Below are 56,770 nucleotides of genomic sequence, written 5' to 3'. Positions count from 1 at the left end.
TACTGTTGAACAATTGAACCACGGCCGTAAAGTCTGGGACTTTATGCGCTGGGACTACTGGGCCTTCGGCATTTCAGGTTTTCTGCTGATTGTGTCGATCGCCATCATCGGCGTTCGTGGGTTTAACTGGGGTCTCGATTTCACCGGCGGTACGGTGATTGAAATTACCCTTGAGAAACCGGTCGATCTGGACCAGATGCGTGATGCGCTGCAGAAAGCGGGTTTTGAAGAGCCGCAGGTGCAGAACTTCGGTAGCAGCCGCGACATCATGGTACGTATGCCGCCGGTGCATGACGCCAACGGCAGCCAGGAGCTGGGCAGCAAGGTCGTGACGGTGATTAACGAATCGACCAGTCAGAACGCGGCGGTGAAGCGTATTGAGTTTGTCGGCCCAAGCGTCGGTGCGGACCTCGCGCAAACCGGCGCCCTGGCGCTGATTGCGGCGCTGGTCTGTATCCTGATCTACGTCGGCTTCCGCTTCGAATGGCGTCTGGCGGCCGGGGTGGTTATCGCCCTGGCGCACGACGTGGTGATCACTATGGGCGTGCTGTCGCTGTTCCATATCGAGATCGACCTGACCATCGTGGCCTCGTTGATGTCGGTTATCGGCTACTCGCTGAACGACAGTATCGTGGTATCGGACCGTATCCGTGAAAACTTCCGTAAGATCCGCCGCGGTACGCCGTACGAGATCTTTAACGTGTCGTTGACCCAGACGCTGCACCGTACCTTGATCACCTCTGGTACCACTTTGATGGTGATCCTGATGCTGTTCCTGTTCGGCGGCCCGATTCTGGAAGGCTTCTCGCTGACCATGCTGATCGGTGTCTCCATCGGTACGGCTTCTTCTATCTACGTCGCCTCCGCGCTGGCGTTGAAGCTGGGCATGAAGCGCGAGCATCTGATCCAGCAGAAGGTCGAGAAAGAAGGGGCGGATCAGCCGTCTATTCTGCCGTAATCCGGTTCAGTTGAGAGAAAGCAATCCCGGCCCTGGTGGCCGGGATTTTTTTGTCCACGATAAAACCTGCTGACAGTAAGCTGTCAGGAGCCCTCCCATACACTCCTTCTGAACTCACTAACGAGCAGGAGGAAGTATGAATAACGTGATTAACTGGTTTGAAATTCCGGTCGCCGATATGGATCGCGCCGTCGCGTTTTATGAGCCGGTGATGCAGGTGACGCTGCGTCGCGAAACCATGGACTGCGCCGAGCTGGCGGTGTTCCCGCATCAGGATCCGGCCCCCGGTGGCGCGCTGGCCAAATTCGACGGTATCGCGCCTTCGGCGCAGGGCGCTATTATTTACCTGCATACTGACCATCTTGCCGCCACGCTGGATCGCGTTGCCTCGGCGGGTGGGGCCTGTGTCTTCGGCCCGCTGACGCTGCCGAATGATATTGGCACCATCGCGCTGTTTACCGACAGCGAGGGCAACCGCGTTGGCCTGCACCAGCCAGCTTAACCTGAATTTTTTGTGAAGTGAGACATGACCCGACGCGCCGACCGTTTATTTCAGATTGTGCAGATCCTGCGCGGCAGGCGGCTCACTACCGCCGCGCTGCTGGCGGAGCGGCTGGGCGTGTCGGAGCGCACCGTGTATCGCGATATTCGCGATCTCTCCCTCTCCGGCGTGCCGGTGGAGGGCGAGGCGGGCAGCGGCTACCGGCTACTGGCGGGCTACGATCTGCCGCCGCTGATGCTGACCACCAAAGAATCCGAAGCGCTGATCGCCGCGATTCGGCTGCTGAAAACCTGGGGCGGTGAGGCGCTGTCGCAATCGCTGGAATCCGCCCAGGAGAAGATGCTGGCGATCCTCCCGGAGGCGCGCCGGCGCCAGGCGGAGCAGACCCGCCTGTTTGCCCCCGATCTCGGCGCCCATCGCTATGCCAAAACCTTCTTTGACGTCATTCATCAGGCGGTCTCCGGCCAGCAGGTGCTGGCACTGCGCTATCAGGATGAGTCCGGTCGGGTGACCGAGCGCGACGTGCTGCCGCTGGGGCTGTTTTTCTGGGGGGAGCGCTGGCTGCTGGTGGCCTGGTGCGAGCTGCGTAATGATTATCGTAACTTTCGCCTCGACCGCTGTCTGGCGGTCAGGGCGACCGAACGTCGATTCAGCGAGTGCGCCGAACGCTCATTAAACGATTTTTTGCGCAAAGTCCGCTGCGAGGTGCGGGAGAAATAAAAACGCCCGGGTGGCCCGGGCGCTGTCTTGCTGTATCAGCAATTAGAAGTTGTAACCAACCACGAAGTAACCACCCCAGCCGGTCGAGCGGACGCTGAAATCGCCATCGCCGAAGTTCAGCTTGGCATCGTCAGCCCACTGGCCGCCGTTATGGAAGTAACGAGCGACGATAGAGTAGTGCCAGTGCGCGTAGTTCAGCGCCAGGATGTGGCTGGAGGCGATAGAGTTGCTGGTGCGCGCGTGCTTCCCGTTCAGATCGTAGAAGTTGTCATCGCCGAGGTCAGAGCCCCAGTCGAAGTTGGTGAAGCCGATATAGCTCAGCGAACCGCCCCACAGGTCGGTCAGCGGCACAAAGTATTTCACTTTGAAACGGTAGCCGTCCCACTCGTTTTCGTTGGACGCACCGTAGTTCTGCCACTGGTACTTGGCGTAGATGTTCAGCGACAGGCTCATCGGCAGGCCGGTATCAATATCGGTACCCAGACCCATATACCAGGTGCTCTGCTCCTGGGAGTCGTTGCGGCCCATATCGTAGATATAGTTGTTGGCGAAATACCACTCTTTGAACGGCCCGAAGCTCAGATCGGTATTGGTCAGCTTATCGATAGAGAAACGCGGTTCGATCTCCATAAACAGCGGGGAACCTTTGTTCCAGATACCTTTTGCCGTGCTGTTGCCGCCGAAGAATACCGGGGCATCGATGTAGCCGTAGAAATCAAACCAGTCTTTTTTGGCGAACGCTTCGTATTCCAGGTAGGTATCGTTACGGATCTGCGGTCCAAAACGGGTGTGGTAGCTGCCTACCACGTTAACACTCTGGTGCCACCAGTCAGACAGATATTGCGGTTTGTCGTTTTCTGCCGCGCCCGCGGTAAAAGAAGTGGAGAGCGCCACAACCGCACCCGCTGCCAGTAATGTTTTTTTCATAGTAATGCCACTGTTTAAATTGAGCCTGAAGGCGTTAAAAGAAGTGCCGAAGCGTTTCTAAATATTTCGTCTTTCTGTGGGGGTCTATTATAGGAATCATTGCTCACAAAAATACGTGTTGTTTCACATAACCAGAACATGCGTAATCGATTGCGTTCACGATTCTATGCATTTCTTGACAAAATGCTACTGAAAATCGCTGTCCAGAACGATTTCTAATGAACTCTTGCGAAAAGTTGTAAGTGGATAAAACCGGTGGGGATGAAAGCCGCCGGGCAGGGCGTGCCCGGCGGGAAGGGTTATTGTGCGGCCGGCTGGATATCGTGAACGCGAATAAAACCGACTTTGTCCGGGGTCACGTTCAGGCGCAGCGGGATATCGACATCGCTGGGGGCGAGGGTGCTGGCCGGGGCGCTGATCAGCTGGTCCTGAACATTGACTTCCTGATAGCTGTGGGTGGTGCCAGTGATCTGCCCGGAGGCGACGGTGGCGGTAAAGGCCGGCAGCGGATCGTTGGATTCACCCTGAATGCGTAAAGTCAGGCGTGACCCGTCGCCATCCGGCGTAATGCTGCCCACCGACATGCGCAGGGTGCCGATCTGGCTCTCCAGCCGCGCCGGGGTTTTGGCCTCCGGCAGCAGATAAACGCCGCGGGTGGATTTGGCGTTCAGCGCATTTTGCTGGGTGATTTTGATGGTTTGCTGATTGAGCTGGGTCATCTCCTGGCTCAACGTGGTCACGCTCTGGTGCATCTGGCGGACTTCGCTTTGCTGGGCGCAGGCGGTCAGGGTGAACAAACTACCCGCGATGGCGAGCTTCAGATAACGTCTTGTCATGGTCAGGATTCCGTTAACAGAAGATGCTTAATGGTAGCCAAAGCAGCCTCATCTCCCATAGATCCTTTGTCTCAAAAGCTCTTTCTTTGTAGTCAGGTCACTTCGCGGTAAACTACCCTTCAGTTTAACTACCTGTCAGGACGCGCTATGCATTGCCCTTTCTGTTTCGCCGTGGATACCAAAGTGATCGACTCTCGTCTGGTGGGGGAAGGCTCTTCCGTGCGTCGCCGTCGGCAGTGTCTGGTCTGTAATGAACGCTTTACCACTTTCGAAGTGGCCGAGCTGGTGATGCCGCGGGTGGTGAAGAGTAACGATGTGCGCGAGCCCTTCAATGAAGACAAGCTGCGCAGCGGGATGCTGAAAGCGCTGGAGAAACGTCCGGTCAGCGCCGATGACGTGGAAATGGCGGTCAACCATATCAAGACCCATCTGCGTGGCACCGGCGAGCGCGAAGTGGCCAGCAAAATGATCGGCAACCTGGTGATGGAGCAGCTGAAAAAGCTGGATAAAGTCGCCTATATTCGCTTTGCGTCAGTCTATCGCAGTTTCGAAGACATCAAAGAATTCGGCGAAGAGATCGCCCGCTTACAGGACTAAGCCATGCAGGACGAAATGTACATGGCGCGTGCGCTGAAGCTCGCCGCGCGCGGACGCTTTACCACTCATCCTAATCCCAACGTTGGCTGCGTCATTGTAAAAGACGGCGAGATCGTCGGCGAGGGCTTTCACTATCGCGCCGGTGAGCCGCACGCCGAAGTGCACGCGCTACGCATGGCGGGCGAAAAGGCGCGAGGCGCCACCGCCTACGTCACCCTTGAACCCTGCAGCCACCACGGACGTACGCCGCCGTGCTGTGACGCGCTGATTGCCGCGGGCGTCAGCCGCGTGGTCGCGGCGATGCAGGATCCGAACCCGCAGGTGGCGGGGCGCGGTCTGTATCGTTTGCAGCAGGCCGGTATTGACGTCAGCCATGGGCTGATGATGAACGAAGCGGAAGCGCTGAATAAGGGCTTCCTGAAGCGGATGCGCACCGGTTTTCCGTGGATCCAACTGAAGATGGGCGCCTCGCTGGACGGCCGCACGGCGATGGCCAGCGGTGAAAGCCAGTGGATCACCTCCCCGCAGGCGCGACGCGACGTGCAGCGCCTGCGCGCCCAGAGCCATGCGATCCTCACCAGCAGCGCCACCGTGCTGGCGGACGATCCGGCGCTGACCGTGCGCTGGCAGGAGCTGAGCGCCGATACCCAGGCGCTTTATCCTGAAGAGAATTTACGCCAGCCGCTGCGCGTCGTCATCGACAGCCAGAACCGCGTCACGCCTGAGCACCGTATTGTGCAGCAGGCGGGAGAAACGCTGTTTGCCCGCCTGCGCGCGGATGAGCGCCAGTGGCCGGAAAACGTTCGCACGCTGCTGGTGCCGGAGCATAACGGCCATCTCGATCTGGTACTGCTGATGATGCTGCTCGGCAAACAGCAGATGAACAGCGTCTGGGTGGAGGCGGGGGCCACCCTGGCCGGGGCGTTGCTTCAGGCCGGTCTGGTGGATGAGCTTATCGTCTATATTGCGCCTAAACTGTTAGGCAGTGATGCGCGCGGTTTATGCGCGCTGCCGGGACTTGAGAAACTGAGCCAGGTCCCCCATTTTAAATTCAATGAGATACGTCAGGTTGGCCCGGATGTCTGCCTGCATTTAACCACTGCGTGAGGCTTTCCTGATTATTAGGAAGCAGCGCTCAGAATAATATGATAAAATCCGCCCCCCTTGCGGGGCACATGAACCCGAAGGAAGAGTATGAACATTATTGAAGCTAACGTTGCTACCCCGGACGCTCGCGTCGCCATCACCATTGCGCGTTTCAACAACTTTATCAATGACAGCCTGCTGGAAGGTGCGATTGACGCCCTGAAACGCATTGGTCAGGTAAAAGATGAAAACATCACCGTTGTTTGGGTTCCAGGCGCGTATGAGCTGCCGCTGGCGGCTGGCGCACTGGCGAAAACCGGCAAATATGACGCGGTGATCGCGCTGGGTACGGTGATTCGCGGCGGTACCGCCCACTTTGAATATGTGGCTGGCGGTGCCAGCAATGGCCTGGCGCATGTCGCCCAGGACAGTGAAATCCCGGTAGCCTTTGGTGTTCTGACCACTGAAAGTATTGAACAAGCCATCGAGCGCGCTGGCACCAAAGCCGGTAACAAAGGCGCAGAAGCTGCGCTGACCGCGCTGGAAATGATTAACGTATTGAAAGCCATCAAGGCCTGATTTTTGTAAGGGGAATTCCGTGAAACCTGCTGCTCGTCGCCGCGCCCGTGAGTGTGCCGTTCAGGCGCTCTACTCCTGGCAGTTGTCCCAGAACGACATCGCTGATGTCGAATACCAGTTCCTGGCGGAACAGGACGTAAAAGATGTTGATGTTCTGTATTTCCGCGAACTGCTGTCCGGAGTGGCGACTAACAGCGCGTACCTCGACGGCCTGATGAAGCCCTACCTGTCCCGTCAGCTGGAAGAGCTGGGCCAGGTGGAAAAAGCGGTGCTGCGTATCGCGCTGTTTGAGCTGTCTAAACGTGATGACGTGCCGTATAAAGTGGCCATCAATGAAGCTATTGAACTGGCGAAAACCTTCGGCGCTGAAGATAGCCACAAGTTCGTTAACGGCGTGCTGGACAAAGCGGCTCCGGTAATTCGTCCCCACAAGAAGTAAACTGCAGGCCGGGTTTTGCGAGGGTCGCCTCGCAACCCGGCCTTATTTATTATTTTGCTGAGGCATAACGTATGGCATGCGGCGAATTCTCCCTGATTGCCCGTTATTTTGATCGCGTTAAAAGCGCCCGCCTTGATGTTGAAACCGGCATCGGCGATGACTGCGCTCTTCTGAATATTCCTGAGAAAAAAACGCTGGCAATCAGCACCGACACCCTGGTGGCGGGCAATCACTTCTTACCCGATATCGACCCGGCCGACCTCGCCTATAAAGCGCTGGCGGTGAATCTGAGCGACCTCGCGGCAATGGGCGCGGAGCCGGCGTGGCTCACGCTGGCGCTGACTTTGCCGGCGGTGGATGAAGCCTGGCTGGAAGCCTTCAGCGACAGCCTGTTTGTCCAGCTGGACTATTACGATATGCAGCTGATTGGCGGCGATACCACCCGTGGCCCGCTCTCGATGACGCTGGGTATCCACGGCTTTGTGCCGCCGGGACGCGCCATGAAACGCGCTGGCGCGAAGCCGGGCGACTGGATCTATGTCACCGGCACCCCGGGAGACAGCGCCGCCGGCCTGGCGGTGTTGCAGAACCGGCTGACGGTAGATGAACCGTCTGACGCCGATTACCTGCTGGCCCGTCATCTGCGTCCAATGCCGCGCATCCTCCAGGGCCAGGCGCTGCGCGACCTGGCGACCTCGGCGATCGATCTTTCCGACGGCCTGATCTCCGATCTGGGGCATATTCTGAAAGCCAGCGGCTGCGGCGCGCGCATCGATCTCGATGCCATGCCGTATTCCGAGGCGATGCTGCGCCAGGTTGAGCCTGAGCAGGCGCTGCGCTGGGCGCTCGCCGGCGGGGAAGATTACGAACTGTGCTTTACCGTCCCCGAGCTGAACCGCGGGGCGCTGGACGTGGCCCTTGGCCATCTTGGCGCGCGTTTTACCTGTATCGGACAGATTGCGCCGGAGAGCGAAGGGCTGCAGTTTATCCGCGACGGTAAGCCGGTCGCGCTTGATTTAAAGGGATACGATCACTTTGCGTAGTCGAGACGAGGCGCTCAGCCGCCTGAGTATGCGTAATCCGTGGCATCTGCTGGCGACTGGCTTTGGCAGCGGCTTAAGCCCGGTGGTTCCGGGGACGATGGGGTCCCTGGCGGCGATCCCGTTCTGGTATCTGATGACCTTTCTTCCCTGGCAGCTGTACTCGCTGGTCGTGATGATGAGCATCTGTATCGGGGTTTATCTTTGTCACCGCACGGCTAAAGACATGGGCACCCATGACCACGGCAGTATCGTCTGGGACGAGTTTGTCGGGATGTGGATCACCCTGATGGCGCTGCCGACGCTGGACTGGCAGTGGGTGGCCGCCGGCTTCGTGATTTTCCGTATCTTCGATATGTGGAAGCCGTGGCCGATTCGCTGGTTTGACCGCAATATCCACGGCGGAATGGGGATTATGGTCGACGATATCGTCGCCGGCGTGATCTCCGCCGGCGTGCTGTATGTCATTGGCCATCACTGGCCGATCGGTCTGCTTTAACCGCCTCTCCCCGGCAGCGCTACGCTGTCGGGGAAACCCCACCGGTTACTTAAATCCTACCACCGGATGCGGCTGATACGGCGCCTCCAGCTTGTCGATCTGTTCCGGGGAAAGCGTCAAATCCACCGCCTGCAGCAGGTCGTCGAGCTGCTCCTGACGCGACGGGCCGATAATCGGCGCGGCCACGCCGGGTTTGCTTAACAGCCAGGCGAGGGCGACCTGGGCGCGGCTGGCGTCGAGTTCTTCCGCCACATCCGCCAGATTCTCGGCGATCTGCGCGTCGTTTTCTTCGCTGGTGCTGTAAAGCGATTTGCCGAACTCATCCGAGACCAGCCGGGCAGTGGTCTCTCCCCAGGGGCGGGTCAGCCTGCCGCGCGCCAGCGGGCTCCACGGGATCACCGCCACGCCGTTGTGCTGACACAGCGGCAGCATTTCATTCTCTTCTTCCCGGTAAATCAGATTGTAGTGATCCTGCATGGTGACGAAGCGCGCCCAACCGTTCTGTTGCTGCAGCGCCAGCGCCTGGGCAAACTGCCGGGCATGCATGGACGAGGCGCCGATATAGCGGGCTTTGCCCGCTTTCACCACCTCGTCCAGCGCTTCGAGCGTCTCTTCAATTGGCGTACTGTAGTCCCAGCGATGGATCTGCAGCAGATCGACATAGTCCATGCCAAGACGGCGCAGGCTGTCATCAATAGAGCGCAGGATCTGTGCCCGGGAAAGGCCTTCCGCCAGATCGCCGACCTGGTGATACACCTTGGTGGCGACAATCACCTCGTCGCGGCGGGCAAAGTCGCGCAGGGCGCGACCGACGATCTCTTCGCTGCTGCCGTCGGAGTAGCTGTTTGCGGTATCGAAGAAGTTGATGCCGCCTTCAATGGCGTGCTGGATAAGCGGGCGGCTGCTCTCTTCCGGAAGCGTCCAGGCGTGTCTGCCGCGGTCCGGCTCGCCGAAGGTCATACAGCCGAGGCAGAGGCGGGAAACACGTAAGGCCGTATCACCGAGGGGAATGTAGTGCATAGTGCGCTCCTGCTATTCATCAAGGGTATCCCTTAAGCATAGCAGGAGCAGGTGGGGCAATTATGCCAGCCAGTCGAGGATTTTGGCTTCAATACCGGCGGCATCGAGGCCGAGATCGGCGCGGATCTCTTCCTGAGTGCCCTGAGGAATAAAATAATCCGGCAGGCCAATATTGAGCACCGGTACCGCCCGGCGATGAGCCATCAGCACTTCGTTCACGCCGCTGCCGGCACCGCCCATGATGGCGTTCTCTTCCAGCGTCACCAGCACGTCATGCTCACCGGCGAGCTGCAGGATCAGCGCGGTATCCAGCGGCTTCACAAAGCGCATATCCACCAGGGTCGCGTTGAGTTTGTCCGCCACCGCCGCGGCCTCCGGCAGCAGGGTGCCGAAATTAAGGATCGCTATCTTCTCGCCCTGGCGTTTCACCACCCCTTTGCCGATCGGCAGCGACGCCAGCGGTTCCAGCGTCGCGCCAGTGCCGCTGCCGCGCGGATAGCGCACCGCGCTTGGCCCTTCGCTGTAGTGGTAGCCGGTGTACAGCATCTGGCGACATTCATTTTCATCGCTCGGGGTCATCACCACCATATCCGGAATACAGCGCAGGAAGGAGAGATCGAACGCCCCCTGATGCGTCTGGCCGTCTGCGCCGACGATCCCGGCGCGGTCGATAGCAAACAGCACCGGCAGCTTCTGGATAGCCACATCGTGGATCACCTGATCGTAGGCTCGCTGCAGGAAAGTGGAGTAGATGGCCACTACCGGCTTGTAGTCGCCAATTGCCAGTCCGGCGGCGAAGGTGACCGCATGCTGCTCGGCGATGGCGACGTCAAAGTACTGATCGGGGAATTTTTTCGAAAATTCCACCATCCCGGAGCCTTCGCGCATCGCCGGGGTGATCGCCATCAGCTTGCTGTCTTTGGCGGCGGTTTCGCACAGCCAGTCGCCGAAGATTTTCGAGTAGGTGGGGAGACCGCCGCTGCTTTTGGGCAGCACGCCGCTGGTATGGTCGAACTTCGGCACCGCATGGAAAGTGATGGGGTCTTTCTCGGCGGGCTCATAGCCGCGGCCTTTTTTGGTCATAATATGCAGGAACTGCGGGCCTTTCAGGTCGCGCATGTTCTTCAGGGTGCTGACCAGACCGAGCACATCATGGCCATCCACCGGCCCGATGTAGTTAAAGCCCAGCTCTTCAAACAGCGTTCCCGGCACCACCATGCCTTTGATATGTTCTTCGGTCCGCTTAAGCAGTTCTTTAATCGGCGGTACGCCGGAGAAAACCTTTTTGCCGCCTTCGCGCAGGGTGGAGTAGAGCTTACCGGAGAGCAGCTGCGCCAGATGATTGTTCAGCGCGCCAACGTTCTCGGAAATCGACATTTCATTGTCATTCAGCACCACCAGCAGGTCGGGTTTGATGTCCCCGGCGTGGTTCATCGCCTCAAACGCCATGCCGGCGGTGATCGCCCCGTCGCCAATCACGCATACCGCGCGCCGCTGCTTATCCTCTTTCGCGGCGGCGATAGCCACCCCGATACCGGCGGAAATGGAGGTGGAGGAGTGGCCGACGCTCAGCACGTCATACTCGCTTTCACCGCGCCACGGGAAGGGGTGCAGGCCGCCTTTCTGGCGAATGGTGCCGATTTTATCCCGGCGGCCGGTCAGAATTTTATGCGGGTAGGCCTGATGGCCGACGTCCCAGATCAGGCGATCGAACGGCGTGTTATACACGTAGTGCAGCGCCACGGTCAGTTCCACCGTGCCGAGGCCAGAGGCAAAGTGACCGCTGGAGCGGCTGACGCTGTCCAGCAGATAGCGCCGCAGCTCATCACACAGCTTCGGCAGGCTCTCTTTTGGCAACAGGCGCAACTCCTGGGTGGAATCTACCAGCGCCAGGGTCGGGTATTTGGCAATATCAAAACTCATCAGAGACTCATTTATTGTTTATTTATCGCGCTGAATAATGTAATTCGCGAGCGCTTCCAGTGCCGAAGTATCCAGAGATTGTGCGGCCAGCTCATCTAACGACCGGCGGGCATCAGCGATCAGGTCGTGCGCTTTCTTCCGGGCTTGCTCAAGACCCAGGAGGGCGGGATAGGTGCTTTTACCCAATTGCTGGTCGGCACCCTGACGTTTGCCAAGGGTCGCAGTATCCCCTACCACGTCGAGAATGTCATCCTGGACCTGGAAGGCAAGACCGATATTTTCCGCATAGCGATCCAGCGCGGGCAGGGCAGCGCGGCCGCGTTCGCCGGCGCTCAGCGCCCCCATCCGGACGGCGGCGCGGATCAACGCCCCCGTTTTGTGGCGATGGATACGCTCCAGCGCCTGCAGATCCACCTGCTGTCCTTCCGCCTCCAGATCCAGCGCCTGGCCGCCGCACATACCCGCCACGCCGCTGGCCTGCGCCAGTTCGGAGACCATCGCCAGCCGGTCCCGATCAGAGACGTCGGCCATCGGCGCATCACTCAGTATAGAGAACGCCAGCGTTTGCAGGGCATCTCCCGCAAGAATTGCGTTGGCTTCGCCAAATTTAATATGACAAGTCGGCAGTCCGCGACGCAGATCGTCATCATCCATCGCCGGCAAATCATCATGCATCAGGGAATAAGCATGAATACATTCGACCGCCGCGGCGGGGGCATCGAGCGTGGTGCGGCTGACGCCGAACATCGCGCCGGTGGCATAGACAAGGAAGGGGCGCAGGCGTTTACCGCCTAAGAGTGCGCCATAATGCATCGCTTCCACCAGCGGAGTGTTCTGAAAGGGCTGCGGCGCGATAAAACGGCGCAATGCCCCATTAGCCTGTTCCACACAGGCCTGCAATTGTTGCGGGAAATCCATTTTATTCAGCGTCCGGCGTAAAAGGCGTGGTCGGGGAATCTTCACTATCCGCCAGCAGGATCTGCACGCGCTGTTCGGCCTTCTGCAGCTGACTTTGCCCCTGGCGCGCCAGCTGTACGCCGCGCTCAAATTCGCTTAGCGCTTCCTCTAACGGCAAATCGCCGCTTTCCAGACGGTTAACGATCTGCTCCAGTTCGCCCAGAGCGGTTTCAAAGCTGGCCGGGGCCTCATTTTTCTTTGGCATAGTGAATGTAGACTCTTGTTATGTCGCGACGGCAATACCGGGTATGGTAACGAAGTCACGCGTGTAAGCAAATAACGCGCAATGGTGATATACTCCGCGCCCAGGATGCAGGCACCGGTGTGCGCTGCTTTACAACTTTTGCTTATAGCCCCGTCGGGCTTGCCAACGAACTATTGTCGCCATGAAGTTTATCATTAAATTGTTCCCGGAAATCACCATCAAAAGCCAATCTGTGCGGTTGCGCTTCATTAAAATCTTAACCGGGAACATTCGTAACGTTCTCAAAAATTATGACGAGACGCTGGCCGTCGTCCGTCATTGGGATCATATCGAAGTTCGCGCGAAAGATGAAAATCAGCGCCCGGCTATTCGCGATGCGCTGACCCGTATCCCCGGCATCCACCATATTCTGGAAGTCGAAGACGTACCGTTCACCTCGCTGCACGATATTTTTGAAAAGACGCTGCCGCTGTGGCGCGAGGCGCTGGAAGGCAAAACCTTCTGCGTGCGTGTGAAGCGTCGCGGCAAACATGAATTCACCTCAATTGAGGTGGAACGCTACGTCGGCGGCGGTCTGAATCAGCATATTGAAACGGCGCGCGTGAAGCTGACCGACCCGGACGTCACCGTCAATCTCGAGATTGAAAACGATCGCCTGCTGCTGGTGAAAGGCCGCTATGAAGGCATCGGCGGCTTCCCGATCGGCACCCAGGAAGATGTGCTGTCGCTGATCTCCGGCGGCTTTGACTCCGGCGTTTCCAGCTATATGCTGATGCGCCGCGGCTGCCGCGTGCACTACTGCTTCTTTAACCTTGGCGGCGCCGCCCATGAGATTGGCGTTCGCCAGGTCGCGCATTACCTGTGGAACCGCTTCGGCAGCTCGCACCGTGTTCGCTTTGTGGCGATTAACTTTGAGCCCGTGGTCGGCGAAATCCTCGAAAAAGTGGACGACGGTCAGATGGGCGTCGTGCTCAAGCGCATGATGGTCCGCGCCGCGTCAAAAGTCGCGGAACGCTACGGCGTGCAGGCGCTGGTCACCGGCGAAGCGCTGGGCCAGGTTTCCAGTCAGACCCTCACTAACCTGCGTCTGATCGACAATGTCTCCGATACTCTGATCCTGCGCCCGCTGATTTCGCACGATAAAGAGCACATCATCGACCTGGCGCGTGAGATCGGCACGGAAGATTTCGCCCGCACCATGCCGGAATACTGCGGCGTGATCTCGAAGAGCCCGACCGTGAAGGCGGTAAAGGCGAAGATTGAAGCGGAAGAAGAACACTTCGATTTCAGCATCCTCGATAAAGTGGTGGAAGAGGCGAGCAATATCGACATTCGCGATATTGCCCAGCAGACGGAAGCCGCCGTGGTTGAAGTGGAAACCGTGACCGGCTTTGGCGCTAACGACGCGATCCTCGACATCCGCTCCATTGACGAGCAGGAAGACAAGCCGCTGAAGGTCGAGGGCGTTGAAGTCGTTTCGCTGCCGTTCTACAAGCTGAGCACCAAATTTGGCGATCTCGATCAGAGCAAAACCTGGCTGCTGTGGTGCGAGCGCGGGGTGATGAGCCGTCTGCAGGCGCTCTATCTGCGCGAGCAGGGCTTCAGCAACGTGAAAGTTTATCGCCCGTAACGGGTTGCCATCCATATTGAAAAAGGCCTTCCCCGATGGAAGGCCTTTTTGTCATCCCCGGGCCAGCGCATTAGCGCAGGGTCATCGCCAGGTCACATGACCGTGTGAAACGCGCCGCCAGAGCGAAAATCAAAGGCCAGTACCTCGATTTGCCAGGGCTTCGGGCACCACCAGATTTTGAGCAAGGCAGGATCGGCCCACGCGCGCCACAGGGCAGAGGCGGGCGCGCTGAGCTGACGGCTGATGACAAGATCGCGAGAATCGGTTGCGCTACGGGACATGCTACGACTCCTCAGGAAAAGGGGAGCCAGTCCGCGGCGCGGACCGGCTATCAGGCTTCGTAGTAATTATAGATGCCGGCGGCCATCACCAGCTGCGAGGCGACCTCATACGCTTTCTCGCGACCCACCAACAGGTCAATCATTTTCAGGGCGAAATCAATCGATGTCCCCGGTCCCTGGCTGGTTAACAGATTCACCCGTGGATCCCAGACCACCCGTTTATCCTGCCACTGATCGGCGGGGATATGTTCCTTCAGCGCCGGAAAACCGGTCATGTTACCGATCGGGAACAGCTGATGGGGCACCAGCACGGTCGCCGGGGCGGCGCAGATGGCGGCCACAATGCGGCCTGAGAGGTGGAACTGTCGGACGGTTTCCACCAATAGGGGGCTGTCGCGGAAGCACTCTGCGCCCTTGATGCCGCCCGGGAGGACGATGATATCGAAATCACCATCGGCCACCTCGACCAGCGGCGCATCCGCCAGCAGTTTGACGCCGCGCGAGCAGACGATGGTCAGGCCGCCGTCGCTGGCGACGCTGGCGGTGTTTACCTTCACTCCGCCGCGGACCAGCAGATCGATAGTGGTGACCGCTTCGGTCTCTTCGCTACCAGGGGCGAGGCAAATCAGTGCCGACGCGCTCATATTCATTCTCCTTACGCTTGATCAATTCAAATAAGCGGGCGTTTTCCGGTACGGCAACGCCGTGGGCGCGGGCGCGGTTGAGCAGAAAACCGGTGATATAGTCGATCTCCGTGTGCCGCTGGGCGCGGATGTCCTGCAGCATGGATGAGATATTTTCTGCCGTACTTTCAATCACCTGTTCGACATAAAATAGCAGGTTTTCCGCCGAGGTATGAATACCTTCGCGCTCCATCACCGCCGCCACCTCGCGGCAAATCGCGGCAACTTCCTGCGGATAGTTGCGCAGATCGCCGTTTTTACATCCTTTAAGCGCGGTCAGGGGGTTAATGACGCAGTTAACCGCCAGCTTGCGCCAGGTGGCTGAGTGAATGCTATTGTGCCAGGCGACGTCCGGCAGCACGCGCTGTAGCACTTCAGCGAGGTAGCTGTAGTCCTCTCCATAGCTTTTCGCCGGTCCGATATGGGTCGTGCCCTGGGCGACGTGGATGATAACATTACCGTCGCGCCGTGCCGCCTGGGTGGTAGAGGCCAGCAGCAAGGGTTGTTTCACACTGCGCAGTTCTTCGACGGTGCCCATTCCGTTATGCATCAGCACTATCGGTGTGGTGATCGGCAGGATCCCGGCCAGGTGCTTCACCGCGTTCGAAACCTGCCAGGCTTTTAAGGTAACAATCAGCAGTTCGCTGCCGGCAAGAAAATCGGGGTCGTTGGCCGTCAGCGACTCGTTGAACACCGAGCCATCGGTTTCAATGACATTAACGCTACAGAATGGCTGAGGTACGCGCAACCAGCCCTGGACTTCATGTCCCTGTTTGCACAACGCGGTCAGCCATAATTGTCCAAGAGCACCGCATCCCAGTACGGTTACTTTCATTCTTCCTCCTCATCTGCCACTACCCCAGGCGCTGATGGCTCAAGTATATCTCATCGCATTTCGCATCGCCGGACGGCAGGGGGCGCTTCAGCACCGTCGGGCACAGCGGGGAAAATAGCGCGAGCGTTGTGTAATCAGCTAAGCTTCCGGGATAACAAGTTGAGTTATGCCGCGTTGCAGGTATTATGCAACGCAAAAGAAACGGAAGGAGAGGAAAAGATGCCATCTTTCGATATTGTCTCTGAAGTTGATCTTCAGGAAGCCCGTAACGCGGTGGACAACGCGAGCCGCGAAGTCGAGTCGCGTTTTGATTTTCGTGGCGTTGAAGCCACGTTTGAATTAAACGACGCCAACAAAACCATTAAAGTGCTGAGTGAGTCTGACTTCCAGGTGAACCAGCTGCTGGATATCCTGCGCGCCAAGCTGCTCAAACGCGGTATTGAAGGCACCTCCCTCGACGTGCCGGAAGATATCGTGCACAGCGGTAAAACCTGGTTTATTGAAGCGAAGCTGAAGCAGGGCATTGAAAGCGCGGTGCAGAAGAAGATCGTCAAACTGATCAAAGACAGCAAGCTGAAAGTGCAGGCGCAGATTCAGGGCGAAGAGATCCGCGTGACCGGTAAGTCCCGCGACGATCTGCAGTCGGTGATGGCGCTGGTGCGCGGCGGCGATCTGGGACAGCCGTTCCAGTTCAAAAACTTCCGCGACTAACGCGGCGTCAAACAGCAAAAAGCGGGGAATTCCCCGCTTTTTTTATACCCCTTTGATGAGCTGCTCTATCTCGAAGCGGTTGGTGACCTTGCTGTCGATTTTGATATACACCGAGCGCTCCTCAGGCACCACCAGCGCCTGATGAACCCCGCTGGCGTTCAGCAGACGCGCCTGCAGAGCATCATCGACCACCACGCCGTCCGGTACCTCCACCCGCAGGCTGCTGACGTAGGGCGGCTCGCTCATGGTACTCGCCACCAGCAGCCACAGCATCGCCAGCAGGGCGCCCAGCAGAAACACGGTCTGCGAATCAAAGAACCCATCGACCCAGCCGCCAAGCGCACCGCCAATGGCTACCCCGAGGAACTGGCTGGTGGAGTAGACGCCCATCGCGGTGCCTTTGTAGCCCGCCGGCGACTCCTTACTAATTAAGGACGGCAGCAGCGCTTCCAGCAGATTAAACGCCAGGAAGAAGAGCTGGACGCCCGCCACCAGCTCCCAGAAGTAGCCCCCGGCGCCCCAGAGGACAATTTCCGCAATCAGCAGGATGGCGACACACAACAGGAAGACGCGCTTCATCTTGCGCTTCACTTCGGCGTAGATGATAAACGGCACCACCGAGATGAACGAGATAACCATAGTCACCAGATAAATCTTCCAGTGCTCGGCGGCCGGAAAGCCGGCGGCCTCGAGCTGTCCGGGCAGCGCGACAAAGGTGGACATCAGCATGATGTGCAGACACATGATGCCAAAGTTGAGTTTTAGCAGGCGCGGTTCCGCCAGTACCTTGCTAAAGCAGCCCTGCACCATCCCCGATTCGCGGTTGAGCACGTGGTTATGGCTGTTGGGCACCACCCACAGGGTGAGCAGGATGCCGAGGGTCGCCAGGATGGCGATCATCCAGAATAGCGCGTGCAGCCCCAGCTGGTGAGTGACAATTGGCCCCAGCACCATGGCGATGGCGAAAGTCACACCGAAACTGACGCCGATAAACGCCATCGCTTTGGTGCGGTTCTGTTCGCGGGTGAGATCGGACAGCAATGCCATGACCGCGGCGGCGATGGCGCCGGAGCCCTGCAGGGCGCGGCCAAGAATGATGCCCCAGATAGAGTCGGTGAGCGCGGCGATGACGCTGCCGAGTACAAAAATAAGCAGGCCGCCGACGATCAGCGGCTTACGGCCAATACGGTCAGATAACAATCCGAAGGGGATCTGAAAAACTGCCTGCGCCAGGCCGTAGATACCGATCGCCAGGCCAATCAGCGCTTCACTGGCGCCCTGCAATGCCATGCCATACGTGGTCAGAACCGGCAGGACCATAAACATGCCAAGCATGCGCAGGGAGAATACGGTCCCTAAACCCCAGGTCGCGCGCAGTTCCCCTGGCGTCATTTTGTTATCGTTCATTACCACCTCAATATAAAAACTGCGCCTAGTGTAGCGGCGGGGGGTAAGAAGCGTAAATAAATGTTTGTTTAACAGATATTACGGGGCTGTTGCGCGATGAGGTAAGTTGGTAAAAATCAATACACCAGTGGAGGGGGACTCCACTGGCGAGGGGGAAAATTAAGGTAAAGTAAAGTCAACCCACTGGCTGCCTGCGTCAGCCGATTTCACGCACTGCTCGACCCAATAGACGCCGTGCAGCCCGGCTTCGACATCCGGATACCAGAAGTCTTGCAGGAAGGCGCGATCGTCACGGTCCGTGGCGTCAATCGCCTGCGCATAGCGGCGATAGAGGTTGGCCCAGGCTTCGAACAGCCCTTCCGGATGGCCGCCGCCGATGCGGTCATCCGCCAGCGCGTTCGGTGACAGGTAGGGCATTCCGCGCTCCAGGATCCGCGCCGGCTCGCCCTGCACCTCATAGCTGAGCTGGTTAGGATGCTCGTCCCACCATTCGATGCTCGCTTTTTCGCCGACGATACGCACTTTTTGTGAGTGCATGGCGCCGCTGTTGACCGCGCTGGTCCACATCGAGCCGACCGCGCCGTTGTCATATTCCATCAGGACAAAGGCGTTATCTTCCAGCGGCGCGCGGGAGGGAACAAAGCTCTGACGGGAGCACATCAGCCGTTTGATATTGAGCTGCGGCGCCATGGTTTCGGCGACAAACAGCGGATGAGTGGCCAGATCCCCCAGCACATAGCTGGGCCCGGCAAACTTCGGCGTCACGCGCCAGCGGGTGGATTCCGCCTGCAGCTCGACGGCCTGGTTATGAAAGCCGTGGGCGAACTGCATGTTAACGATGCGGATCTCGCCGAGCAGCCCATCGGCAATCATCTGCCGTGCCTGCTGGATCATCTGATAGCCGGCATAGCCGTAGGTAACGCCGACGATTTTGTTCTGTTTTTTGCTCAGGTCCACCAGCTCGCGCGCCTCTTCGGCGGTAAAGCAGAGGGGCTTTTCACAGATGACGTGGAGGCCCGCCTCCAGCGCCGCTTTGGTGATGGCGAAATGGGTATTGTTCGGGGTAGTGACCGAGACGACCTCGATGCCGTCAGGGCGCTGCGCCTCTTCACGAAACAGGGTCTGGTAGTCGGCGTAGCAGCGCTCCGGCGCGATGCCCAGCTGCTCACCGAACGCGCGCCCGCGCTCGGCATCGACGTCAAGCGCGCCGGCCAGCAGGGTATAAACATTGTCACGCAGCGCCGCACAGCGGTGGCTGTAGCCGATCTGACTGGTTCCCCCGCCGCCGACCATGCCCCAACGCAGGGAGCGGGATAAGGGTTTCAGGCCGTTTAACATGGTGCTCTCCTTTTTGAAATAATTCGCACTCTGAGGCGCTTAATGCCGACGCCTGCGGCAACGCGCATCCGGATAGACTGATTTAAAGTTAAGGAAATGTTTGTTCTGATTCAATTTAAATATGAAATTTATTTTTCATATTGAGAGGAGGATCGAATAAGTGAAAGTTTGTCATCGCCGCCGTGGCAAAGATGAAAAAAGGAGAGTGATTTATCGGAGCAGGGCCCGCCGTCGTGGGGAATTTTTCGTTGCTGAAAAATATGAAATAAATTTTCTTTTTAGCCGCCGAGCGCGGTGCAATCCGCCGATTGCACCGGGGGAGCAGATGCCGCTATGACGCGCCGCGCACAGACGCGGGGGCTGATGAAGTGGCGGGAGGTTGACCGGCCGCAAAGATGCTTTTCGCCGCCAGACCTGCGACGGTGAGGGCCGCCGGGATACCGAGGAGCAAAAAGACGCTTTCGAAGGGCAGGTTGAGCGCCGTCATCTCGGCGCCGGCAAAGGCGCTGAGAATGGCGCCGATGCGCCCGACGCCGTGCATCCAGCTGGAGCCCGTCGCCCGCGCCTGCGTGGGATAGTAACGGGCGGAAAGGGCGTTCATGCCCGTATTGGCGCCGTTCAGGCAGGCGCCGCTGATAAACGCCAGCATACAGAGCAGGGCAAAGCTGCCCGCGGCGTAGCCCATCGCCATGGTGAACAGGCCGCCGACGGCGTAGATCGTTCCCAGCGCACGGTGAGGGTTGATCCTGTCCATCAGCCAGCCGGCAAACAGCGAGCCGAGGGTACCCCCCGCCTGGTAGATCGCCGTCATGATGGCCGCCTGGCTAACGGTCATTCCCACCGCTTTAACCAGCGTTGGCAGCCAGCTGCCGAGGATATAGACCAGGAACAGCCCCATAAAGTAGACCAGCCATAGCATCAGCGAGCCGAAGCCGTACTGGCGGGAGAGCACAATGCGCATTGCGTTGCCGGCCGCTGGCTGCGCCGGCAGGATAAACGTCACGTTGTCGCTGATTTGTCCGGGATAGAGACGGTTAAGAATGGCCCGGATACGCGCTGCTGGCGCTTGTTTGATCACCAGAAAACGAACCGACTCCGGCAGCAGCCAGATAAGCAGGGGGGCAAACAGCAGCGGCAGAATACCGCCGAGCGCCATCAGCGAGTGCCAGCCAAACTGGGGGATCAGCCACGATGCCGAAAATCCTCCCGCCGCCGCGCCGAAGGTGAAGCCGCAAAAGATGACGGTAATAATAAATGAACGCTGGCGTTCCGGGGCGTATTCCGACACCAGTGTCCCGATATTCGGCATCGCGGCGCCCAGCCCGAGCCCGGTCATAAAGCGAAAGAACATCATCTGTTCTACGTTGTGCGAGAAAGCGGTGGCGATGGTCCAGAAGCCGAAGAAAAAGACGCTGTTGATAATGATCTTCTTGCGCCCCAGCCAGTCGGCGAGCGGGCCGGAGAAAATCGCCCCCAGCGCGAGACCGATCAGCGCGGCGCTGATCACCAGGCCCAGCTGGTGGTTGCTTACCCCCCACTCCAGCTTTAGCGTCGGGGCGATAAAGCCCATGATCGCGATATCAAAACCATCGAGAGCGATGACGCAAAAGCCGAGAAATATAATCAACTTTTGAAAGCGGCTCAGCGGATTACGGTTAATTAACTCTCTGACATCCAGGCGTTGAGTCTGTGTCATAGCGTATTCCTTATGCGCAGGCGCGCAGGTAGGGCTGCGCGGCATTGAACAGTAATTGCGCCCGCTGGAGGGGCGGCAGGGCGCCCTGCTCGCCGTCGAGCGGCACTTCGAGGGAGACCGGCAGCGTCGCCGGCAGGGCCGACATCAGACCGTGCAGATCCAGACCGCCTTCCCCTGGCACATTGCGCGCCGAACGGGCCTGGCGGATGAGCTCCTGCTCGCTTTCCGGCCTCTGCGCCGCGCCATCGCAGAGCTGCATATAGTTCAACTGATGTGCAGGCAGGCTGGAGAGGGCGGCGAGCGATTCTCCCGCGCGCCAGAAATGAAGGGCGTCCACCAGGATGCCGATATCTTCCCGCCCGCAGGCGGCGATCAGCGCCTGCGCATCGGCGATAGTGCGCAACTGGGTCCAGGGCATCGGCTCAAGGTTCATGGTCAGCCCATAGGGGCGACTGGCCGCGGCGAGGATGGCCAGGTTGTCAGCGCTGCGCTGAAGGTTGTTGTCATTGCCGGCGACCAGCACCTGTCTGGCGCCAAGCCGCGCCGCAGTCTCCATAAACCGCTGCAGCCGATCGTCGAGCGTAAATCCGGGAGTCAGGCGGACGATCTCGACGTCCGACACGCGGATGCCGGTTTCCATCAGCGCGGCGAGCGTCGCGCGCACGGCGGGGGTATCGCCCAGCATGTCGTAGTCCGGGTCGGTCGGCGTGGCGGGAAGCAGTCGCAGACCAACGTGGGTAAAACCGGTTCTGGCCGCTATCCGCACCTGTTCGGGGGGAGGGACATCGAGCAGGGTCAGGGCGGCGAGCGATAGGGTACGCATGTTCATAAAGGGCTCCGGTACAGTTGCAGGTGAGGATAGTTATGGGTATTGCCGTCCCTGGTTGTTTATTACTTTGTTTTTATTGTGTTTTCGGCCAGATTTTTACCCACCAGATAGCCAAAGGTCATGGCGGGCCCGAGGGTGATCCCTCCGCTGGGGTAATAGCCGCGCATCACGCTCGACATGTCGTTGCCGATGGCGAACAGACCCGGTATCGGCTGCTGCTGTTCATCCAGCACCCGGGCGCGTTCGTCGGTTTGCAAGCCGCTGAAGGTACCTAACGAGCCGGGCAGAATGCGCACCGCATAGAACGGCCCTTCGCGCAGCGGTCCGAGCGTCACCTGATGATCACCCTGGGCACGGTTATAGGCTGAGGCCCCGCGGTGAAAGTCGACGTCTTCGCCGGCGCTGGCGAAGCGGTTAAAGCGTTCCACCGTTTCCGCCAGCGTATTGGCGTCGATGGCGCACTGCTTTGCCAGCTCCGCCAGGGTGTTTCCCCGCAGCAGGTAACCGGTACGCAGCCAGGCGGTGGGGGAGAACGGGAAGGGTCTGGCGTGGCCCAGGCCGTAGCGACGCAGCGCGCGACGATCGGCCAGCAGCCAGGCCTGCGGCGCGTCACCCGCAGGTGTGGCCGCCAGCAGGGCGGCGATAAAGTCATGATAGGAGTCGGCCTCGTTAACAAAGCGTTTGCCGTTGGGCAGGACGGCAATCACGCCGGGCTTGGCGCGCTCCACCAGATGGGGAAACATCAGCTGCTGGCCGCTGGCCAGGGTGACGCGGGACACTGGCGCCCAGGCCAGCGGGTGGCGCAGGCGGGTGTCGAACTGGCCGCCGACGGATTCGCCAAGCCTGATCCCCTCGCCCTGATTGTTCGGCGGCGCGGCGGAGAAATGGCCGTAACCCTCTGCAGCATGAGGCACTACCTGCGCCAGCCGCTGCCGATCGTGGGGAAAACCGCCGCAGGCCAGCACCACGGCGCCTGCTTCGACGTGAATTTCCCCGCCGTCGCTGCGCAGCACCGCGCCGGACACGCCCAGCGGCCCCTGCAGCAGCCGGACCACCGGGGCATTGAGCTGAAAACGCACTCCGGCGTCGAGGGCGGAACGCAGCAGACGGGCGACCAGCGCATTGCCATTGACCAGATGCTGTCCCCGTCCGGTACGCAGCCGCTGCCAGCCGTGGCGCAGCAGGCGACGGGCGGCATACAGCGCAGAGCGCGGCGAGCGGGTGGCATTGAAAAAATGCGCCATATCCGCGCCGCCGGCAATGCCCATCCCGCCCAGGCTAATGGTCTCCAGCGGCGGACGCAGGCGATGGAGCCAGTCACCGAGCAGGCGGCCATCGTAGGGCTGCGCGGTAACCGACCGCCCGCCGTTCGCTGCGCCTGGCGACGCGTGAAAGTCCGGCATGGCGCTACCTGAGAGAAACTGCACCGCCGTCCGCTGATGGAAAAATTCCACCATCTCTGGCCCGTAGCGCAGGAAGGTCTGCAGACGAACGTCGGCGGCTTCGCCCCCCATCTCATGCTGCAGATAGGTCAGCGGCGCGTCGGCTGCTTCATCGATGCCCTCCGCCCGCGCCAGCGGGTTGCGGGGGATCCACAGCCAGCCGCCGGACCAGGCGCTGGTTCCGCCGATCACTGACGCTTTCTCCGCCACCATGACGCTGGCGCCGTGCATCGCCGCGGTCACCGCGGCAGAAAGCCCCGCCGCGCCGGAGCCGACCACCAGCACATCCACCTTCACAGGCCCGCTCATGATGGACTCCTTACTGCAGGGGTGAAAAAGCGGTGGGGCGCATCAGCACCGACTCGAGGCGTTCCACGGCGGCCAGTTCGCGATTTTTGCGCGAGAAGGTCTGCCAGCGTTCGTCCTGGGCCATCCGCGCGCGGCGTACCAGGCGATCGTCAAGGCTTTCGTAAGCCCAGATGTGCACCACCTGATTGACCACGCCGATCTCGGTAAAAAAGAAGCCGATCAGCTTGCCGAGATGCTCGGTTTGCACCGCCAGGGCATCGCTTTGATACAGCGCCAGCCAGTCGGCCATTTTCAGCGGATTGATGGTGTAGGTGCGTTTTTCGTAGATCATGATGTTTTCCTGATTAGTGGGTGGAGTGTTGTGCCAGATGGCAGGCGGCGAGGTAACCAAACGTCAGCCCCGGCCCGAGGGTGATACCGGGGCCGGGGTAGGTGCCGGCCATCAGCGAATCCATGTCATTTCCGACGGCGTACAGCCCCGGAATGGGGTTTCCTTCCGCGTTGACGACCTGCGCATCGGCGGTGGTGACCAGGCCCCGCGATGTCCCCAGGTCGCCGGTATAAAGTTTGATGGCATAGAACGGCGCGCTGAGCAGGGGAGCATTACAAGCGTCAGGCTGATGGCCCGGATCGCCCATCGCCCGGTTATAGCTGTTGCCGCCTTTAGCAAATTCCCGATCCACGCCCTGTGCGGCGTCACGGTTGTAGCGGGCAACCGTCTCGCTCAGGGTTTGGGCATCCAGACCAAGCTGCTGCGCCAGCGCGGCCAGGGTATCGGCTTTGTGCAGATAGCCAGCGGCGACCAGGGCATCATTATTGACCGGCGCCGGGCGTGCCAGCCCGAGGCCGTAACGCTTCATTGCCTGGGCGTCGCAGAGTAAAAAGCAGGGGGCATTTTCCGCAGCACGCTGCATCGCGCTGGCAAAATGGTGATAGGAGCTGGACTCGTTGACGAAGCGTACCGCCCGCTGATTGACGGCAATCACGCCCGGCTTGGCCCGGTCGGTCACCAGATGGGGGAAACGCTCCTCGCTGCCATCTGCCCGGGTCAACACCGATACCGGCGCCCAGAAAAAGTTGGATGGCCGATCGGCTCCCTCACGAGCGTTAAGCGCCGCCGCGAGACGCAGCGCGGCGCCATCGTTGGCGGGCGGTGACATGGTGAAGTGTTCGCGGGTGTATGGCCGATAGCGCGCCGCCAGCGCGCCCGCGGCAAAGCCGCCTGCGGCCAGGACCACCCCGCGACGGGCGTGCAGCGTCTCTCTTTGTCCCTGATACTCAATTTCCACCCCGGTAACCGTGCCTTGCGTTTCGCACAGCGCCAGAACATTGACATTCAGCCGCAGGCTCATGCCGTTGCGCAATGCCGTTGCCGCCATGCGCGCTATCAGCGCATTGCCCATCGCCAGACGGGTGCCGCGTGGATACTTCACCCGGTCGCGGGCGTAGCGCAGCAGCAGTCGGGTGCAATGAGCCAGGGAGCGCAGCGAACGACGCATATCGAGAAAGTGCTGAATATCGACGCGGTTGACCATCATCCCGCCAAACAGCAGCATCCCCGGCGGCGGCGAGCGCAGGTCGCGAAAGGTGTCTCCCAGTTCACGGCCGTCATACTCCACCACCTCCAGCGCGCGCCCGACGTCGACGGCGCCGGGTTCATCCGGGTAGTAATCGGGTGAAAGTGGACGCAGGCTATATTTCACCGCGCCTTCACGTTCGAGAAAGGCCAGCGCCTCCCGTCCGGCGCTGACAAACGCTTCGGCGAGATCTTCGCGGTACTGACCCTCGCCAATAATGGTCTGCAGGTAGGTTTTTATCGCTTCAGCACTGCCGCTTTTGCCCGCGGCGCGCGCCTGATCGGTATCGTGCAGCCACACGGCGCCGCCGGAGATCGCCGAGGTTCCGCCGAACTGGCCGGCTTTCTCCAGCATCAGCACCGACAGCCCTTTGCAGCTGGCGGTGACCGCGGCGGCAAAACCGGCCGCGCCGCTGCCGATGACGATCACATCCCAGCTCTTCATGCTGCTGCTCCCTGCGTCTGCGGGATGGCGCCGATAAACTGGCCCATCAGCGTCATCTGCGCCAGCGCCATTTCCGGCCCGGTCTGCACCCGGCAGCCGCGGGCGGCGGCGAAGGTGAGCAACGGCGTCATCACCGGGGCGGTGACAACGTCCGCCACGTGGGTAGCGCTGTCGAGGGTTTCCAGCAGCGTCTGTGGCAGGGAGAGGGCATCAAATCCGGCCATGCCGGCCGGCGAACCGTTGACCAGCAGATCGACGCCATGAAGGGTGTCCGGCAGGGCGCTCAGTTGCACTGCTGGAAAGGCTTCGGCAAGAAGGTCATGCAGGCGTTGCCGGGTGGCCGGGTTTTGATCGTGCAGGGCCAGCTGGCGGATCCCTGCCTCGCACAGCCCCCAGGCGATAGCGCTGCCGACGCCACCGCATCCGGAGAGCAGCGCCAGCTTGCCTGTCGGCTGAAAACCCTGCGCCTCGGCGGCGAGCTGAAAGCCCACGCCATCCAGCATATCGCCCTGCAAACGGCCATCCGCCAGCTTACGGATCACATTGACGGCGTTGAGACGACGCGCGCGCGGCGTGAGGTCGTCGACCAGCGTAGCGGCGCGCTGCTTATGCGGCACCGTTACCAGCACGCCAGTCATGTTCTGCCAGCCGCGCAGGGCGTTGAGGTAGGCGGCCACTGCTTCCGGGGCGATATCCACCGGGATCATGACGCTGTCCATGTGCTGTTCAGCAAAATAACGGTTGAAGTTATCCGGCGATTTCACCTGGGCGATCGGATGACCAATCACGGCGACGACCTGGGTAGTTCCACTGACCATTTCAAACCTCATTTGTTAAATGAATGTTGTGAAAGTATTTCAGTGGAAGCTGGGAGCGACAACGCAGAATTCGGACATGTCGGTTGTTAATCGCACGATCGCTGCGATAATCGCAGGAAATCGATAATGATGTTGCAAAAATGTGAGCGAATATGCAAAACCCCATTCATCCACGCGATCTGATCGTCGGTTTACAAAAAGGGCTGGCGCTAATCCAGCTTTTTTCCAAAACCTGCCCAAAGCTCACCGTCGCCCAGGCGGCGAAAATGAGCGGCCTGACGCAAAGCGCCGCGCGGCGTTTTCTGCTGACGTTGCTGCATGAGCGCTATCTGCAAACCGACGGGCGTTATTACTGGCTTACCCCAAAGACGCTGCGGCTTGGCCAGGCCTACGTCGATTCGGCGCAGTTTCCGCGCATGGTACGGCCGATTGTCGAATACATCGCCAGCCGGACGGAGGAGCATGCCTCGGTGGGGGTGGTGGACGAAGATGAGCTGGTCTATATCGCCCGCAGCCGGCATACGCCGTTTAATTCCACGTCGGTGCGGCTGGGGGAGCGGGTGCCCATTTTCTGTACCGCCGGGGGGCGATTGTGGCTGGCTTCGCTGCCGGAAGCCGAGTGTGAGGCGGTCCTGCAGCGCATACCCCGGGAACAACGCACGCCCTACACGGTGACTGAGATCGCGCCGCTGATGGAGAAGATCGCCCAGGTGCGGCGCCAGGGCTACGCCACTATCAAACAGGAGTTTGAGATTGGTATGCTGGTGCTGGCGGTACCGTTAACCGACAGAGAAGGGACCTGGTGGGGAGCGCTGAGTCTGACCAGCCATCAATCGCGTACTTCGCTGGAAGCATTATGCCGCGACCACCTCGATCTGCTCTACAGCGCACAGGCGATGCTGGTGGGTTAAACAGGGCAGCATAGGGCGCTGCCCTCAGAGAGACGTCGCTTAGGCTGACGCTTGGTTCAGGAAACTGTTCCAGTCGCTGGCGGCGTTATCGACAAAGGTGTTCCAGCTGTTGCCAGCAGTGTTGACGAAGCTTCCCCAGTTTTCCTTACCGGCGGTCACAAAGGTTTCCCAGTTTGTCTGCCCGGTGAGGAAGGAACCAAACGCCATCGCGCTGTCGCCGACGAAGGAAGCAAACGCGGTGCCGGAGGTGAGAACAAACGAGGTGAAACCGACGGCCGAGTTGGCGACAAAGCTGGCAAAGCCGTTCGCCGCGCCGATCAGGCTAAAGCCACCGGAGATGTACTCCATTTCGTTCAGTGTTAACTCTTTCATTGCGATTCCTTGTAGTGAATATTTCCCAAATGGGCATGAGCCCGAGGCGAAAGGTAGCATCGCAGGACCGCGCGGCGCGAGTAATGCGCGGTGGGTATCGGCTCAATTTTTCCTCATTTTTTGGCAGGAAAGATAGCGGATAGGGTGGGGAAGGGGAGGGCAGTATGAAATGAGAAAGAAAGCGGTGATGAAACGGAAAAGCAAAAGCCCCGTAAAAACGGGGCCTTAGATCATACTGGAGTGGGAGATTATCTCACGTAAGCCAGCAGACTATGTGAATCCGGCACCATAAAGTCAACGGACATCATCACGGACAGCGCGGTGATGGCGACGATGGAAAAGACGAACAGCTTACGCGCCCAGACTTTATCATCGGCCACCTTGTAGCCACGCAGCGCCATTCCCAGCCACCAGACGCTGACCGCTGCCGCCACGACCAGGTATTTATACCCGGCGTAGCCGCCCAGCGAGAGCATCAGGGTCGCTACGGCAAAGGCGACGATGTACAGCGTAATATGGTTTTTGGCAACCGAAATGCCTTTTACCACCGGCAGTACCGGAATGTTCGCCGCCTGATAATCCTTAAAGCGGAAAATCGCGATGGCGTAGGAGTGAGGCATCTGCCACAGGCTGAAAATAGCCAGCAGGATCGCCGCACCGCTGTCAAATTCACCGGTGACCGCACAGTAGCCAATCACCGGCGGCGCTGCGCCGGAGAGTGAGCCAATCAGCGTGCCGTAGACGGAGTGGCGCTTCATGTACAGGCTGTAGATGCCAACATAAACCACGAACCCCATCACCCCCAGCCAGCAGGCCAGCGGGTTAGCGCCGAACCACAGCAGCATGAAGCCAGCAATACCCAGCAAGGTGGCGTACACCAGCGAAGCTTCTGGCGAGATCAGCCCTTTGACCAGCACCCGGTTTTTCGTCCGTTCCATCTTACGATCGATGTCCCGGTCGATGTAGTTGTTGAATACACAACCCGAGGCGACCACCAGGGATACTCCAAGGAGCGTCCAGACGAACAGCGGATAGTCGATGTGGCCTTTGGAGGCCAGCAGGAAACCGCCGATCACGGAGATCAGGTTGCCAAAAATAATGCCTGGTTTCGTTACTTGCAGGTATTGCTTAAACATACTCGCCGCTCTTAGTGCATCATCATGTTGTAGTTCAGGTTCCACATAATCCAGATGGAGCCGACAACCACGATCGCAATGATGATTACGGTGAAGATAAATGCGGTCAGGTTCCAGCCTTCATCGGACTTGCTGTTCATATGCAGGAAGTACACGAGGTGTACCACGATCTGCACCACAGCAGTCACCAGAATGGTGCCAAGGATAACCGCATGCGAGGCGGAGCCACTCATCACCATGGCGAACGGAATAACCGTCAGGATGATGGACAGGATAAATCCTGTCATGTAGCTCTTCACGCTGCCGTGAGAAGCGCCGCTATGATCGGTAGAATGACTCATTACATCGCCCCCATCAGATAGACAACCGAGAACACGCAGATCCACACGACGTCCAGGAAGTGCCAGAACAGGCTCAGGCACAGGATACGGGTGCGGTTAGTGCTGGTCAGGCCACGACGTGAAACCTGGAACATCAGCACCGCCATCCAGATAAGACCGGAGGTCACGTGCAGACCGTGGGTGCCGACCAGCGCGAAGAACGCTGACAGGAAACCGCTACGATCCGGACCGAAGCCTTCCATGATCAGGTGATGGAATTCATAGATTTCCATCCCGATAAAGCCAGCACCAAACAACCAGGTCAACGCCAGCCAGGAAACGACCTGGCTCTTGTTGTTTTTGTACATGGCGATAGCCGCCATGCCGTAGGTGATGGAGCTGAACAGCAGCAGTGCGGTTTCAACCAGAACGAACGGCAGTTCGAAAATATCTTTGCCCGTCGGTCCGCCGGCCGTGCCGTTCACCAGAACGGCATAGGTCGCAAACAGCGTAGCGAAGATGATGCAGTCGCTCATCAGGTAGATCCAGAAACCGAATACCTTCATCGGTCCTGTATCATGGTGCCCGTGTTCATGCGCGTGGGCAGTATGCGCAAGAGTATCAGTTGCCATTTTTCAGCCCTGCTTTGTTAATCTCATCGAAATGCTGTTTTTCCAGTTTTTCGACTTCTGCAACCGGTACGTAGTAATCCACGTCCTCGTCAAAGCTCTTAATAATCCAGGTCGCTACGATGCCGATGAAGCTGGCGATCGCCATCCACCAGATATGCCAGATCATGGCGAAACCAAATACCGTAGCGAAGGCGGCAATTACGATGCCGGCGCCGCTGTTTTTCGGCATATGAATTTCTTCATAGTGAGCAGGCTGTTTGTACGCTTCACCTTTCTCTTTCATTTCCCAGAAGGCATCACGTTCGTGAACCTGAGGAACGATAGCGAAGTTATAGAACGGCGGTGGAGAAGAGGTTGCCCACTCCAGCGTACGACCACCCCATGGGTCACCGGTCAGGTCACGGTTCTGATCGCGGTCGCGAATAGACACGTAGAACTGAATCAGCTGGCACAGGATACCGCAGGCGATCAGCGCCGCACCGCAAGCTGCAACAACCAGCATCGGGTGGAACTGCGGATCGATCTGCTGGCTCAGACGACGGGTCATCCCCATGAAGCCCAGCACGTACAGCGGCATAAACGCTACGAAGAAGCCGATGATCCAGAACCAGAAAGCGCGTTTGCCCCAGGTTTCGTTCAGGGTGAAACCAAAGGCTTTCGGCCACCAGTAGGTCAGGCCTGCGAAGCAACCGAATACCACGCCGCCGATGATAACGTTATGGAAGTGCGCGATCAGGAACAGGCTGTTGTGCAGAACGAAGTCCGCGCCCGGTACCGCCAGCAGCACGCCGGTCATCCCACCTACGGAGAAGGTCACGATAAAGCCGATAGTCCACATCATCGCCGAGTTGAAGACGATGCGGCCCTGATACATGGTGAACAGCCAGTTGAAGATCTTAACCCCGGTCGGGATTGCGATAATCATGGTCGTAATACCGAAGAAGGCGTTTACGTTCGCGCCAGCACCCATGGTGAAGAAGTGGTGCAGCCAAACGATGAACGACAGAACGGTAATACAGACGGTTGCCCACACCAGAGAGGTGTAACCGAACAGACGCTTACGCGAGAAGGTCGCGGCGATTTCGGAGAAGACCCCGAACACCGGCAGAACCAGGATGTACACTTCCGGGTGACCCCAGGCCCAAATCAGGTTGATGTACATCATCATGTTGCCACCCATATCGTTGGTAAAGAAATGGGTGCCCAGGTAACGATCCAGGGTCAGCAGCGCGATGGTGACGGTCAGAATTGGGAACGAGGCGATAATCAGGATGTTAGCGCACAGAGATGCCCAGGAGAACACTGGCATCTTGAACATGGTCATGCCCGGGGCGCGCATCTTGATAATGGTCACGAAGAAGTTAATACCGGTCAGGGTAGTACCGATACCGGAGAGCTGCAGCGCCCAAATCCAGTAGTCGACCCCTACACCAGGACTGTACTCAATTCCCGACAACGGCGGATAGGCCAGCCAACCGGTCTGCGCGAACTCACCAACGCCCAGAGACAAGTTAACCAGGATCACGCCCACAACGGTGAACCAGAAGCTCAGGTTGTTGAGGAACGGGAAGGCTACGTCGCGTGCGCCGAGCTGAAGCGGAACCACCAGGTTCATCAGACCGATAACAAACGGCATCGCCACGAAGAAGATCATGATAACGCCGTGGGCGGTAAAGATCTGATCGTAGTGATGAGGCGGCAGGAAGCCTGCTTCCCCGGCCGAGGCCAGCACCTGCTGGCTACGCATCATGATGGCGTCAGCAAAGCCACGCAGCAGCATGACGATTGCCACGATAACGTACATGATACCGAGACGTTTGTGGTCGACAGAAGTCAGCCACTCGTTCCACAGGTAGGACCACTTACCGAAGTAAGTGATGGCTGCCAGAAGCGCCAGTCCCCCAATGATAATCGCAGCCACCGTTACCACGATAATAGGTTCGTGGTAGGGCACTGCATCCAGTGTAAGTTTTCCGAACATCGTTTTCTTCCTCGGCCCCTTAGTGAGCGGTTTCCGCGTGGCTCATGTCCATGCCTTCCATCCCGTCGTGAGCGGCGTGCTCGCCTTCAGGTTTGGACATGTTCATGCTCTCGTGAGACATGAATTTGTTCACAACATCTTTGAACAGATCCGGCTTCACGTTAGAGAAGTATTCCACTTTGTTGTATTCGCTAGGCACAGCCACTTTCTCGAACGCGGCCATGGAGTCCATGGAGTTCGGAGACTGTTTTGCTTTTTCCACCCACTGATCGAAAGTTGCACGATCCGGGGTCGCAATCGCTTTGAACTTCATACCAGAGAAGCCCGGGCCACTGTAGCTAGCGGAGATACCGTCATAAGTACCTGCTTCATCAGCAATGAGGTGCAGCTGAGTCTGCATCCCGGCCATTGCGTAAATCTGGCTACCTAAGCGCGGAATAAAGAACGAGTTCATCACCGAGTTAGAGGTCACTTTGAAGTGTACCGGTACGTTCGCCGGGAAGGCGATTTCGTTAACGGTAGCAATACCCTGTTCCGGATAGATAAAGAACCATTTCCAGTCCATCGATACGACTTCGATGGTGATTGGTTTCTCGTCATGGGCAAGCGGTTTGCTTGGCTCCAGTGCGTGAGTGGTTTTCCAGGTCAGAACGGCCAGGAACAGGATGATCAGAATAGGTACCGTCCAGACCACAGCTTCCACTTTATTGGAGTGTGACCAGTTCGGGCTATACTTCGCATCTTTATTGCTCGCGCGATACTTCCAGGCAAATCCTACTGCCATCAAGACGGCGGGAATAACGACAATCATCATCAGGCCGAAGGCCGTCAGAATCAAAGAGCGTTGCTCCAGTCCAATCTGTCCTTTTGGGTCAAGGAGTGCAGAATCACAACCACTGAGTAATACAGTACCTGCGATTAATGACATCCATCCCAAACTTTTATTGTATTTCCTGAGTCTCATTGAACGACCTCAATTCCACGGGATCTGGTGGCGTTTAAAGTGTACGGGCATTTTACGGTAAGGTTGCATTACTGTAAACATGATTGGATCTCTGTCAGTTCTGTGTTAGCGGCTTCTGCTTGGTTTGTCACATATGTTACGTAGTGTTACGTAATAGCTTGCAAAGCCTGATTTTCGTGGGATTGATAACGAAAGGGATAAGAAAAGGAGTGCTTAGCGGCGAATGGGCATAACCACCCATAAATTAGAACAATTGTTTAACATTTAATTATCAAATAAAAGACATTGTGAATACGTAAAATAAAATCGCCGTAGCTGAATCGGTTAAATTATTTAAAGAATCGAATGAAAACTGTCAATAATTTCCAGAAAACTAAAACGCACAAAACAACAAATAGCGCAGCGGGCAATATAAAAGCGTTAATAAGCCGTTATAATTACGTTTCGTAATTACAACGGCTAATAATGATGCAATATCCTTAAATCAGGCGGGTTTTACGCAGCGCCAGGTAGTCGAGCAGACCGCCGAACAAAATACCCCCCACGGCGGTCAGCGCCGCCACCTCCAGCAGGCCGGGCAGGAAAGAGAACGCCGTATAATCCAGCGCGTTCATGACCAGCAGTAACAGCCATACAGCCAGCAGCAGGCAACCCAGCGCCAGGATCCTCAGCGCCAGCGCATAGGCCTGTGGGTATTCACTTCGTGGCATAAAGCTTGCCGTGCGCTGGGTATGCTCAAGCGTTTGCCGGCACAGCAGCAGTAGCGCGATCCCCGGCACCGCCGCGACCACCGAGAAGAGATAGAAAGTCGACCAGCCGTGGGCCTCGACAAACCAGCCGGCGATCGGCCCAACGTATACGCGGCCAACCGCGGACAGCGCAGAGAGCAGCGCGAACTGAGTGGCGGAGAATGATTTATTGCATAGCGTCATCAGCAGTGCGACAAACGCCGCCGTCCCCATCCCCCCGCACAGGTTTTCAAAGAACACGGCGGTCGCCATGGAATAGAGATGCTTATCGGTAACCGACAGCAGCCAGTAGCCGGCGTTGGAGACTCCCTGTAGCACACCGAAGATCAGCAGCGCCCGAAAGAGCGTCAATCGCTGCATCAGCACCCCGCCATACAAGGCGCCGAGAATGGTGGCAAACAGGCCTAAGGTTTTGTTCACCATCCCCACTTCGCCGGCATCAAACCCCACGCCGCGGATAAGGAAAGTGGTGGTCAGGCTCATAGCAAACGCATCGCCGAGCTTATAAAGGACGATGAGCAGCAGAATCAGCCAGGCGTTGTTGCGGCCGAAGAAATCGCGCAGCGGTTCGGCCACCGCCTGTTCCAGCGATCTGGGGACCGGAATAACATCGCTCGGTTCGGGCGCCAGCAGCGTGGCGATAATACAGGGCACCAGCAGTGCCGCCATCAGCCAGTACATCCCCTGCCAGCCGAGATAGCGGTCGGCAAGCCACAGGGCCAGTCCACCGGAGACCAGCATCCCGAGGCGATAGCCCAGCACGCTGATCGCGGCGCCGGCGCCGCGCTCTTCCGCCGGCAAAACGTCGGTTTTCCAGGCATCGAACACGATATCCTGCGACGCCGAGCAGAAGGCGATCACCACCGCCAGCGCCGCCATCCAGCGGAGTTGGCTGACCGGCTCAAGGAAGCCCATCGCCGCGATGGCCAGCAGGAGTAATACCTGGGTGGTCAACAGCCAACCGCGACGGCGCCCCAGAAATGGCGGCGTGTAGCGATCCATCAGCGGTGACCAGAGGAATTTAAAGACATAGGCCTGGCCGACGAGCGAGAAAAAACCGATCGTTTTCAGATCGATATTTTCCACCGTCATCCAGGCCTGCAGAGTACCGGAGGTGAGAGCCAGCGGCAGACCGGAGGCGAAGCCGAGGATCAGCAAAATCGCTGATTTCGGCTGCTGAAAAATGCGTAAGTAGTGACTGGACATAGCATAAAGCACGAACCCGGCGGAAGCCGGGTTCGTGGTGGCATTAACGCGCGTTTTGCTTGATGAAATCGTGGATGCTGGTGTCCTGCGCCATATCGGCGATGGTATCGGTCAGGACGCTGTTGACGGCATCAGCGATGTTTTTGTTCGAGGCCTGGAAGGCGCCTTCAACGGAGTAGCTGGCGCGGTAGTTTTTGGTCATCTTCGTGCCGTTCGCCGCGGTGGCGATGATGGCGATATCGGCTTTGGTGGCGATGTTGTAGCGCACGTTGCCCTGGGAGACGTCAGCGTAAAGTTTGTTGACGATAATCTGCAGATCGACCGCGCCGTTCGGGCCAATCATGTAGCCGCGAGCGGTCATTTGTTTCTCCAGCACTTCCTGCAGCAGGAAACGCAGATCGCGGGAGGCAGTAAGGGTGACCTGTTGGTTGTCGCGCGTCACTTTCGCCAGCGCCTGGTCCGGACGCTGGTCAGCGCCGTTGATGCTGACGGTCACGCCCATCAGGCTCGGATCCTGCTGCGGCAGCGTGATTTTCGGCGATACTTCAATAGTGGTCGGCGGCGTGGCGCATCCTGCCAGCATAAACATGGCGACCAACGGAAAAAGGATCTTCTTAAGCATGTTCAGGTCTCAACGCATGGTGTTGTTATAAGGAAAATTACCGCCATCATAGCATCGCTAACGGCAAGGGGAAGTGGCAACGCGTGTAAATCCATCGCCCTGGCGGTTTTCTGAGCATAGCGCCACGGTTAATCACGCTTTCCCGGCGGATCTGGCGACCAGAGCCAGTAAACGTGATACTTTTGAATGAAAATATCAGAACAATGCTAATTTTTTGTTGTTTTCTCCTAATGGAAGCGGTAAAAGCGGCTAACATTTAAATGGAGTGGCGGCATCTCAGCGTTGTCGGAGGAGAAAATTCATGATGATACGTGAACAGATCGAAGCAAAACTTAGAGCAGCGTTCGACCCGATGTATCTCGAAGTCGTGGATGAAAGTTATCGTCACAACGTCCCTGCGGGCTCTGAGAGTCATTTTAAAGTGGTGTTAGTGAGCGATCGCTTCACTGGCGAGCGTTTCCTCAATCGCCACCGTATGATCTACGGCACGCTAACCGAGGAGCTGTCGAGTACAGTGCATGCCCTGGCGCTGCACACCTATACGATTAAAGAATGGGAAGCATTACAGGATACGGTTTTCGCCTCACCGCCGTGCCGCGGTGCGGGGAGTATCGCCTAGAAATCCCATTTGCAACCGCTGGCGCTTTTCCAGTATGTTGCTTGCAGATTTAGCAAAAACGGCCTACGGGCCGTTTTGTTTTGCCTGGAAAATGCGCAAAGTTAGCGCTTTTGCGGACAAATTTGAGCGGGAAATGTGAAAAATGCCGCAGCAGTGGGCGACAACCGTTCTCGACTCACAAAAGTGATGCCGCTATAATGCCGCGTCTTATATATGAATGTCTTCGGGATGATTCTGACGACAGGGAATGTGTTTCTGATTTGAAGAGGGCATCCCGGTTCTGCGAAGCCACCTACACGCGCTTCCAGAGTTGACCGAGCACTGTGATTTTTTTGAGGTAACAAGATGCAAGTTTCAGTTGAAACCACTCAGGGCCTTGGGCGCCGTGTAACGATTACTATCGCCGCTGACAGCATCGAGAATGCTGTCAAAAGCGAGCTGGTCAACGTAGCGAAAAAAGTTCGCATTGACGGCTTCCGTAAAGGCAAAGTGCCGATGAATGTTGTTGCTCAGCGTTATGGCGCGTCCGTTCGCCAGGATGTGCTGGGTGACCTGATGAGCCGTCATTTCGTTGACGCGATCATCAAAGAAAAAATCAATCCGGCCGGCGCGCCGAACTACGTTCCGGGCGAATACAAGCTGGGCGAAGACTTCACCTACGCGGTAGAGTTCGAAGTGTATCCGGAAGTTGAACTGCAGGGTCTGGACGCGATCGAAGTTGAAAAACCGGTTGTTGAAGTCACCGACGCTGACGTTGATACCATGCTGGAAACCCTGCGCAAGCAGCAGGCGACCTGGAAAGAAAAAGATGGCGCCGTTGATGCTGAAGATCGCGTTACCATCGACTTCACCGGTTCTGTAGATGGCGAAGAGTTCGAAGGCGGCAAAGCTTCTGACTTCGTACTGGCGATGGGCCAGGGTCGCATGATCCCGGGCTTCGAAGACGGTATCAAAGGCCATAAAGCGGGTGAAGAGTTCACCATCGACGTGACCTTCCCGGAAGAATACCACGCTGAAAACCTGAAAGGTAAAGCGGCTAAGTTCGTTATCAACCTGAAAAAAGTTGAAGAGCGCGAACTGCCGGAGCTGACCGAAGAATTCATCAAACGTTTCGGCGTGGAAGATGGTTCCGTTGCTGGCCTGCGCGCTGAAGTGCGTAAAAACATGGAGCGCGAGCTGAAAGGCGCTGTGCGTAACCGCGTGAAGTCTCAGGCTATCGAAGGTCTGGTTAAAGCCAACGAGATCGACGTTCCGGCGGCCCTGATCGACAGCGAAATCGACGTACTGCGTCGCCAGGCTGCTCAGCGTTTCGGCGGCAACGAGAAACAAGCCCTGGAACTGCCGCGCGAGCTGTTCGAAGAGCAGGCTAAACGCCGCGTCGTTGTTGGTCTGCTGCTGGGCGAAGTGATTCGCACCAACGAGCTGAAAGCTGACGAAGAGCGTGTGAAAGCCCTGATCGAAGAGATGGCTTCTGCGTACGAAGATCCGTCAGAAGTGGTTGAGTTCTACAGCAAGAACAAAGAGCTGATGGACAACATGCGCAACGTGGCGCTGGAAGAGCAGGCTGTTGAAGCCGTGCTGGCGAAAGCCAAAGTGTCTGAAAAAGCCACTTCCTTCAACGAACTGATGAACCAGCAGGCGTAATTTCGCCGCGATTGTTTAAGGTTCGAGCAAAAACCCGTTGCCGAAAGGCGGCGGGTTTTTTTTTAGGATAATGAACGCCTAAGGCACGATGCTAAAACGCATTTACCATGATAGCGTTACAGCAAAAGCTTGTTATGCTTGAAATATGGCAACACCATCCCCATTACCGGGGGAGGCAACTGCATCCGCAATCGCACGCGTGTTGAAGAGGCGGTGACGCGTTCAGCGGATAGAAACTGTGGCTGATAATCCGTCCGTAAGGTTACAATCAGTGCAGCAGGTATTTTAAAATTACTCCAGGAGACGGAAATGTCATACAGTGGCGAACGAGACAACTTTGCACCCCATATGGCCCTGGTGCCGATGGTCATTGAACAGACCTCACGCGGTGAACGTTCTTTTGATATCTACTCCCGTCTGCTTAAGGAACGCGTCATTTTTCTGACCGGCCAGGTTGAAGACCACATGGCCAACCTGATCGTGGCGCAGATGCTGTTTCTGGAAGCGGAAAACCCGGAAAAAGACATTTACCTGTACATTAACTCTCCGGGCGGGGTGATCACCGCCGGGATGTCAATTTATGACACCATGCAGTTCATCAAGCCGGACGTCAGCACCATCTGTATGGGCCAGGCCGCTTCTATGGGCGCGTTCCTGCTGACCGCCGGGGCGAAAGGCAAGCGCTTCTGCCTGCCGAACTCCCGCGTGATGATCCACCAGCCGCTGGGCGGCTATCAGGGACAGGCGACGGATATTGAGATCCACGCCCGCGAAATCCTGAAGGTGAAAGGACGCATGAATGAGCTGATGGCGCATCATACCGGCCAGTCTCTTGAGCAGATTGAGCGTGACACCGAGCGTGACCGCTTCCTGTCTGCTGCGGAAGCCGTGGAGTACGGGTTGGTCGACTCTATTTTGACCCATCGTAATTGATGCCCCAGGCGCAAGGGTGCCGCTTTACGCTTCATCCTTCTCGCCACGTTAGTGTGGGTGGTGGGTATTATACCGGGCGCTTGCCGGGCAGGCTTGCGGCCGGTGGCTTTGCCACCGCCTCGATGTAGCGCGAAGGATTTTGTGTATATACTAATGAAGGGCGGCACAACGCTATATGGCGGCTTGCGCCTGAGAATGGCATTTGCGTCGTCGTGTGCGGCACAAAGAACTTAAAAAGAGGTTTGGACTCATGACAGATAAACGCAAAGATGGATCGGGCAAATTGTTGTATTGCTCTTTTTGCGGCAAAAGCCAGCATGAAGTGCGTAAGCTGATCGCCGGGCCATCCGTGTATATCTGCGACGAATGCGTTGATTTATGTAACGACATCATTCGCGAAGAGATTAAAGAAGTTGCGCCGCACCGCGAGCGCAGCGCGTTGCCGACGCCGCACGAGATTCGCCACCACCTTGATGACTACGTCATCGGTCAGGAACAGGCGAAGAAAGTGTTGGCGGTCGCGGTATACAACCACTACAAACGTCTGCGCAATGGCGATACCAGCAATGGCGTAGAGCTGGGTAAAAGTAACATCCTGCTGATCGGGCCGACCGGCTCCGGTAAAACGCTGCTGGCGGAAACGCTGGCGCGCCTGCTGGATGTGCCGTTTACCATGGCAGACGCCACCACCCTGACCGAAGCGGGTTATGTGGGTGAAGACGTCGAAAATATCATTCAGAAACTGCTGCAGAAGTGCGACTACGACGTGCAGAAAGCGCAGCGCGGTATTGTCTATATCGACGAAATCGACAAAATTTCGCGTAAATCCGATAACCCGTCGATTACCCGCGACGTCTCTGGTGAAGGCGTGCAGCAGGCGCTGCTGAAGCTTATCGAGGGTACCGTCGCCGCCGTTCCGCCGCAGGGCGGACGTAAACATCCGCAACAGGAGTTCCTGCAGGTTGATACCTCCAAGATCCTGTTTATCTGCGGCGGGGCATTTGCTGGCCTGGACAAAGTGATCTCTCACCGCGTTGAAACCGGCTCCGGCATTGGTTTTGGCGCGACGGTGAAAGCGAAGTCAGACAAAGCCAGCGAAGGCGAGCTGCTGGCCCAGGTTGAGCCGGAAGATCTGATCAAGTTTGGTCTGATTCCGGAGTTTATCGGTCGTTTGCCTGTAGTGGCGACCCTGAACGAACTGAGCGAGGAAGCGCTGATCCAGATCCTGAAAGAGCCGAAAAACGCCCTGACCAAGCAGTATCAGGCGCTGTTCAGCCTTGAGGGTGCAGAGCTTGAGTTCCGCGACGAAGCGCTGGATGCTATCGCCAAAAAAGCGATGGCGCGTAAAACCGGCGCCCGTGGCCTGCGTTCCATTGTGGAAGCGGCGCTGCTGGATACCATGTATGACCTGCCTTCCATGGAAGATGTGGAAAAAGTGGTCATTGATGAGTCGGTTATCGCCGGTCAGAGCAAGCCGCTGCTGATCTACGGCAAACCGGAAGCTCAGCAGGCATCTGGTGAATAATTAGCCAATTCACTCAAGCAGTTAACAAAAAGGGGGGATTTTATCTCCCCTTTTATTTTTCCTGCATTCCCGCCGTTGAATGTGTGGAATACATCCCCATATACTGGATTACATATTAACGACGATGCAGTGGAGTGTGGCGTCGTCGGCTACCTGGCGGACTTTAAACTAAGAGAGAGCTCTATGAATCCTGAGCGTTCTGAACGCATTGAAATCCCCGTATTGCCATTGCGCGATGTGGTGGTTTATCCGCACATGGTCATACCCCTGTTCGTAGGGCGGGAAAAATCTATCCGTTGCCTCGAAGCGGCCATGGACCATGATAAAAAAATCATGCTGGTTGCGCAGAAAGAAGCGTCGACGGATGAGCCGGGTGTAAACGATCTTTTCACCGTTGGAACCGTGGCGTCTATTTTGCAGATGTTGAAGCTGCCGGACGGCACCGTGAAGGTGCTGGTCGAAGGGCTGCAGCGTGCTCGCATTTCTGCGCTGTCTGATAATGGCGAACATTTCTCGGCGAAAGCGGAGTATCTCGATTCGCCGGCGATTGACGAACGCGAGCAGGAAGTGCTGGTTCGTACCGCTATCAGCCAGTTTGAAGGCTATATCAAGCTGAACAAAAAGATCCCACCGGAAGTGCTGACGTCGCTGAACAGCATCGACGATCCGGCGCGTCTGGCGGATACCATCGCGGCGCATATGCCGCTGAAGCTGGCTGACAAACAGTCTGTGCTTGAGATGTCCGACGTCAACGAACGTCTGGAATATCTGATGGCGATGATGGAATCGGAAATCGATCTGCTGCAGGTTGAGAAGCGCATTCGCAACCGCGTCAAAAAGCAGATGGAGAAATCCCAGCGCGAGTACTATCTGAACGAGCAAATGAAAGCGATTCAGAAAGAACTCGGCGAGATGGACGACGCCCCGGACGAAAACGAAGCGCTGAAGCGTAAGATCGACGCGGCGAAAATGCCGAAAGAGGCGAAAGAAAAAACCGAAGCGGAACTGCAGAAGCTGAAGATGATGTCGCCGATGTCTGCCGAAGCGACCGTCGTGCGTGGCTACATCGACTGGATGGTGCAGGTGCCGTGGAATGCGCGCAGTAAGGTCAAAAAAGACCTGCGCCAGGCCCAGGAGATCCTTGATACCGATCACTATGGTCTGGAGCGCGTGAAGGACCGCATCCTTGAATATCTCGCGGTGCAGAGCCGGGTGAATAAAATCAAGGGGCCGATCCTTTGTCTGGTGGGGCCGCCGGGGGTAGGTAAAACCTCGCTGGGTCAATCCATCGCCAAAGCGACCGGACGTAAATACGTGCGTATGGCGTTAGGTGGCGTGCGCGATGAAGCGGAAATCCGCGGTCACCGTCGCACCTATATTGGCTCGATGCCGGGCAAACTGATCCAGAAAATGGCAAAAGTGGGGGTCAAAAACCCGCTGTTCCTGCTGGATGAGATCGACAAAATGTCTTCCGACATGCGCGGCGACCCAGCTTCAGCCTTGCTGGAAGTGCTGGATCCGGAACAGAACGTGGCCTTTAACGATCACTATCTGGAAGTGGATTACGATCTCAGCGACGTAATGTTTGTGGCCACCTCTAACTCCATGAACATTCCGGCGCCGCTGCTGGACCGTATGGAAGTGATTCGTCTCTCCGGTTATACCGAAGATGAAAAGCTGAACATTGCGAAGCGTCACCTGCTGCCGAAGCAGATTGAACGTAACGCGCTGAAGAAAGGCGAGTTGACCGTCGACGATAGCGCCATTATCGGCATTATTCGTTACTACACGCGGGAAGCGGGCGTTCGTAGCCTGGAGCGTGAAATCTCCAAGCTGTGCCGTAAGGCCGTTAAGCAGCTGCTGCTGGATAAGACGCTGAAACACATCGAGATTAACGGTGAGAATCTGCATGATTATCTCGGCGTACAGCGCTTCGACTATGGCCGTGCCGACAGTGAGAACCGCGTCGGCCAGGTGACCGGTCTGGCGTGGACGGAGGTAGGTGGCGATCTGCTGACCATTGAAACCGCCTGCGTTCCGGGGAAAGGCAAGCTGACCTACACTGGTTCGCTGGGTGAAGTGATGCAGGAGTCGATTCAGGCTGCGCTGACCGTGGTGCGTTCACGGGCGGACAAACTGGGCATTAACGCCGACTTCTACGAGAAGCGTGATATTCACGTCCACGTACCGGAAGGGGCGACGCCGAAAGATGGTCCGAGCGCGGGTATTGCCATGTGCACGGCGCTGGTCTCCTGTCTGACCGGTAACCCAGTCCGCGCCGATGTGGCGATGACCGGGGAGATTACCCTGCGTGGTCAGGTACTGCCGATCGGCGGTCTGAAGGAAAAACTGTTGGCGGCGCATCGCGGCGGCATTAAGACTGTTCTGATTCCTGATGAGAACAAACGCGACCTTGAAGAAATTCCAGATAACGTTATCGCCGATTTGGATATCCATCCGGTGAAACGAATCGAGGAAGTTCTGACACTTGCGCTGCAGAACGAACCGTTCGGCATGCAGGTTGTGACCGCGAAATAGTGATTCTGCGCAAATTGCGCTAATAAAAATAGGGCTGGTAAGGCATTTCGCACTTGCCAGCCTTTTTTTGTGTAGCTAACTTAGATCGCTGGCAGGGGGGTCATCGACAACTGCTGTTGTAAGGGCATGACAGTCCTGATATAACTGCTGCGCGGTCGCACTATGAAGGACTCAGGTGCGATATAAATTATAAAGAGAGGAAGAGAACAGTGAATAAATCTCAACTGATTGACAAAATTGCTGCGGGTGCGGACATTTCTAAAGCTGCAGCTGGACGTGCGTTAGATGCTTTAATCGCTTCTGTTACTGAATCTCTGCAGGCTGGGGATGACGTTGCGCTGGTAGGTTTTGGTACCTTTGCTGTTAAAGAACGTGCCGCCCGTACTGGTCGCAACCCACAAACAGGTAAAGAAATTACTATCGCTGCCGCAAAAGTACCGGGCTTCCGTGCTGGTAAAGCGCTGAAAGACGCGGTGAACTGATCGGCTTTCCCATCAGGGAATGTGACGAAGTACAAGGGCGCATCGTGAGATGTGCCTTTTTTATTGCCTTTTCAGACCACTTTATGTGTGTTTATCGCTACTTGTGGGCTGACAATCACCCTGTTTTCTTGTCAAAATACGTCCTCACGCGCGGCGGCCATCACGTGCTATGCTGCGCGAGCTAAAGTCATCTACAGCGGAGCGTTGTTACACCATGATGGACAACCTACGCACGGCCGCCAACAGCGTCGTGCTCAAGATTATTTTCGGTATCATTATCGTCTCGTTCATTTTGACCGGGGTGAGTGGTTACCTGATTGGCGGTGGCAAAAACTATGCCGCAAAAGTGAATGGCCAGGAGATTGGCCGTGGGCAGTTTGAAAACGCCGTCGCCAGCGAACGTAACCGTATGCAGCAGCAGCTTGGCGACCAGTTCTCCGAGCTGGCGGCGAACGAAAACTACATGAAGACTATGCGCCAGCAGGTGCTGAATCGCCTGATCGATGAGTCGCTTCTGGATCAGTATGCCCGTGAGCTGGGCCTCAGCATCAGCGATGAGCAGGTGAAGCAGGCGATCTTCCAGACTCAGGCGTTCCAGACAGACGGTAAGTTCGACAACCAGCGTTTCAGCGGTATCGTCGCCCAGATGGGGATGACCACCGATCAGTACGCCCAGGCGCTGCGTAACCAGCTGACCACCCAACAGCTGATTAACGCCATTGCCGGCACCGACTTCATGCTGCCGGGCGAATCCGATCAACTGGCGGCGCTGGTGTCTCAGCAGCGGGTCGTTCGCGAAGCGACCATCAACGTAAACGCTCTGGCGGCAAAACAGACCGCCAGCGATGAGGAAATTAACGCCTTCTGGCAGCAGAATCAGGCCCGTTTTATGGCGCCGGAGCAGTTCCGCGTCAGCTATATCAAAATGGATGCCGCCAGCATGCAGGAAAGTGTCTCTGACGAAGAGATTCAGTCCTGGTATGATCAGCACAAGGATCAGTTCACTCAGCCGCAGCGCAACCGCTACAGCGTGATCCAGACCAAAACCGAAGCTGATGCGAAAGCGGTGCTGGCCGAACTGCAAAAAGGGGCGGACTTCGCCACGCTGGCGAAAGAAAAATCGACCGACATTATCTCTGCCCGCAACGGCGGCGATATGGGGTGGATGGAAGATGCCTCTACCGTTCCTGAGCTGAAAGATGCCGGGCTGAAAGAAAAAGGTCAGCTCTCCGGCGTGATTAAATCCTCGGTTGGCTTCCTGGTGGCTCGTCTGGACGACGTGCAGCCAGCCCAGGTCAAACCGCTGGCTGACGTGCGCAATGACATTGCGGCGAAAGTGAAGCAGGAGAAAGCGCTGGATGCTTACTATGCGCTGCAGCAGAAGGTGAGCGATGCGGCCAGCAACGATAATGAATCGCTGGCAGGCGCGGCGCAGGTTGCCGGTCTTAAGGTCGTCGAAACCGGCTGGTTTGGCCGCGATAACCTGCCGGAAGAGCTGAACTTTAAACCGGTCGCTGACGCTATCTTCAACGGCGGTCTGGTGGGTGAGAACGGCGCGCCGGGCAGCAACTCCGACATCATTACCGTTGACGGCGATCGCGCATTTGTTCTGCGCATCAGCGAGCACAAAGCCGAAGCGGTGAAACCGCTGGCCGAAGTGAAGGCGCAGGTTAGCGATATGGTTAAGCACAATAAAGCGGAACAGCAGGCGAAACTGGACGCCGACAAGCTGCTGGCGGCGCTGAAAGACGGCAAAGGCGATGAAGCGATGAAAGCGGCTGGCCTGAGCTTTGGCGCGCCGCAGACGCTCTCCCGTACCGGCCAGGATCCGCTGAGCCAGCTGGCATTCACTCTGCCGCTGCCGCAGCAGGGCAAACCTGTCTACGGCGTTGGCAGCAATATGCAAGGCGATGTGGTGCTGGTGGCGCTGGATGAAGTGAAAGCAGGCAACATGCCGGAAGAGCAGAAGAAGGCTATGGTTCAGGGGATTACCCAGAACAACGCTCAAATTGCTTTCGAAGCGCTGATGAGCAACCTGCGTAAGGCAGCGAAAATTAAGCTCGGCGACAGCATCGACCAGCAGCAGTAATTTCGCGTCGTCTCGCAAAAATGAGCAACACGATGTAATCCTCAAGGGCCGCTTTCGCGGCCCTTTCCATTTCTGTGATTTGCCTTTTGTCGGCCATCCGCACTGACGCTATCGTGACCTTGCTGTCTACACACAAGGAGATATCAGCATGAAATATGGAATAAAAGCACTGATGGCCGCGAGCGTTCTGGTTTTCGCGGTAGGCGTACAGGGCGCGCTGGCTGCCCCCGCCAGCGGCAAAGCGGCGGTGAATAAAGAAAATGTGCAGGCGACCGCTTCGGCGAAGGCGGAAGCGGTGCCGGGGGAGGCCGACAACGGGGCGACAAAGGTCAGCATTAACCGTGCCAGTGCCGAACAGCTGGCTCAGGCACTGAATGGTGTAGGCCTGAAAAAAGCCCAGGCGATTGTCAGCTACCGAGAAGAGTATGGGCCGTTCAAAACCCTTGATGATTTGAAGCAGGTGCCGGGGATGGGGAGCGCGCTGGTGGAGCGCAATTTAGCTCATCTGACGCTGTAAATTTTATGCCAGCGCTTGCACAGCGGTGATTTTTTGCCAGGATAAAGAGGTTGCATCAAGTGGTGTGACCTCTTACCTCATAAACAACAATAACAGAAAGGCATTGGTGCTATGCAGACACAAATTAAAGTTCGTGGCTATCATCTGGACGTCTATCAGCATGTGAATAACGCACGCTACCTGGAGTTCCTTGAGGAGGCCCGCTGGGATGGCCTGGAGAACAGCCCTGCGTTTCAGTGGATGATGGAGAAAAACATCGCCTTCGTGGTGGTGAACATCAATATTAATTACCGTCGCCCAGCGGTTTTAGGCGATGTGCTGACGGTGAGCAGTAAACTGGAGCAACTCAACGGCAAAAGCGGTACCCTCAGCCAGGTAGTCACTCTCAACCCCAATGGCGAAGTGGTGGCCGATGCGCTAATTACCTTCGTCTGTATTGATTTAAAAACCCAGAAGGCGCTGCCGCTGGAGGGAGAACTGCGTGAGAAACTTGACCAGATGAACTTGCGCTGACAACCGTCGTGGGAGTAACGGGCCCACGGCAGGTGATGAACCCGTAGCCCCGGTAAGCATAGCGCCACCGGGGAATTTGAGTGAAAGCGCCGGTACATCGCTTCCCAGAGGCTATGCCTGTGTCAGCCCGGTTTTTTGCTTCATCACCGCCATCACGCCGACCTTGTCCCCCAGATACTGGTTAAGGCCGTTAGCGCGCAGGTTGCAGGCGGCGCACTGGCCGCAGCCATCGCCCTTAATGCCGTTGTAGCAGGTGAGGGTTTCCCGACGCACCAGATCCAACTGGCCCCAGTAGTCGGCCAGCGCCCAGGTCTCGGCTTTGTTGAGCCACATCAGCGGCGTTTCAAAGCGAATGTCTTTTGCCATCCCCAGGCTTACGGCGTGGTGCAGCGCTTTGACAAACTCATCCCGGCAGTCCGGGTAGCCGGAGAAGTCGGTCTCGCACACGCCGGTGATGATGGCTTCGGCTTTCACCTGATAGGCGTAGATTGCCGTCAGGGTTAAAAACAGAATATTGCGCCCGGGGACAAAGGTGTTGGGAATGCCCTCGGCATCAGGCTGATAGTCGGGTACCGGAATGTTATCGCGGGTCAGGCTGCTGACTGCCAGTTCGTTAAGCAGAGTGACGTCCAGCACTTTATGCGCGACGGCGCCCAGTTTCAGGGCGAGTTCGCGCGCAACATCGATTTCCGCGCGGTGGCGTTGGCCATAATCAAAAGTGACGCAATGCACTTCATCATACTGTTGCAGAGCCTGCACCAGACAGGTGGTTGAATCTTGTCCTCCGCTGAAGACAACTACGGCGCGTTTCATGGCAATTCCTGACTAAATGAGTAAAGGCGATATGGTAGCGCCAGACGCGCACGGCGACCAGCTCTCTCACGTTCACGAGGCTGGCAGCCAGGCACTGGCGAAGTCGAACCAGCCCCGCGCGTTGAGTCGCAGGCCATTGACCCCCGGTGGCGCGCTGATTCGATAGTTATATTTGAACAGCGGCGTCATGATGGCGTCTTCCATCAGACTGTTGAATACGTTGCGCAGCGCATCGTTGCGGCTGCGGGCCTCGGGCTGCGCCTGCACCGCGTCTAATGTCGCCTGCAGATGGGCATATTGCGCCCCGGTCAGCAAATTGGGCCACAGCATATCGCAGCGCAGCCACTGTTCGAGCGCGTATTCCGGCGCTTCGCCGATCAGTCGGTCGCCCATCATCAGATCGGCCTGGCCCAGATGCTGACAGCCTTCCCAGTTTTTGGCGTCATGAAACAGCAGCGTCAGCTCGCAGCCCAGAACAGACAGCCGCAGTCTGAGCTGCTCAGCCATGGCATGAAGCTCGACCGGCAGATGATAGAGCAGGGTGAGCCTGGCCGGCAGCGGTACCGCGTTGTTTTCCGGTCCCTGCGGGATGGACCATCCCGGCAGTACCTCATGGCTTGGCGTAATCAGATCCTCGTCCAGCGGCAGCGTTTCCAGCAGCGACGAGCGGTGAATGATCGATACCAGCCGCTGGGCCTGCGCTTTGCTAAGCCGAGGGCTGTGGCGCAGGGTCAAATAGCAGAAGCCAAGGCTGATGCTGTTGCTGACCTGGCGCAGATTATGCAGCTCTTCGCGATCGCCGATGGTGATCTGCACCGGATGACGGCAGCTGGTCCCGAGATCGCGGTCGAAGAGTTGGGGGGTGATCCAGTACTCCACCGCCTGGATCAGCGGATGCTGCAGGTGGTAGCGGGGATGGTTTTCCAGGCGGACGAGTTCCGGACTAAACCGCTTCAGACGGAACGGCCCGCAGCCGATAGTCGGATCGTCAGGATGCGCCAGCACGCTGCAGTAGCTGGCCAGGCGGAACGGTAGCCAGTAGTCAGGACGATGCAGGGTAATGGTTAGACACTGGGCGTGAGTGACATCGATACGGCTGATGCTGGCGAAAAGGGTGCGTAAGGCGGGCAGTTCAAGCAGCAGCAGTAACCGCTGCCGTAGGTGTGTGGTTTCCACCGTGTCGCCGTTGTGCCAGCACAGCGTGGAGCGGATATAAAACTGCCAGCGCAGGCCGTCCGGGGAGACCTGCCAGTGATGCGCCAGATCGCCGATCGGCATGTTGTCGCCTTCGTCGAAGCGCGTCAGCCCGGCATAGATCTGCCCGGCCAGATGCTGTTCGGCGCGTCCGGGCAGAAAGCCGGGTCGCAGCGGCTCCAGCGGGCGATAGTAAGGAATACGCAGCGTTGGGGTATTGTTTTGCCATTGACCGCCGAGGAAAGGATGAAGCAGGGCTTTCAGCTCCACCGGGGCCAGTTGCGCCAGCTCCAGCGCGTTCTGCTGCTGGCCTTTGCTCAGCGCCTGCTCCATCATCTCGTTACGCAGACGTTCCGGGGTTTTGTGAAAAAAGAGCAGTCCGCGCTTGCCGCGCCCGGAGCTGGCCTGCCAGCTTAACCACCCCGCCTCCTGCGCCTGACGCAGTAAAGTGCGGACGTGGCGTTCGCTGCAAAAACAGCGTTCCGCCAGTTCGCCGACAGTGACCTGCTGCGGCGCTCCGGCTGAGGGCTGCCATAGACGCTGGTATTGATTTAAACGGTGTAAGAGTCGCATAAGGGCCGCCGTCCGCTGGGTTGCTGTAAACCCGGAACAATTAATAATATCTATTCACTATTACTTCCGTATATCCCAGGTGATACTGCAACACAAGCGAAGCCCATCACACATCGGGGAATACACCATGGCAAAACTGGCCGCATTTGATATGGACGGCACTCTGCTGATGCTGAACCATCGTCTCGGCGAAAAGACGCTCAACGCACTGAACCGGCTGCGCGAACGCGATATCACCCTGACGTTCGCTACCGGTCGCCATGTGCTGGAGATGCACCATGTGATTGGCGAATTTTCCCTTGATGCATTTCTGATCACCGGCAACGGAACGCGCATCCATTCGCTGGAAGGGGAGGAGCTTTATCGCCAGGATCTCGATCCCGAGGCGGCGGAAGTGGTGCTGCACAGCAAATGGGATACGCAGGCCAGCATGCATGTGTTTAACGATGGCGGCTGGTTCACCGGTCAGGCACGGCCTGAATTGTTGCAAGCGCATGTCTTCAGCGGCTTTCACTATCAACTGTGCGATCCGCAACGCATGTCGGCGCAGCATGTCACCAAGATCTGTTTCTGCGGCGATCATGACGATCTCCACCGCCTGCGGATCCAGTTGAATGAGGCGCTGGGCGAGCGCGCGTTTCTCTGCTTCTCGGCGATGGACTGTCTGGAGGTGCTGCCGGTTGGCTGCAACAAAGGCGCAGCGCTGGCGGTGCTCAGCCAGCACTTAGGCTTCACCTTGCAGGAGTGCATGGCGTTTGGCGATGCCATGAACGATCGCGAGATGCTGAGCAGCGTTGGGCGGGGTTTTATCATGGGCAACGCGATGCCGCAGCTGAAAGCCGAGCTGCCGCATCTACCGGTGATCGGTGACTGCCGTCATCAGGCGGTCTCCCACTTTTTAACGCATTGGCTGGATAACCCTGATCTTCCTTATTCCCCCGAATAGAGAGACTCTTCCAGCAAGCCAGATAGTTTTCTATCTGGCTTTTTTTATCGCCTTTCGACCAGACCGGCGATCTCCGCCTGCCAGGGCGCAATATCGCCGATGTTATCCGCCACCCACTGTGGGTTGTAATAGCTTTCCAGGTAACGTTCACCGCTGTCGCACAGGAGCGTCACAATAGAGCCGGTGCGTCCTTCTTCGCGCATCCTCGCGGCCAGCTGCAATACGCCCCACATATTGGTGCCGGTCGAGGCGCCGACCTTGCGCCCAAGCTGCGTTTCGAGCCATAGCGCAGTCGCCACACTCGCCGCATCCGGCACGCGTAGCATCTCGTCAACGACGTCGGGAATAAACGACGGTTCGACGCGTGGGCGGCCGATGCCTTCAATTTTGCTGCCGACCGGGCTGCGCAGGCTGGCGTCGCGGGTTTGCCAGTAGTCGAGGAAGACCGAATTCTGCGGGTCAACGACCATCAGCTGCGTCTCATGGCCCTGGCTGCGAATATAGCGGCCAATGGTGGCCGAGGTGCCGCCGGTGCCGGCGCTCATGACGATCCATGATGGCTGCGGGTGCGGCTCATGGCTCATCTGGCGAAAAATACTGTCGGCGATATTGTTATTGCCGCGCCAGTCGGTGGCCCGCTCGGCAAAGGTGAATTGATCCATATAATGGCCGTTCAGCTCGCGGGCCAGCGTTTCGGACGCGTCGTAGATTTCGCAGGCGCTCTGCACAAAATGGCAGCGTCCGCCGTAAAATTCGATCTGTTCGATTTTGCGTTTGGCGGTGCAGTAAGGCATCACAGCGATAAACGGCAGCCCCAACAGTCGGGCGAAATAAGCCTCCGAAACGGCGGTTGACCCTGAGGAGGACTCAATAATTGGCGTACCTTCTTTGATCCAGCCGTTGCACAAACCATAGAGAAACAGCGACCGCGCCAGGCGATGCTTCAGGCTGCCGGTGGGGTGGGTGCTTTCATCTTTCAGATAGAGGTGGATCCCCGGAAATCCGGGTAGCGCCAGACGGATCAGGTGCGTGTCGGCAGAGCGCTGATAGTCGGCGTTGATTTCGCTAATGGCATGTTTAACCCAAGCGCTGTTCATCGTGATTTCCTGTTTGTCATTTTGTGCCTAGCTTAGCGGAAAGCGCAGGAAAAATTGTTGCCATTTAGCCTGTGGATTACCATTATGAGAGCAAAATTTTCTCCCTGGATGCCCTATGCTAGATAAAATTGACCGTAAGCTGCTGGCGCTGCTGCAGGAAGATTGCACCCTCTCTTTGCAGGCGCTGGCCGATGCCGTTAATCTGACCACTACCCCCTGCTGGAAACGCCTGAAACGGCTCGAAGATGAGGGGATTCTCCGCGGGCGTGTCGCCCTGTTGGACGCGGAAAAGGTGGGGCTGGGGCTGACGGCGTTTGTCCTCATCAAGACTCAACATCACAGCAGCGACTGGTATTGTCAGTTCGTTAGCGAAGTGACGCAGATGGCGGAAGTGCTCGGCTTCTGGCGGATGGCGGGTGAGTATGACTACCTGCTGCGGGTGCAGGTGGCCGATATGAAACGCTATGACGACTTTTATAAACGTTTAGTGAACAGCGTGCCTGGTCTGTCGGATGTCACTTCGAGTTTTGCTATGGAACAGATAAAATATACCACCGCCTTGCCTGTCGAATAACGGTATTGTGCCGTAACCTATTAAAAATTCAGGATTTTACTGCTTGCGATTATTTGCTCAACTCAGCTGGTACTTCCGCCGGGAGTGGCGCCGCTATCTTGGCGCGATTGCTCTGCTGGCCATTATTGCCGTTCTGCAGCTTATTCCGCCGAAGGTGGTGGGCATTGTGGTGGACGGCGTGACGCAACAACATTACACCGCGGAGAAGGTGTGGATGTGGATTGGCGCGCTGGTGCTGATCGCGGTGATGGTCTACCTGCTGCGCTATGTCTGGCGTGTACTGCTGTTCGGTGCTTCTTATCAGCTGGCGGTCGAGCTGCGGGAAGATTTTTATCGGCAATTGAGTCGCCAGCATCCGGCGTTCTATTTGCGCCATCGCACCGGGGATCTGATCGCCCGCGCCACCAATGACGTGGACCGGGTGGTGTTTGCCGCCGGCGAAGGGGTATTAACCCTGGTGGATTCGCTGGTGATGGGCTGTGCGGTATTGATTGTGATGTCGACGCAGATTAGCTGGCAGCTCACCCTGCTGGCGCTGCTGCCGATGCCGCTGATGGCCCTGGCGATTAAACGCAACGGCGACGCGCTTCATGAACGTTTCCGCGTGGCTCAGGCGGCCTTTTCCAGCCTCAACGATCGTACGCAGGAGAGCCTGACCAGCATTCGCATGATCAAGGCGTTTGGGCTGGAGGATCGCCAGTCGGCGCAGTTTGCCGCCGATGCAGCCGATACCGGCGCAAAAAATATGCGCGTGGCGCGCATTGACGCCCGCTTCGACCCCACCATCTATATCGCCATCGGGGCGGCTAATCTGCTGGCCATCGGCGGCGGCAGCTGGATGGTGATCCACGGCAGCCTGACGCTGGGCCAGCTGACCAGCTTCGTGATGTATCTTGGCCTGATGATCTGGCCGATGCTGGCGCTGGCGTGGATGTTTAACATCGTGGAGCGCGGTAGCGCGGCCTATGGCCGTATCCGCACGATGCTCGAAGAGGCGCCGGCGGTGGACGACGGTACTGAAGCAGTGCCGGCAGGCCGCGGTGTCCTGCAGGTTGCCATCCGCAACTTCATCTATCCGCAGGCGAGTAAACCTTCGCTGGAGCAGGTTAATTTTACCCTCCAGCCGGGGCAAATGCTGGGTATCTGCGGGCCGACGGGCGCCGGTAAAAGCACCATTCTGGCGCTGCTGCAACGTCATTTTGACGTCACCAGCGGCGAGATCCGCTTTCACGATCTGCCGCTGCCGCGTCTGCAGCTCGACAGCTGGCGCGCCCGGCTGGCGGTGGTCAATCAGACGCCATTTTTATTCTCTGACACCGTCGCCAATAATATCGCGCTGGGCAAACCGGATGCGACACCGGCGCAGATTGAACGCGTGGCACGGCTGGCCAGCGTGCATGACGACATTCTGCGCCTGCCCCAGGGGTACGATACCGAGGTGGGCGAGCGCGGCGTGATGCTCTCCGGCGGCCAGAAACAACGCATCTCGATTGCCCGCGCTCTGCTGCTGGAGGCTGAAATTTTGATCCTTGATGATGCTTTGTCGGCGGTAGATGGCCGTACGGAGCACCAGATCCTGCACAACCTGCGCCAGTGGGGGGAGGGGCGGACGGTGATTATCAGCGCCCACCGGCTGTCGGCGCTGACCGAGGCCAGTGAAATTCTGGTGTTACAGCATGGGCATATTGCCCAGCGTGGCCGCCATGAGGCGCTGGCCGTGCAGCCAGGCTGGTACCGCGACATGTATCGTTACCAGCAGCTGGAAGCCGCGCTTGACGAGGTTCCGCAGGCGCAAGAGGAGGCCCTGGATGCGTAGCTTTACCGAACTCTGGCCGACGCTTAAACGCCTGCTGGCCTATGGTTCTCCCTGGCGTAAGCCGCTGGCCATTGCGGTGGGGATGATGTGGATCGCGGCGGCGGCGGAAGTGAGCGGCCCGCTGCTCATCAGCTATTTCATCGATAATATGGTGGCGAAGCATACGCTGCCCCTGAAGCTGGTGGCAGGCCTGGCGGTAGCCTATATCGGCCTGCAGCTGCTGGCGGCGTTACTGCACTATAACCAGTCGCTGCTGTTTAACCGCGCCGCGGTCGGCGTCGTCCAGCAGTTGCGTAGCGATGTAATGGATGCCGCCCTGCATCAGCCGCTCAGCGAGTTTGATACCCAGCCGGTTGGGCAACTTATCTCACGGGTGACCAACGATACCGAAGTCATTCGCGATCTGTACGTGACGGTGGTGGCGACGGTACTGCGCAGCGCGGCGCTGATCGGCGCGATGCTGGTGGCGATGTTTAGCCTCGACTGGCGGATGGCGCTGGTAGCGATTGCGATCTTCCCGGCGGTGCTGATCGTAATGATCATCTATCAGCGCTACAGCACGCCGATTGTGCGCCGGGTGCGCGCCTGGCTTGCCGATATCAACGATGGTTTCAACGAAGTCATTAACGGCATGGGGGTGATCCAGCAGTTTCGCCAGCAGGCGCGCTTTGGCGAACGGATGCGCGAGGCCAGCTATGCCCACTATATGGCGCGAATGCAGACGCTGCGCCTCGACGGTTTTCTGCTGCGCCCGCTGCTGAGCCTTTTTTCCTCGCTGGTGCTGTGCGGGCTGCTGATGCTGTTTGGCTTTAGCGCGGCGGGCACGATCGAGGTCGGGGTCCTGTACGCGTTTATCAGCTATCTTGGGCGCCTTAACGAGCCGCTTATCGAGCTGACCACCCAGCAGTCGATGCTGCAGCAGGCGGTGGTCGCCGGCGAACGCGTTTTTGAGCTGATGGATCGCCCGCGCCAGGCGTGGGGTTCGGATGACGCGCCGCTGGGCAGCGGCCGGGTGGAAATTGACCATCTCTCCTTTGCCTACCGGGGAGACCGTCTGGTCCTGCAGGATATCACGCTGGATATTCCCTCCCGCAGCTTCGTGGCGCTGGTCGGACATACCGGCAGCGGCAAGAGTACCCTCGCCAGCCTGATGATGGGCTATTACCCGTTAACCCACGGGGAGATCCGCATCGATGGACGGCCGCTCGCGTCCCTCAGCCACAGCGCATTGCGTCGGGGCATCGCGATGGTGCAACAGGATCCGGTGGTGCTGGCGGATACCTTCTACGCTAACGTCGCGCTGGGCCGGGACATCAGTGAAACCCAGGTCTGGGAAGCGCTGGAGGCAGTGCAGCTGGCGGCGGTGGCACGCAGCATGAGCGATGGCCTGTACACTCAGCTGGGCGAGCAGGGCAATAATCTCTCCGTCGGGCAGAAACAGCTGCTGGCGCTGGCGCGCGTGCTGGTGGAGACCCCGCAGGTCCTGATTCTGGACGAGGCGACCGCCAACATCGACTCCGGCACTGAACAGGCTATTCAGCAAGCGCTGGCAAAGGTTCGCCAGCATACCACTCTGGTCGTCATTGCCCATCGGCTGTCGACCATCGTCGAGGCCGATACCATTCTGGTCCTCCATCGCGGTCAGGCCGTTGAGCGGGGCACTCATCAGCAACTGCTGGCGGCGAAAGGCCGTTACTGGCAGATGTATCAGCTGCAGCTGGCCGGCGAAGAGCTGGCGGCCAGCGCCCGGGAAGAGTCGCTCAGCGCCTGATGCACCACCAGCAGGCAGCGAAAACAGGGCGGCCTGCCATGGTGCAAAAACGCTACATGAAATGCACCGTTGTGGTGCATTTTTACGCAACAAATCTCTTTGCGCAGGCTATTGCCTGACCTGTCCCCTGTTTTTTGCCATCAAAGGGCCGCTCTGCGGCCTTTTTTCATTTCTGGCATAGCCCTTGCTTTATATCCATCGTGTTAGCTGCGGCCATTACCGAATACTGACTGGAGGGGACTTATGAAGCTGGTTACCGTGGTAATCAAACCATTCAAACTGGAAGACGTGCGTGAAGCCTTGTCTTCCATCGGCATTCAGGGCCTGACGGTCACTGAAGTCAAAGGATTTGGCCGTCAAAAAGGTCACGCGGAGCTCTACCGCGGCGCCGAATATAGCGTCAACTTTCTGCCAAAAGTGAAGATTGATGTGGCGATTGCCGACGATCAGCTGGATGAAGTCATCGATGTCATCAGCAAAGCGGCTTATACCGGAAAAATTGGCGACGGCAAAATTTTCGTCGCTGAATTGCAGCGCGTCATTCGCATCCGTACCGGCGAAGCTGACGAAGCGGCACTGTAATTTCCAGACCACACAGTGATGGGGAACGAAACAATGAAAATGGCAACAATGAAATCGGGTCTGGGGGCATTAGCCCTTCTTCCGGGGCTGGCGATGGCCGCGCCTGCGGTAGCGGACAAAGCCGATAACGCGTTTATGATGATTTGCACCGCGCTGGTTCTGTTTATGACTATCCCGGGGATCGCGTTGTTTTACGGCGGGCTGATCCGCGGCAAAAACGTTCTGTCCATGCTGACGCAGGTGATTGTCACCTTTGGCCTGGTCTGCGTACTGTGGGTGATTTATGGCTATACCCTGGCCTTCGGCACCGGCGGCAGCTTCTTCGGCAGCTTTGACTGGGTAATGCTGAAAAACATTGAGCTGAAAGCGCTGATGGGCACCTTCTATCAGTATATCCACGTGGCCTTCCAGGGCTCGTTTGCCTGCATCACCGTCGGGCTGATTGTTGGGGCGCTGGCGGAACGTATTCGTTTCTCCGCGGTACTGATCTTCGTGGTGGTGTGGATGACGCTCTCCTACGTGCCGATTGCGCATATGGTCTGGGGCGGCGGTCTGCTGGCGACGCATGGCGCGCTGGACTTCGCCGGCGGCACTGTTGTGCACATCAACGCCGCGGTCGCCGGGCTGGTGGGCGCCTATATGATGGGTAAACGCGTGGGCTTCGGCAAAGAAGCGTTCAAACCGCATAACCTGCCGATGGTATTCACTGGCACCGCTATCCTCTACGTGGGCTGGTTCGGCTTCAACGCCGGCTCTGCCAGCGCAGCGAATGAAATTGCGGCCCTGGCCTTCGTTAACACCGTTGTGGCGACTGCCGCGGCTATCCTGGCGTGGACCTTTGGCGAATGGGCCCTGCGTGGCAAACCTTCTCTGCTGGGCGCCTGCTCAGGGGCGATTGCCGGTCTGGTCGGCGTGACGCCAGCGTGTGGCTATATCGGTGTCGGCGGGGCGCTGATTGTCGGGATCGCCTCTGGTCTGGCCGGTATCTGGGGTGTGACCGCGCTGAAGCGCTGGCTGCGTGTGGATGACCCTTGCGACGTCTTTGGCGTTCACGGCGTCTGCGGCATCGTCGGCTGTATCCTGACCGGTATCTTCGCGGCGACGTCTCTCGGCGGCGTCGGTTATGCGGAAGGTGTCACCATGGGCCATCAACTGCTGGTGCAGCTGGAAAGTATCGCCATCACCGTAGTCTGGTCCGGCGTGGTGGCTTTCATCGGTTATAAAGTGGCGGACATGACCGTCGGGCTGCGCGTGCCGGAAGAGCAGGAACGCGAAGGGCTGGACGTCAACAGCCATGGCGAAAACGCCTACAACGCCTGACAAAACCCCTTCTCCCTGTAGCAAAAAGCCTCCCGTCCGGGAG

The 56,770-nt window shown here is 57.9% G+C and carries 54 protein-coding genes and 1 pseudogene (1 of these 55 cut by a window edge); 27 read left to right on the top strand and 28 right to left on the bottom strand.

The window, feature by feature from the left end; all coding sequences use genetic code 11:
- The 3 genes from secF to ACKLKD_RS19300 all read left to right on the top strand — a co-directional run.
- Positions 1-958, top strand: partial view of a protein translocase subunit SecF gene (secF, locus tag ACKLKD_RS19310; protein ID WP_025710635.1) — the 3' portion only. Its footprint begins 14 nt before the window's first position; only the last 958 of its 972 coding nucleotides appear in the window; its start codon lies beyond the left edge, outside the window; it ends in the stop codon at positions 956-958.
- A 136-nt stretch (positions 959-1,094) separates the two neighbouring features.
- Positions 1,095-1,460 (top strand): VOC family protein, encoded by a 366-nt coding sequence (locus ACKLKD_RS19305; RefSeq protein WP_025710636.1) that lies wholly within the window; start codon positions 1,095-1,097, stop codon positions 1,458-1,460.
- Between the two features lie 24 nt (positions 1,461-1,484).
- The gene (locus ACKLKD_RS19300) at positions 1,485-2,180 is read left to right on the top strand and encodes a helix-turn-helix transcriptional regulator (RefSeq protein ID WP_025710637.1); all 696 of its coding nucleotides are present in this window, start codon (positions 1,485-1,487) and stop codon (positions 2,178-2,180) included.
- 42 nt (positions 2,181-2,222) lie between these two features.
- Here the strand turns inward: ACKLKD_RS19300 and ACKLKD_RS19295 are convergent, their stop codons facing one another.
- Both ACKLKD_RS19295 and ACKLKD_RS19290 read right to left on the bottom strand, forming a co-directional pair.
- Positions 2,223-3,107 (bottom strand): nucleoside-specific channel-forming protein Tsx, encoded by an 885-nt coding sequence (locus tag ACKLKD_RS19295; protein WP_025710638.1) that lies wholly within the window; start codon positions 3,105-3,107, stop codon positions 2,223-2,225.
- A gap of 299 nt (positions 3,108-3,406) precedes the next feature.
- Complete coding sequence (locus ACKLKD_RS19290) at positions 3,407-3,943, bottom strand: DUF3251 domain-containing protein (RefSeq protein WP_025710639.1); 537 nt, start codon at positions 3,941-3,943, stop codon at positions 3,407-3,409.
- Between the two features lie 147 nt (positions 3,944-4,090).
- Here ACKLKD_RS19290 and nrdR point away from each other — a divergent pair, with 147 nt between their 5' ends.
- From nrdR to pgpA, 6 genes are all read left to right on the top strand, one after another.
- Complete coding sequence (gene nrdR / locus ACKLKD_RS19285; RefSeq protein WP_002890417.1) at positions 4,091-4,540, top strand: transcriptional regulator NrdR; 450 nt, start codon at positions 4,091-4,093, stop codon at positions 4,538-4,540.
- Between the two features lie 3 nt (positions 4,541-4,543).
- A complete protein-coding gene (gene ribD, locus ACKLKD_RS19280) occupies positions 4,544-5,647 on the top strand; it encodes a bifunctional diaminohydroxyphosphoribosylaminopyrimidine deaminase/5-amino-6-(5-phosphoribosylamino)uracil reductase RibD (RefSeq protein ID WP_025710640.1) in 1,104 nt (367 codons plus the stop codon).
- Positions 5,648-5,734: 87 nt separating this feature from the next.
- The gene (gene ribE / locus ACKLKD_RS19275) at positions 5,735-6,205 is read left to right on the top strand and encodes a 6,7-dimethyl-8-ribityllumazine synthase (RefSeq protein ID WP_001021161.1); all 471 of its coding nucleotides are present in this window, start codon (positions 5,735-5,737) and stop codon (positions 6,203-6,205) included.
- Between the two features lie 19 nt (positions 6,206-6,224).
- Positions 6,225-6,644, top strand: a complete 420-nt coding sequence (gene nusB, locus ACKLKD_RS19270) for a transcription antitermination factor NusB (protein ID WP_004204833.1) — start codon at positions 6,225-6,227, stop codon at positions 6,642-6,644.
- Between the two features lie 71 nt (positions 6,645-6,715).
- Positions 6,716-7,687: a thiamine-phosphate kinase gene (gene thiL, locus ACKLKD_RS19265; protein WP_025710641.1), complete on the top strand. Its 972-nt coding sequence runs from the start codon at positions 6,716-6,718 to the stop codon at positions 7,685-7,687.
- A complete protein-coding gene (pgpA, locus tag ACKLKD_RS19260; protein ID WP_004177266.1) occupies positions 7,680-8,183 on the top strand; it encodes a phosphatidylglycerophosphatase A in 504 nt (167 codons plus the stop codon). Before thiL ends, pgpA begins: the two co-directional genes overlap by 8 nt.
- 45 nt (positions 8,184-8,228) lie before the next feature.
- On the opposite strand, the gene ACKLKD_RS19255 is transcribed toward pgpA, so the two are convergent.
- The 4 genes from ACKLKD_RS19255 to xseB are packed head-to-tail and all read right to left on the bottom strand — an operon-like array spanning position 8,229 to position 12,288.
- Positions 8,229-9,203 carry an aldo/keto reductase gene (locus ACKLKD_RS19255; RefSeq protein WP_025710642.1) on the bottom strand — a complete coding sequence of 325 codons (975 nt, stop codon included), beginning with the start codon at positions 9,201-9,203 and terminating at the stop codon, positions 8,229-8,231.
- 60 nt (positions 9,204-9,263) lie between these two features.
- Positions 9,264-11,126 carry a 1-deoxy-D-xylulose-5-phosphate synthase gene (gene dxs, locus ACKLKD_RS19250; RefSeq protein ID WP_025710643.1) on the bottom strand — a complete coding sequence of 621 codons (1,863 nt, stop codon included), beginning with the start codon at positions 11,124-11,126 and terminating at the stop codon, positions 9,264-9,266.
- Positions 11,127-11,144: 18 nt separating this feature from the next.
- Positions 11,145-12,044 (bottom strand): (2E,6E)-farnesyl diphosphate synthase, encoded by a 900-nt coding sequence (ispA, locus tag ACKLKD_RS19245; RefSeq protein WP_008805381.1) that lies wholly within the window; start codon positions 12,042-12,044, stop codon positions 11,145-11,147.
- 1 nt (position 12,045) lies between these two features.
- Complete coding sequence (gene xseB / locus ACKLKD_RS19240) at positions 12,046-12,288, bottom strand: exodeoxyribonuclease VII small subunit (protein ID WP_002891398.1); 243 nt, start codon at positions 12,286-12,288, stop codon at positions 12,046-12,048.
- A 181-nt stretch (positions 12,289-12,469) separates the two neighbouring features.
- Between xseB and thiI the strand changes: the two genes are divergently transcribed.
- Positions 12,470-13,918: a tRNA uracil 4-sulfurtransferase ThiI gene (gene thiI / locus ACKLKD_RS19235; RefSeq protein WP_008805382.1), complete on the top strand. Its 1,449-nt coding sequence runs from the start codon at positions 12,470-12,472 to the stop codon at positions 13,916-13,918.
- Positions 13,919-14,013: 95 nt separating this feature from the next.
- Here the strand turns inward: thiI and ACKLKD_RS19230 are convergent.
- The 3 genes and pseudogenes from ACKLKD_RS19230 to panE all read right to left on the bottom strand — a co-directional run.
- A pseudogene (locus tag ACKLKD_RS19230) lies at positions 14,014-14,199 on the bottom strand (SRPBCC domain-containing protein); the annotation flags it as partial.
- Between the two features lie 50 nt (positions 14,200-14,249).
- The gene (gene yajL / locus ACKLKD_RS19225; RefSeq protein WP_080897010.1) at positions 14,250-14,843 is read right to left on the bottom strand and encodes a protein deglycase YajL; all 594 of its coding nucleotides are present in this window, start codon (positions 14,841-14,843) and stop codon (positions 14,250-14,252) included.
- Positions 14,806-15,717: a 2-dehydropantoate 2-reductase gene (gene panE / locus ACKLKD_RS19220; protein WP_080897009.1), complete on the bottom strand. Its 912-nt coding sequence runs from the start codon at positions 15,715-15,717 to the stop codon at positions 14,806-14,808. Before panE ends, yajL begins: the two co-directional genes overlap by 38 nt.
- Positions 15,718-15,936: 219 nt before the next feature.
- Between panE and ACKLKD_RS19215 the strand changes: the two genes are divergently transcribed.
- Positions 15,937-16,428 (top strand): YajQ family cyclic di-GMP-binding protein, encoded by a 492-nt coding sequence (locus ACKLKD_RS19215; protein WP_025710646.1) that lies wholly within the window; start codon positions 15,937-15,939, stop codon positions 16,426-16,428.
- A gap of 42 nt (positions 16,429-16,470) precedes the next feature.
- On the opposite strand, the gene ACKLKD_RS19210 is transcribed toward ACKLKD_RS19215, so the two are convergent.
- From ACKLKD_RS19210 to ACKLKD_RS19175, 8 genes are all read right to left on the bottom strand, one after another.
- Positions 16,471-17,835 (bottom strand): MFS transporter, encoded by a 1,365-nt coding sequence (locus ACKLKD_RS19210; RefSeq protein WP_025710647.1) that lies wholly within the window; start codon positions 17,833-17,835, stop codon positions 16,471-16,473.
- A gap of 159 nt (positions 17,836-17,994) precedes the next feature.
- Positions 17,995-19,173: a Gfo/Idh/MocA family protein gene (locus tag ACKLKD_RS19205; RefSeq protein WP_004191717.1), complete on the bottom strand. Its 1,179-nt coding sequence runs from the start codon at positions 19,171-19,173 to the stop codon at positions 17,995-17,997.
- Positions 19,174-19,504: 331 nt separating this feature from the next.
- Positions 19,505-20,869: an MFS transporter gene (locus ACKLKD_RS19200; RefSeq protein ID WP_025710648.1), complete on the bottom strand. Its 1,365-nt coding sequence runs from the start codon at positions 20,867-20,869 to the stop codon at positions 19,505-19,507.
- A gap of 10 nt (positions 20,870-20,879) precedes the next feature.
- On the bottom strand, positions 20,880-21,698 hold the full coding sequence (locus ACKLKD_RS19195) for a sugar phosphate isomerase/epimerase family protein (RefSeq protein ID WP_025710649.1): 819 nt from the start codon (positions 21,696-21,698) through the stop codon (positions 20,880-20,882).
- Positions 21,699-21,760: 62 nt separating this feature from the next.
- Positions 21,761-23,449, bottom strand: coding sequence for an FAD-dependent oxidoreductase (locus tag ACKLKD_RS19190; RefSeq protein WP_025710650.1), 1,689 nt, complete (start codon positions 23,447-23,449; stop codon positions 21,761-21,763).
- 10 nt (positions 23,450-23,459) lie between these two features.
- Positions 23,460-23,780 carry an NIPSNAP family protein gene (locus ACKLKD_RS19185; protein WP_025710651.1) on the bottom strand — a complete coding sequence of 107 codons (321 nt, stop codon included), beginning with the start codon at positions 23,778-23,780 and terminating at the stop codon, positions 23,460-23,462.
- A gap of 13 nt (positions 23,781-23,793) precedes the next feature.
- Positions 23,794-25,470 (bottom strand): FAD-dependent oxidoreductase, encoded by a 1,677-nt coding sequence (locus ACKLKD_RS19180; protein ID WP_025710652.1) that lies wholly within the window; start codon positions 25,468-25,470, stop codon positions 23,794-23,796.
- Complete coding sequence (locus tag ACKLKD_RS19175) at positions 25,467-26,288, bottom strand: shikimate dehydrogenase family protein (protein ID WP_025710653.1); 822 nt, start codon at positions 26,286-26,288, stop codon at positions 25,467-25,469. Before ACKLKD_RS19175 ends, ACKLKD_RS19180 begins: the two co-directional genes overlap by 4 nt.
- A gap of 152 nt (positions 26,289-26,440) precedes the next feature.
- On the opposite strand from ACKLKD_RS19175, the gene ACKLKD_RS19170 reads away from it, so the two are divergent.
- Complete coding sequence (locus ACKLKD_RS19170) at positions 26,441-27,199, top strand: IclR family transcriptional regulator domain-containing protein (protein ID WP_080897008.1); 759 nt, start codon at positions 26,441-26,443, stop codon at positions 27,197-27,199.
- 39 nt (positions 27,200-27,238) lie between these two features.
- Here the strand turns inward: ACKLKD_RS19170 and ACKLKD_RS19165 are convergent, their stop codons facing one another.
- The 8 genes from ACKLKD_RS19165 to ACKLKD_RS19130 form a co-directional block, all read right to left on the bottom strand.
- Complete coding sequence (locus ACKLKD_RS19165; RefSeq protein WP_025710655.1) at positions 27,239-27,571, bottom strand: hypothetical protein; 333 nt, start codon at positions 27,569-27,571, stop codon at positions 27,239-27,241.
- Positions 27,572-27,819: 248 nt separating this feature from the next.
- A complete protein-coding gene (cyoE, locus tag ACKLKD_RS19160) occupies positions 27,820-28,707 on the bottom strand; it encodes a heme o synthase (protein ID WP_025710656.1) in 888 nt (295 codons plus the stop codon).
- A gap of 11 nt (positions 28,708-28,718) precedes the next feature.
- Positions 28,719-29,048, bottom strand: a complete 330-nt coding sequence (locus tag ACKLKD_RS19155; RefSeq protein WP_002891634.1) for a cytochrome o ubiquinol oxidase subunit IV — start codon at positions 29,046-29,048, stop codon at positions 28,719-28,721.
- Complete coding sequence (locus tag ACKLKD_RS19150) at positions 29,048-29,659, bottom strand: cytochrome o ubiquinol oxidase subunit III (RefSeq protein WP_002891635.1); 612 nt, start codon at positions 29,657-29,659, stop codon at positions 29,048-29,050. The genes ACKLKD_RS19155 and ACKLKD_RS19150 overlap by 1 nt, the downstream gene beginning before the upstream one ends.
- The gene (cyoB, locus tag ACKLKD_RS19145) at positions 29,649-31,640 is read right to left on the bottom strand and encodes a cytochrome o ubiquinol oxidase subunit I (protein WP_004204804.1); all 1,992 of its coding nucleotides are present in this window, start codon (positions 31,638-31,640) and stop codon (positions 29,649-29,651) included. The genes ACKLKD_RS19150 and cyoB overlap by 11 nt, the downstream gene beginning before the upstream one ends.
- Before the next feature lie 19 nt (positions 31,641-31,659).
- The gene (cyoA, locus tag ACKLKD_RS19140) at positions 31,660-32,604 is read right to left on the bottom strand and encodes a cytochrome o ubiquinol oxidase subunit II (RefSeq protein WP_025710657.1); all 945 of its coding nucleotides are present in this window, start codon (positions 32,602-32,604) and stop codon (positions 31,660-31,662) included.
- A 479-nt stretch (positions 32,605-33,083) separates the two neighbouring features.
- A complete protein-coding gene (gene ampG, locus ACKLKD_RS19135) occupies positions 33,084-34,559 on the bottom strand; it encodes a muropeptide MFS transporter AmpG (protein WP_025710658.1) in 1,476 nt (491 codons plus the stop codon).
- 43 nt (positions 34,560-34,602) lie between these two features.
- Entirely contained in the window at positions 34,603-35,181 is a 579-nt protein-coding gene (locus tag ACKLKD_RS19130; RefSeq protein ID WP_004204800.1) for a lipoprotein, read from the bottom strand.
- Between the two features lie 301 nt (positions 35,182-35,482).
- Between ACKLKD_RS19130 and bolA the strand changes: the two genes are divergently transcribed.
- From bolA to ACKLKD_RS19085, 9 genes are all read left to right on the top strand, one after another.
- Positions 35,483-35,800, top strand: coding sequence for a transcriptional regulator BolA (bolA, locus tag ACKLKD_RS19125; RefSeq protein WP_025710659.1), 318 nt, complete (start codon positions 35,483-35,485; stop codon positions 35,798-35,800).
- Between the two features lie 345 nt (positions 35,801-36,145).
- A complete protein-coding gene (gene tig, locus ACKLKD_RS19120) occupies positions 36,146-37,444 on the top strand; it encodes a trigger factor (protein WP_025710660.1) in 1,299 nt (432 codons plus the stop codon).
- Positions 37,445-37,753: 309 nt separating this feature from the next.
- Positions 37,754-38,377: an ATP-dependent Clp endopeptidase proteolytic subunit ClpP gene (clpP, locus tag ACKLKD_RS19115; RefSeq protein WP_002891804.1), complete on the top strand. Its 624-nt coding sequence runs from the start codon at positions 37,754-37,756 to the stop codon at positions 38,375-38,377.
- Positions 38,378-38,627: 250 nt separating this feature from the next.
- A complete protein-coding gene (clpX, locus tag ACKLKD_RS19110; RefSeq protein WP_002891807.1) occupies positions 38,628-39,902 on the top strand; it encodes an ATP-dependent protease ATP-binding subunit ClpX in 1,275 nt (424 codons plus the stop codon).
- A 183-nt stretch (positions 39,903-40,085) separates the two neighbouring features.
- Positions 40,086-42,440, top strand: coding sequence for an endopeptidase La (lon, locus tag ACKLKD_RS19105; RefSeq protein WP_023288614.1), 2,355 nt, complete (start codon positions 40,086-40,088; stop codon positions 42,438-42,440).
- Positions 42,441-42,649: 209 nt separating this feature from the next.
- Positions 42,650-42,922, top strand: coding sequence for a nucleoid-associated protein HU-beta (hupB, locus tag ACKLKD_RS19100; protein ID WP_002444653.1), 273 nt, complete (start codon positions 42,650-42,652; stop codon positions 42,920-42,922).
- A gap of 214 nt (positions 42,923-43,136) precedes the next feature.
- Complete coding sequence (ppiD, locus tag ACKLKD_RS19095) at positions 43,137-45,011, top strand: peptidylprolyl isomerase (protein ID WP_025710662.1); 1,875 nt, start codon at positions 43,137-43,139, stop codon at positions 45,009-45,011.
- A 148-nt stretch (positions 45,012-45,159) separates the two neighbouring features.
- Positions 45,160-45,528 carry a helix-hairpin-helix domain-containing protein gene (locus tag ACKLKD_RS19090; protein ID WP_080897007.1) on the top strand — a complete coding sequence of 123 codons (369 nt, stop codon included), beginning with the start codon at positions 45,160-45,162 and terminating at the stop codon, positions 45,526-45,528.
- Positions 45,529-45,639: 111 nt separating this feature from the next.
- Positions 45,640-46,041, top strand: a complete 402-nt coding sequence (locus ACKLKD_RS19085; RefSeq protein ID WP_008805405.1) for a YbgC/FadM family acyl-CoA thioesterase — start codon at positions 45,640-45,642, stop codon at positions 46,039-46,041.
- A 111-nt stretch (positions 46,042-46,152) separates the two neighbouring features.
- Here ACKLKD_RS19085 and queC read toward each other — a convergent pair whose 3' ends face one another.
- Entirely contained in the window at positions 46,153-46,854 is a 702-nt protein-coding gene (gene queC / locus ACKLKD_RS19080) for a 7-cyano-7-deazaguanine synthase QueC (RefSeq protein WP_025710664.1), read from the bottom strand.
- Positions 46,855-46,926: 72 nt separating this feature from the next.
- Entirely contained in the window at positions 46,927-48,621 is a 1,695-nt protein-coding gene (locus ACKLKD_RS19075) for an SgrR family transcriptional regulator (protein ID WP_080897006.1), read from the bottom strand.
- A gap of 127 nt (positions 48,622-48,748) precedes the next feature.
- Between ACKLKD_RS19075 and cof the strand changes: the two genes are divergently transcribed.
- The gene (gene cof / locus ACKLKD_RS19070) at positions 48,749-49,567 is read left to right on the top strand and encodes an HMP-PP phosphatase (RefSeq protein ID WP_087805733.1); all 819 of its coding nucleotides are present in this window, start codon (positions 48,749-48,751) and stop codon (positions 49,565-49,567) included.
- A 44-nt stretch (positions 49,568-49,611) separates the two neighbouring features.
- Here the strand turns inward: cof and ACKLKD_RS19065 are convergent, their stop codons facing one another.
- Positions 49,612-50,664 (bottom strand): PLP-dependent cysteine synthase family protein, encoded by a 1,053-nt coding sequence (locus ACKLKD_RS19065; protein WP_080924895.1) that lies wholly within the window; start codon positions 50,662-50,664, stop codon positions 49,612-49,614.
- Between the two features lie 115 nt (positions 50,665-50,779).
- Between ACKLKD_RS19065 and ACKLKD_RS19060 the strand changes: the two genes are divergently transcribed.
- The 5 genes from ACKLKD_RS19060 (at position 50,780) to amtB (ending at position 56,727) form a co-directional block, all read left to right on the top strand.
- Entirely contained in the window at positions 50,780-51,238 is a 459-nt protein-coding gene (locus ACKLKD_RS19060) for an Lrp/AsnC family transcriptional regulator (RefSeq protein ID WP_002891873.1), read from the top strand.
- 43 nt (positions 51,239-51,281) lie between these two features.
- On the top strand, positions 51,282-53,054 hold the full coding sequence (locus tag ACKLKD_RS19055) for a SmdA family multidrug ABC transporter permease/ATP-binding protein (RefSeq protein WP_080924894.1): 1,773 nt from the start codon (positions 51,282-51,284) through the stop codon (positions 53,052-53,054).
- Positions 53,047-54,825 carry a SmdB family multidrug efflux ABC transporter permease/ATP-binding protein gene (locus ACKLKD_RS19050; protein WP_080897002.1) on the top strand — a complete coding sequence of 593 codons (1,779 nt, stop codon included), beginning with the start codon at positions 53,047-53,049 and terminating at the stop codon, positions 54,823-54,825. Before ACKLKD_RS19055 ends, ACKLKD_RS19050 begins: the two co-directional genes overlap by 8 nt.
- A gap of 243 nt (positions 54,826-55,068) precedes the next feature.
- Positions 55,069-55,407, top strand: coding sequence for a P-II family nitrogen regulator (glnK, locus tag ACKLKD_RS19045; protein ID WP_002891893.1), 339 nt, complete (start codon positions 55,069-55,071; stop codon positions 55,405-55,407).
- Positions 55,408-55,440: 33 nt separating this feature from the next.
- A complete protein-coding gene (gene amtB / locus ACKLKD_RS19040) occupies positions 55,441-56,727 on the top strand; it encodes an ammonium transporter AmtB (protein ID WP_004152876.1) in 1,287 nt (428 codons plus the stop codon).
- Positions 56,728-56,770: the final 43 nt, after the last annotated feature.

It is taken from the genome of Klebsiella sp. 10982, from assembly GCF_048589245.1.
Taxonomy (GTDB): Bacteria; Pseudomonadota; Gammaproteobacteria; order Enterobacterales; family Enterobacteriaceae; genus Klebsiella; species Klebsiella quasivariicola.
This window is presented reverse-complemented; position numbering and strand designations above follow the sequence as displayed.

Coding starts and splice junctions, on each gene's coding strand:
- ACKLKD_RS19305 (WP_025710636.1), top strand. CDS start 1,095: ATGAATAACGTGATTAACTGGTTTGAAATTCCGGTCGCCGATATGGAT.
- ACKLKD_RS19300 (WP_025710637.1), top strand. CDS start 1,485: ATGACCCGACGCGCCGACCGTTTATTTCAGATTGTGCAGATCCTGCGC.
- ACKLKD_RS19295 (WP_025710638.1), bottom strand. CDS start 3,107: ATGAAAAAAACATTACTGGCAGCGGGTGCGGTTGTGGCGCTCTCCACT.
- ACKLKD_RS19290 (WP_025710639.1), bottom strand. CDS start 3,943: ATGACAAGACGTTATCTGAAGCTCGCCATCGCGGGTAGTTTGTTCACC.
- nrdR (WP_002890417.1), top strand. CDS start 4,091: ATGCATTGCCCTTTCTGTTTCGCCGTGGATACCAAAGTGATCGACTCT.
- ribD (WP_025710640.1), top strand. CDS start 4,544: ATGCAGGACGAAATGTACATGGCGCGTGCGCTGAAGCTCGCCGCGCGC.
- ribE (WP_001021161.1), top strand. CDS start 5,735: ATGAACATTATTGAAGCTAACGTTGCTACCCCGGACGCTCGCGTCGCC.
- thiL (WP_025710641.1), top strand. CDS start 6,716: ATGGCATGCGGCGAATTCTCCCTGATTGCCCGTTATTTTGATCGCGTT.
- ACKLKD_RS19255 (WP_025710642.1), bottom strand. CDS start 9,203: ATGCACTACATTCCCCTCGGTGATACGGCCTTACGTGTTTCCCGCCTC.
- dxs (WP_025710643.1), bottom strand. CDS start 11,126: ATGAGTTTTGATATTGCCAAATACCCGACCCTGGCGCTGGTAGATTCC.
- ispA (WP_008805381.1), bottom strand. CDS start 12,044: ATGGATTTCCCGCAACAATTGCAGGCCTGTGTGGAACAGGCTAATGGG.
- xseB (WP_002891398.1), bottom strand. CDS start 12,288: ATGCCAAAGAAAAATGAGGCCCCGGCCAGCTTTGAAACCGCTCTGGGC.
- thiI (WP_008805382.1), top strand. CDS start 12,470: ATGAAGTTTATCATTAAATTGTTCCCGGAAATCACCATCAAAAGCCAA.
- yajL (WP_080897010.1), bottom strand. CDS start 14,843: ATGAGCGCGTCGGCACTGATTTGCCTCGCCCCTGGTAGCGAAGAGACC.
- panE (WP_080897009.1), bottom strand. CDS start 15,717: ATGAAAGTAACCGTACTGGGATGCGGTGCTCTTGGACAATTATGGCTG.
- ACKLKD_RS19215 (WP_025710646.1), top strand. CDS start 15,937: ATGCCATCTTTCGATATTGTCTCTGAAGTTGATCTTCAGGAAGCCCGT.
- ACKLKD_RS19210 (WP_025710647.1), bottom strand. CDS start 17,835: ATGAACGATAACAAAATGACGCCAGGGGAACTGCGCGCGACCTGGGGT.
- ACKLKD_RS19205 (WP_004191717.1), bottom strand. CDS start 19,173: ATGTTAAACGGCCTGAAACCCTTATCCCGCTCCCTGCGTTGGGGCATG.
- ACKLKD_RS19200 (WP_025710648.1), bottom strand. CDS start 20,869: ATGACACAGACTCAACGCCTGGATGTCAGAGAGTTAATTAACCGTAAT.
- ACKLKD_RS19195 (WP_025710649.1), bottom strand. CDS start 21,698: ATGAACATGCGTACCCTATCGCTCGCCGCCCTGACCCTGCTCGATGTC.
- ACKLKD_RS19190 (WP_025710650.1), bottom strand. CDS start 23,449: ATGAGCGGGCCTGTGAAGGTGGATGTGCTGGTGGTCGGCTCCGGCGCG.
- ACKLKD_RS19185 (WP_025710651.1), bottom strand. CDS start 23,780: ATGATCTACGAAAAACGCACCTACACCATCAATCCGCTGAAAATGGCC.
- ACKLKD_RS19180 (WP_025710652.1), bottom strand. CDS start 25,470: ATGAAGAGCTGGGATGTGATCGTCATCGGCAGCGGCGCGGCCGGTTTT.
- ACKLKD_RS19175 (WP_025710653.1), bottom strand. CDS start 26,288: ATGGTCAGTGGAACTACCCAGGTCGTCGCCGTGATTGGTCATCCGATC.
- ACKLKD_RS19170 (WP_080897008.1), top strand. CDS start 26,441: ATGCAAAACCCCATTCATCCACGCGATCTGATCGTCGGTTTACAAAAA.
- ACKLKD_RS19165 (WP_025710655.1), bottom strand. CDS start 27,571: ATGAAAGAGTTAACACTGAACGAAATGGAGTACATCTCCGGTGGCTTT.
- cyoE (WP_025710656.1), bottom strand. CDS start 28,707: ATGTTTAAGCAATACCTGCAAGTAACGAAACCAGGCATTATTTTTGGC.
- ACKLKD_RS19155 (WP_002891634.1), bottom strand. CDS start 29,048: ATGAGTCATTCTACCGATCATAGCGGCGCTTCTCACGGCAGCGTGAAG.
- ACKLKD_RS19150 (WP_002891635.1), bottom strand. CDS start 29,659: ATGGCAACTGATACTCTTGCGCATACTGCCCACGCGCATGAACACGGG.
- cyoB (WP_004204804.1), bottom strand. CDS start 31,640: ATGTTCGGAAAACTTACACTGGATGCAGTGCCCTACCACGAACCTATT.
- cyoA (WP_025710657.1), bottom strand. CDS start 32,604: ATGAGACTCAGGAAATACAATAAAAGTTTGGGATGGATGTCATTAATC.
- ampG (WP_025710658.1), bottom strand. CDS start 34,559: ATGTCCAGTCACTACTTACGCATTTTTCAGCAGCCGAAATCAGCGATT.
- ACKLKD_RS19130 (WP_004204800.1), bottom strand. CDS start 35,181: ATGCTTAAGAAGATCCTTTTTCCGTTGGTCGCCATGTTTATGCTGGCA.
- bolA (WP_025710659.1), top strand. CDS start 35,483: ATGATGATACGTGAACAGATCGAAGCAAAACTTAGAGCAGCGTTCGAC.
- tig (WP_025710660.1), top strand. CDS start 36,146: ATGCAAGTTTCAGTTGAAACCACTCAGGGCCTTGGGCGCCGTGTAACG.
- clpP (WP_002891804.1), top strand. CDS start 37,754: ATGTCATACAGTGGCGAACGAGACAACTTTGCACCCCATATGGCCCTG.
- clpX (WP_002891807.1), top strand. CDS start 38,628: ATGACAGATAAACGCAAAGATGGATCGGGCAAATTGTTGTATTGCTCT.
- lon (WP_023288614.1), top strand. CDS start 40,086: ATGAATCCTGAGCGTTCTGAACGCATTGAAATCCCCGTATTGCCATTG.
- ppiD (WP_025710662.1), top strand. CDS start 43,137: ATGATGGACAACCTACGCACGGCCGCCAACAGCGTCGTGCTCAAGATT.
- ACKLKD_RS19090 (WP_080897007.1), top strand. CDS start 45,160: ATGAAATATGGAATAAAAGCACTGATGGCCGCGAGCGTTCTGGTTTTC.
- ACKLKD_RS19085 (WP_008805405.1), top strand. CDS start 45,640: ATGCAGACACAAATTAAAGTTCGTGGCTATCATCTGGACGTCTATCAG.
- queC (WP_025710664.1), bottom strand. CDS start 46,854: ATGAAACGCGCCGTAGTTGTCTTCAGCGGAGGACAAGATTCAACCACC.
- ACKLKD_RS19075 (WP_080897006.1), bottom strand. CDS start 48,621: ATGCGACTCTTACACCGTTTAAATCAATACCAGCGTCTATGGCAGCCC.
- cof (WP_087805733.1), top strand. CDS start 48,749: ATGGCAAAACTGGCCGCATTTGATATGGACGGCACTCTGCTGATGCTG.
- ACKLKD_RS19065 (WP_080924895.1), bottom strand. CDS start 50,664: ATGAACAGCGCTTGGGTTAAACATGCCATTAGCGAAATCAACGCCGAC.
- ACKLKD_RS19060 (WP_002891873.1), top strand. CDS start 50,780: ATGCTAGATAAAATTGACCGTAAGCTGCTGGCGCTGCTGCAGGAAGAT.
- ACKLKD_RS19050 (WP_080897002.1), top strand. CDS start 53,047: ATGCGTAGCTTTACCGAACTCTGGCCGACGCTTAAACGCCTGCTGGCC.
- glnK (WP_002891893.1), top strand. CDS start 55,069: ATGAAGCTGGTTACCGTGGTAATCAAACCATTCAAACTGGAAGACGTG.
- amtB (WP_004152876.1), top strand. CDS start 55,441: ATGAAAATGGCAACAATGAAATCGGGTCTGGGGGCATTAGCCCTTCTT.